The 57,671-nt window shown below is 59.6% G+C and carries 36 protein-coding genes (2 of these 36 running past the window's edge); 28 read left to right on the plus strand and 8 right to left on the minus strand.

The genetic code is table 11. The features are described from left to right. The 6 genes from EPD60_RS09285 to EPD60_RS09310 all read left to right on the plus strand — a co-directional run. A protein-coding gene (locus EPD60_RS09285; protein ID WP_131449071.1) for an NAD-dependent epimerase/dehydratase family protein crosses the window boundary here: on the plus strand, positions 1–421 show its 3' end. Its footprint begins 473 nt before the window's first position; 421 of the gene's 894 nt are visible here — the last part of the coding sequence; its start codon lies off the left edge, out of view; the stop codon is at positions 419–421. Continuing rightward, complete coding sequence (locus EPD60_RS09290) at positions 406–1,863, plus strand: NDP-hexose 2,3-dehydratase family protein (RefSeq protein ID WP_131449073.1); 1,458 nt, start codon at positions 406–408, stop codon at positions 1,861–1,863. Before EPD60_RS09285 ends, EPD60_RS09290 begins: the two co-directional genes overlap by 16 nt. A 147-nt stretch (positions 1,864–2,010) precedes the next feature. Further along, positions 2,011–2,976, plus strand: a complete 966-nt coding sequence (locus tag EPD60_RS09295; protein ID WP_131449075.1) for a Gfo/Idh/MocA family protein — start codon at positions 2,011–2,013, stop codon at positions 2,974–2,976. Positions 2,977–3,220: 244 nt separating this feature from the next. Next, positions 3,221–4,447 (plus strand): glycosyltransferase, encoded by a 1,227-nt coding sequence (locus EPD60_RS09300; protein ID WP_131449077.1) that lies wholly within the window; start codon positions 3,221–3,223, stop codon positions 4,445–4,447. A gap of 394 nt (positions 4,448–4,841) precedes the next feature. Next, positions 4,842–6,059: a glycosyltransferase gene (locus tag EPD60_RS09305; RefSeq protein ID WP_131449079.1), complete on the plus strand. Its 1,218-nt coding sequence runs from the start codon at positions 4,842–4,844 to the stop codon at positions 6,057–6,059. Next, a complete protein-coding gene (locus tag EPD60_RS09310) occupies positions 6,060–7,169 on the plus strand; it encodes a glycosyltransferase family 4 protein (protein WP_131449081.1) in 1,110 nt (369 codons plus the stop codon). It abuts the gene before it with no gap. Here the strand turns inward: EPD60_RS09310 and EPD60_RS09315 are convergent. After that, the gene (locus EPD60_RS09315) at positions 7,096–8,523 is read right to left on the minus strand and encodes a hypothetical protein (RefSeq protein ID WP_131449083.1); all 1,428 of its coding nucleotides are present in this window, start codon (positions 8,521–8,523) and stop codon (positions 7,096–7,098) included. The two genes, EPD60_RS09310 and EPD60_RS09315, sit on opposite strands and share 74 nt — an antisense overlap. An 88-nt stretch (positions 8,524–8,611) precedes the next feature. Here EPD60_RS09315 and EPD60_RS09320 point away from each other — a divergent pair, with 88 nt between their 5' ends. From EPD60_RS09320 to EPD60_RS09365, 10 genes are all read left to right on the plus strand, one after another. Next, a complete protein-coding gene (locus tag EPD60_RS09320) occupies positions 8,612–9,808 on the plus strand; it encodes a glycosyltransferase family 4 protein (RefSeq protein WP_131449085.1) in 1,197 nt (398 codons plus the stop codon). Between the two features lie 132 nt (positions 9,809–9,940). Continuing rightward, positions 9,941–10,825 carry a hypothetical protein gene (locus tag EPD60_RS09325; protein WP_131449087.1) on the plus strand — a complete coding sequence of 295 codons (885 nt, stop codon included), beginning with the start codon at positions 9,941–9,943 and terminating at the stop codon, positions 10,823–10,825. 39 nt (positions 10,826–10,864) lie between these two features. Then, positions 10,865–11,614: a tyrosine-protein phosphatase gene (locus tag EPD60_RS09330; protein WP_131449089.1), complete on the plus strand. Its 750-nt coding sequence runs from the start codon at positions 10,865–10,867 to the stop codon at positions 11,612–11,614. Positions 11,615–11,654: 40 nt separating this feature from the next. Further along, positions 11,655–12,530 carry a MerR family transcriptional regulator gene (locus tag EPD60_RS09335; RefSeq protein WP_131449091.1) on the plus strand — a complete coding sequence of 292 codons (876 nt, stop codon included), beginning with the start codon at positions 11,655–11,657 and terminating at the stop codon, positions 12,528–12,530. A 127-nt stretch (positions 12,531–12,657) separates the two neighbouring features. After that, entirely contained in the window at positions 12,658–13,143 is a 486-nt protein-coding gene (locus tag EPD60_RS09340) for an RNA polymerase sigma factor (protein WP_131449093.1), read from the plus strand. After that, complete coding sequence (locus tag EPD60_RS09345; protein WP_131449095.1) at positions 13,140–14,621, plus strand: phytoene desaturase family protein; 1,482 nt, start codon at positions 13,140–13,142, stop codon at positions 14,619–14,621. Before EPD60_RS09340 ends, EPD60_RS09345 begins: the two co-directional genes overlap by 4 nt. Next, positions 14,618–15,460, plus strand: a complete 843-nt coding sequence (locus tag EPD60_RS09350) for a phytoene/squalene synthase family protein (RefSeq protein ID WP_131449097.1) — start codon at positions 14,618–14,620, stop codon at positions 15,458–15,460. The genes EPD60_RS09345 and EPD60_RS09350 overlap by 4 nt, the downstream gene beginning before the upstream one ends. Positions 15,461–15,462: 2 nt before the next feature. Further along, positions 15,463–15,993: an isopentenyl-diphosphate Delta-isomerase gene (gene idi, locus EPD60_RS09355; RefSeq protein WP_131449099.1), complete on the plus strand. Its 531-nt coding sequence runs from the start codon at positions 15,463–15,465 to the stop codon at positions 15,991–15,993. 76 nt (positions 15,994–16,069) lie between these two features. After that, positions 16,070–16,582 (plus strand): sterol desaturase family protein, encoded by a 513-nt coding sequence (locus EPD60_RS09360; protein ID WP_131449101.1) that lies wholly within the window; start codon positions 16,070–16,072, stop codon positions 16,580–16,582. A gap of 120 nt (positions 16,583–16,702) precedes the next feature. Beyond that, positions 16,703–17,872, plus strand: coding sequence for a lycopene cyclase family protein (locus EPD60_RS09365; protein WP_131449103.1), 1,170 nt, complete (start codon positions 16,703–16,705; stop codon positions 17,870–17,872). A 96-nt stretch (positions 17,873–17,968) separates the two neighbouring features. On the opposite strand, the gene trxA is transcribed toward EPD60_RS09365, so the two are convergent. Beyond that, on the minus strand, positions 17,969–18,268 hold the full coding sequence (trxA, locus tag EPD60_RS09370; RefSeq protein ID WP_131449105.1) for a thioredoxin: 300 nt from the start codon (positions 18,266–18,268) through the stop codon (positions 17,969–17,971). Between the two features lie 174 nt (positions 18,269–18,442). Between trxA and EPD60_RS09375 the strand changes: the two genes are divergently transcribed. Both EPD60_RS09375 and EPD60_RS09380 read left to right on the plus strand, forming a co-directional pair. Then, entirely contained in the window at positions 18,443–18,691 is a 249-nt protein-coding gene (locus tag EPD60_RS09375) for a hypothetical protein (RefSeq protein ID WP_131449107.1), read from the plus strand. A gap of 51 nt (positions 18,692–18,742) precedes the next feature. Continuing rightward, positions 18,743–19,087: a hypothetical protein gene (locus EPD60_RS09380; RefSeq protein WP_207896589.1), complete on the plus strand. Its 345-nt coding sequence runs from the start codon at positions 18,743–18,745 to the stop codon at positions 19,085–19,087. 57 nt (positions 19,088–19,144) lie between these two features. On the opposite strand, the gene EPD60_RS09385 is transcribed toward EPD60_RS09380, so the two are convergent. Then, on the minus strand, positions 19,145–19,534 hold the full coding sequence (locus EPD60_RS09385; RefSeq protein WP_131449109.1) for a hypothetical protein: 390 nt from the start codon (positions 19,532–19,534) through the stop codon (positions 19,145–19,147). Positions 19,535–19,659: 125 nt separating this feature from the next. On the opposite strand from EPD60_RS09385, the gene EPD60_RS09390 reads away from it, so the two are divergent. Next, on the plus strand, positions 19,660–21,558 hold the full coding sequence (locus tag EPD60_RS09390; RefSeq protein WP_131449111.1) for an AAA domain-containing protein: 1,899 nt from the start codon (positions 19,660–19,662) through the stop codon (positions 21,556–21,558). On the opposite strand, the gene EPD60_RS09395 is transcribed toward EPD60_RS09390, so the two are convergent. From EPD60_RS09395 to EPD60_RS09415, 5 genes are all read right to left on the minus strand, one after another. Further along, on the minus strand, positions 21,559–21,804 hold the full coding sequence (locus EPD60_RS09395; protein WP_131449113.1) for a hypothetical protein: 246 nt from the start codon (positions 21,802–21,804) through the stop codon (positions 21,559–21,561). Positions 21,805–21,893: 89 nt separating this feature from the next. After that, positions 21,894–23,465, minus strand: a complete 1,572-nt coding sequence (locus EPD60_RS09400) for a DUF6770 family protein (protein ID WP_131449115.1) — start codon at positions 23,463–23,465, stop codon at positions 21,894–21,896. Positions 23,466–23,502: 37 nt separating this feature from the next. Beyond that, positions 23,503–24,969 (minus strand): M48 family metalloprotease, encoded by a 1,467-nt coding sequence (locus EPD60_RS09405; protein WP_131449117.1) that lies wholly within the window; start codon positions 24,967–24,969, stop codon positions 23,503–23,505. Positions 24,970–25,145: 176 nt separating this feature from the next. Beyond that, positions 25,146–26,183 carry a LacI family DNA-binding transcriptional regulator gene (locus EPD60_RS09410; RefSeq protein ID WP_131449119.1) on the minus strand — a complete coding sequence of 346 codons (1,038 nt, stop codon included), beginning with the start codon at positions 26,181–26,183 and terminating at the stop codon, positions 25,146–25,148. 139 nt (positions 26,184–26,322) lie between these two features. After that, positions 26,323–31,815: an Ig-like domain-containing protein gene (locus tag EPD60_RS09415; protein ID WP_131449121.1), complete on the minus strand. Its 5,493-nt coding sequence runs from the start codon at positions 31,813–31,815 to the stop codon at positions 26,323–26,325. A gap of 620 nt (positions 31,816–32,435) precedes the next feature. Between EPD60_RS09415 and EPD60_RS09420 the strand changes: the two genes are divergently transcribed. The 9 genes from EPD60_RS09420 to EPD60_RS09460 all read left to right on the plus strand — a co-directional run. Beyond that, complete coding sequence (locus EPD60_RS09420; RefSeq protein ID WP_131449123.1) at positions 32,436–37,898, plus strand: PKD-like domain-containing protein; 5,463 nt, start codon at positions 32,436–32,438, stop codon at positions 37,896–37,898. 19 nt (positions 37,899–37,917) lie between these two features. Continuing rightward, positions 37,918–38,910, plus strand: coding sequence for a PorP/SprF family type IX secretion system membrane protein (locus tag EPD60_RS09425; protein WP_131449125.1), 993 nt, complete (start codon positions 37,918–37,920; stop codon positions 38,908–38,910). Between the two features lie 25 nt (positions 38,911–38,935). After that, positions 38,936–40,927, plus strand: a complete 1,992-nt coding sequence (locus EPD60_RS17345) for an OmpA family protein (RefSeq protein WP_131449127.1) — start codon at positions 38,936–38,938, stop codon at positions 40,925–40,927. A gap of 292 nt (positions 40,928–41,219) precedes the next feature. Beyond that, entirely contained in the window at positions 41,220–49,541 is an 8,322-nt protein-coding gene (locus EPD60_RS09435) for a PKD-like domain-containing protein (RefSeq protein ID WP_131449129.1), read from the plus strand. A gap of 21 nt (positions 49,542–49,562) precedes the next feature. Further along, positions 49,563–50,558 carry a PorP/SprF family type IX secretion system membrane protein gene (locus tag EPD60_RS09440; protein ID WP_131449131.1) on the plus strand — a complete coding sequence of 332 codons (996 nt, stop codon included), beginning with the start codon at positions 49,563–49,565 and terminating at the stop codon, positions 50,556–50,558. A gap of 608 nt (positions 50,559–51,166) precedes the next feature. Further along, positions 51,167–54,394, plus strand: coding sequence for a SusC/RagA family TonB-linked outer membrane protein (locus EPD60_RS09445; protein WP_131449133.1), 3,228 nt, complete (start codon positions 51,167–51,169; stop codon positions 54,392–54,394). Between the two features lie 28 nt (positions 54,395–54,422). Beyond that, positions 54,423–56,303 carry a RagB/SusD family nutrient uptake outer membrane protein gene (locus EPD60_RS09450; RefSeq protein WP_131449135.1) on the plus strand — a complete coding sequence of 627 codons (1,881 nt, stop codon included), beginning with the start codon at positions 54,423–54,425 and terminating at the stop codon, positions 56,301–56,303. 21 nt (positions 56,304–56,324) lie between these two features. After that, on the plus strand, positions 56,325–57,074 hold the full coding sequence (locus EPD60_RS09455) for a rhamnogalacturonan acetylesterase (RefSeq protein WP_131449137.1): 750 nt from the start codon (positions 56,325–56,327) through the stop codon (positions 57,072–57,074). Positions 57,075–57,097: 23 nt separating this feature from the next. After that, on the plus strand, positions 57,098–57,671 hold the beginning of the coding sequence (locus EPD60_RS09460) for a pectinesterase family protein (protein ID WP_131449139.1). The gene runs 5,696 nt beyond the window's last position; only the first 574 of its 6,270 coding nucleotides appear in the window; it begins with the start codon at positions 57,098–57,100; the stop codon falls past the right edge of the window.

Genomic DNA, 57,671 nt, shown 5'->3' on the forward strand with positions numbered 1-57,671 from the left:
CGATTATACAATCTTCCGCATCTGCGTACCCTATGCCAACCTCGTTGCGGGCGCGCTGTCGTACGGTACCATCGGCTTCTTTCTCGACAAGGCCCGCAAGGGCGAGACGATCTCGCTCTTCGGCGACGGCGGCCTGCGCCGCACCTTCACGCATGTGCAGGACCTATGCCGCCAGATCGTGGAAGTGGCGCAGCTGCCCGGAAGCAACGGGCAGACCTTCAACACCGACGGCGAAACGTATTCGCTGAAGGAGGTCGCCACCATGATCGCCGGCAAATACGGCGCCGGCGTGCAGCTGGTACCCTGGCCCGAGAAAGCGCTGAAGCTCGAATCGGGCGATACCATCTTCGACGCAACCCGCATCCGCTCCCTTTTCCCGCAATCCTTAACCTACTCACTTTCTCAATGGATCAACGACTAAGTCCTTCATCCGGCACGCATTTCAACCAGAATGCGCAGCTTCTTTTCCTCCGCTCGGCCCTTACGCTCGACAATCCCTTCAACGATACCCAAAAGGTGCTGGAATGGGTGCAGGAGCGCAACCGCGAGGTGAAGGTCAACGTGGAGCGCATTCCCTTTGCCACGATGCGCAACTGGTTCCTGGATGAGGCCAACATAAAGCTGCAGCACCAGTCGGGCAAGTTCTTTACCATCGAGGGCATCAACGTACAAACGAATTCGGGGCCCGTGCCCGAGTGGGACCAGCCCATCATCAACCAGCCCGAGGTTGGCTACCTGGGCATCATCACCCGCGAGTTCAACGGCATCCTTTACTTCCTGCTGCAGGCCAAGATCGAGCCGGGCAACGTCAACAACGTGCAGCTGTCGCCGACGCTGCAGGCCACCAAAAGCAATTACACCAAGGTGCACCAGGGCAAGACGCCCAACTACCTCGAATACTTCACCGACCGCGGCCGCTGCGAGATCCTGCTCGACCAGTTGCAGTCGGAGCAGGGTGCCCGCTTCCTGCGCAAGCGCAACCGCAACATCATCATCAAAACCGAAGAAGACATCCCCGTGCTGGAAGATTTCTGCTGGCTGACGCTGGGGCAGATCAAGCAGCTGATGCGGATGGACAACGTGGTGAATATGGACACGCGCACCGTGCTGTCGGGCATCTCGTACGGCAGCCACTCCAACGAAACGGTGCAGTTCTACAACCTGATCAACCGCGGCGACACCGCGCCCGGCCCGCGTTTCCTTACTTCGGAGCTCAATGCCGAAGTGGCGCTGCACACACCCGACGCGATCATCCACTGGTTCACCAACCTCAAAACGCGCTACGACCTTTTGGTGAAGCCCCTGCCGCTGCATTCGGTGCGCGACTGGGTGATTGAAGAAGACCAGGTGCGCCATAAAGACGATAAATTTTTCCGCGTCATCGGCGTGCGGGTGGAGATATCCAACCGCGAGGTGACCAGCTGGGACCAGCCGCTCATCGAACCGGTGCAGGAAGGCATCTGCGCCTTCATTGCCAAAGAGATCAGGGGCGTGCTTCACTTCCTGGTGCAGGCCAAGGTGGAGAGCGGCAACTTCGACATCCTCGAGATGGCGCCCACCGTGCAGTGCATCACCGGGTCGTACCGAAACGAGTACAGCCTGCACAACCTGCCCTACCTGAGCTACGTGCTGGAGGCAAAGCCCGAAACGATCGTGTACGATACGCTCCAGTCGGAGGAAGGCGGCCGTTTCTACCGCGAGCAGAACCGCAATATGATCCTGCTTGCCGAGGAGAACTTTCCGGAAGAAACGCCCGAGAACTATATCTGGATGACGCTTCACCAGATGAAGACCTTCATCAAGTTCAACAACTACCTCAATATCCAGGCGCGCAGCCTCATTGCGGCGATCGCGTTTCAATGACCTCACCCCCCTGCCCCCTCTCCGTTCTGGAGAGGGCGAGTGCAGAACCCACATAGATTAATAGTTGTGGTGATTCTGTTCCCCTCTCCGTTCCGGAGAGGGGCTAGGGGTGAGGTTCTGACATCTAACATCTCACATCTGACATCTATGAAATGGGGAGTACTCGGGGCCGCCAACATCGCGGTCCGCTCGGTGATGCCGGCCATAAAGGCCATTAAGGAAAACGAACTCGTGGCCGTAGCGAGCCGCAGCCAGTTGAGCGCCGACGCGGCCGCCGCGCCTTTCGGCATTGCCGGCGAAGGCAGCTATGACGCCCTGCTGGATCGGAAGGATATCGAGGCCGTGTACATCCCGCTGCCCAACAGCCTGCACTATGAATGGGTGACGAGGGCCCTCGAAGCGGGCAAGCACGTGCTGGTGGAGAAGTCGGCCTTCGTTACGCTCGAAGAGGCGGAGTCGGCCGTTGCCCTCGCCCGCAGCAAGGGGCTCGCCATCGTGGAGAACTTCCAGTTTCAGCACCACAGCCAGCACCGCGCGGTGCGGCAGCTGCTGGCGGAAGGCGCCATCGGGCAGGTACGCTCCATCCGCGCCTCCTTTGGCTTCCCGCCCTTTGGCGGCGACGCCAACATCCGCTACCGGCAGGAGCTGGGCGGCGGTGCCCTGCTCGACAGCGGCGCCTATACCCTCAAAGCCACGAGCTTCCTGTTCGGCAGCAACTTCGAAGTGAAGGCCGCGCACCTTACCTACAACGAGCAGTACGGCGTCGACTGGTTTGGCGGCGCCTTCCTGGTGGACGAAGCACAGGGCCTCTTTTCGGAGGTAGCCTGGGGCTTCGAGAATTTCTACCAGTGCAACTACGAGATCTGGGGCAGCACGGGCAAGCTCACCGCCACACGCGCCTACACCGCCAAGTCAGACTTCAAGCCTTCCGTCATCCTCGAGCAGGCCGGCGGCACGCAGGAACTGGTGCTTGATGCCGATGACCACTTCAACAATATGCTGCTGCACTTCAACCGGATCGTGAAAGAAAAATCTTTCGATGAGGAGTTGGAGAAGATCCTCGTGCAAGCCCGCCTGATCGACGGCGTGCAAAGGCTGGGCGGCTTCAGATAATGTGCGGTCAACTAATTTCCGTAGCGGCGATGGAATAAGATCCCGATCGCGGGCGATCGGGATGACAGGGCTTGAAGAGAACAAAAGTGCGGCCCGCGGTGCTGTTCGCGGCTTTGCGACTGCCGGTCGGGCCGCCCGCAATCGCCTCCCGGCTACCTGTCATCCTGATGCGCAGCATCCGGATCTTAATCCGGCGATTCGGATGCGATTTCCAATTAACCAATAGACCAATTAACTAATAGACTTGAACACGACAGCTCCCAATGTACTGGTACTCGTGCAGGAATTCGGCCAGGGCGGCGCCGAAAAGGTGGCCGCCATGGTGGCGGAAATGCTGCAGGAGCGCGGCCGCGGTAAGGTGTATTTCTACGCCCTCAACCGTGCGGAGCGGCTGCCCGTTATCGAGGGCGTGGAGTGCGGCTCGCTGGACATCGTTCCGGCCGGCGGCATCAAGGGAAAGTTGCAGACCTATGCCGCGCGCATCGGCCGCCTGCGCCGCCTCAAGCAGCAGAAGAAGATCGGCCTTACCATCTCGCAGCTGTGGCCGGTAGACTGGATCAGCGCGCTCACCGGCAATGAGAAGAAGGTGGCCGTGATGCAGATCAACATCCTCAAAAACGAGCAGAATAAAGCAATGGTGCGGCTCCGCCCGCTGGTTACGTATATCTACAGGAAGTTCGATCGCATCGTGCTGGGCAGCAGCAACCTGCTGCCGGAACTCACGGGCTTCTTTCAACTGCCGGCCAATAAGCTGGAGGTAATTTATAATCCCATCGACACGGCCCGCATCGACCGCAACCGCGCCGAGCCGCTGCCTTATGGCCTCGAGGCGGCCTATGCAGCCAACCACATGCTGGTGGCCGCGCACCGCCTTGCGCCCATCAAGAACACGGAGAGCCTCTTTCCGGTGTTTACGGCTTTCAAAGACAAAGGCGTCAAGCTGCTGCTGATCGGGGAAGGAGAGGAGAAGGAGCGCCTGCAGCGCGATGCCGCGGCCGCGGGGCTGCGCTACACGCAGTGCGAAGAAGGATTCGATGCGTCGGCCGACGTGTACTTTCTCAACTTCCAGAAGAACATCCACAACCTGATCGGCCGCGCCGCCGCTTTTGTATTTCCCACGAAAGGAGAGGGGCTGCCGCTCGGACTGCTTGAAGCCCTTTACAGCGGTGCGCCCGCGCTCGTCAGCGACTGCGCCAACGGCGGCGTGTTTGAAGTGCTGCAGGGAAAAGGGGCGTGGCAGCCTGGCAGAAAGCAGGTGGAAAAAGCCAGCGGCTCTTACCTCATGCCCGTCCCCGACGCCGGCGATACCGGAAGCATTGCGGCCTGGCAGCACCAGATCGAAACCGTGCTCGCGCAGAGCCCTGCCGACCGCGCCCGCGACATCGAAGCCGGGAAAAGCCGTGCGCGCCATTTCGACAAGGAAAGCATCCGCAAGGAGTGGTACGCGCTTGTTGACCAGGTACTTAAGTAAACAAGGAGCGACAGCCTACCCGCCTGCTTCGGTATCCTTTTCAGCTCCGGGTGTGTAAATGCCTCCTCCGGGGGCCTAAATGCCTCCTTCGCCTGCATATCTGCCCGCTCCGGATGCCTACCTGTCAGCTCTGCCTGCCTACCTGTCATTTTTGGAACAATAACTGCGATTTGGGGTGATGTAAGTTCCTTCTCCGGCTGCCTACCTGTCATTCCGGGGCGCCGCCTTGTCAGCTGTGATTGCGTGTAAGCCATCTCCGGGCGCATAAAAGTCCAAACAGCTTTCTCGGAAGCTTATTTACCGTTCGAAGCACTTGTTTTTAGAAGGGTATTGGTGAATGCCGCAACTTGCAGCCGCAAACCGCCTTACCAATTGACCATTAGACAAACAGACCATGTCTCCAGATAAAACCGTTCTCTATCTATCCTACGACGGCCTTTCCGATCATATCGGCCAGTCGCAGGTGTTGCCTTATATCATTTCCTGTGCAAAGCGCGGCGTGAAGTTTCACCTGCTCACGTTCGAAAAGGCTGCCAACGCGGCCAAGATCGAAAAGATCCAGCAACTGCTCGACGAGCACGGCATCCTGTGGCACCGCATGGAGTTTACCGTGGGCCGCGGTATCCGCTACAAGGTGTACGACTTCCGCGCCTTCGTAACGAAAGCCTTTGCCCTGACGAAGAAGTACCGCTACGCGGTCATCCACAGCCGCTCCTACATCGCTTCCTGCGTGGGCTACCTCGTGAGCCGCCGCTACAAGGTGAAGCAGATCTTCGACAAGCGCGACTTCTGGATCGACGCGGTGGTGGAAACCGGCCGCCTCAAAACGAGCGGCTTCCCGCACGGTCCTGTGTACCGCGGCCTCCGCTGGTTTGAGCGCAACCTCTTTGAAAAAAGCGCGCACATCATCTCCCTGACGCACCGCGCGAAGGAGATCGTGCTGCAGAAATACCCGAACCGCAAACCCGAAGACATTACCGTTATCCCCTGCTGCGTGGATACCGGTCTGTTTGATCCCAGTCATATTCCCGCCGCCGACACCGAAGCCCTGCGCGCGCGTCTCGGGCTGAAAGACGCGACCGTCTTCGGCTACGTGGGCTCCATCGGCGTGGCCTATATGGTGCCCGAGCTGCTGGAATGCTTCAAGGCCATCAAGCGCAAGGTGCCCGATGCGCGCCTGCTCTTCCTCGTCAACAACGACCCCGAAGAGGTAAAGCGCGTGGCCGAGGAAGCGGGCCTGTCGCGCGAAGACATCGTGGTGACGTCGGCGCCGCGCGCCGAGATGCCGCTCTATATCTCTGCCCTTCATTACGGTCTTTTCTTTATCACGCCCACCTTTGCCAAGCAGGCTACTTCGCCCACCAAGAGCTACGAGATGCTGGCCATGGGCAAGTCGATCATCACCAATGCCGGCGTAGGCGATGCCGGCAAGATCTTCGAGGAGCTGGCCTGCGGCTACCTGCTGCCCGCCACCAATGCCGCCGAATACGAAAAGGCGGCTGCCTGGGTGGCGCAGCGCCAGCCGGTGGGCTGCAGTTACGACCTCGACAACTACTCACTGCAGTTCGGCGCCGACAACTACTTCCGTGTATACCAGAAATTACTTTCCTAAATGAGCACCAAGAAACGCATCCTTTTCATCAACCCTTACCCGCACGACAAGGCACCGAGCCAGCGTCTTAAATACGAGCAGTATTACCCGCATATCCGCGAAGCGGGCTACGAGATTGAATATTCAAGCTTTTACGACGACGAGATCTGGAAGGTGCTCTACAAGCCCGGTCACATTTTCGCCAAGGCCGCCGGCTTTGCGCGCGGCTATGCCCGCCGCATCAAAGACCTGTTCCGCCTGCGCCAATACGATGTGGTGTATATCCACCTGTGGGTGACGCCCATCCGCCCGGCCTTCTTTGAATGGCTGTACGGCAAGGTGGCGAAGCGGATCATTTACGACATCGACGACCTCGTGTTCCTGAAGGAAGCGAAGCACATTGCCTGGTGGCGCGGCATGCTCAAAAGCCGCAAGAAGCCGGTGCACCTGATGAAGAAGGCGAAGCACGTGATCACCTGCACGCCCTTCCTCGACGAGTTTACCCGCAAGTACAACCAGCACACCACCGATATCTCGTCGACCATCGACACCGATGCGTACAGGATGGTGAACAATTACCAGAACGACCACCGCCTTATTCTCGGCTGGAGCGGCTCGCATAGCACGGTGGCCTACCTGAAATTATACAACGACATGCTGCAGGAGCTGGCGAAGACGCACGACTTCAAGCTGCTGGTGATGGGCTCGGCCGATTACACAATTGAAGGCGTGGATTACGAAGCGGTGGCCTGGACGGCCGAGCGCGAGATCCCGACGCTGCAGCGCTTCGATATCGGCCTTTACCCGCTGCCGCTCGACGACCAGTGGGTGATGGGCAAAAGCGGCCTGAAGGCCTTGCAGTACATGTCGCTCGGCATCCCCACCGTGGCTACGGGCATCGGCGCCAACTACCGGGTAATTGAGGACGGTGTATCGGGCTACCTCGTAAAAACAAAAGAAGAGTGGGTCGAGAAGCTAAAATACCTCATCGACAACCCGTCGGAGCGCCGCCGCATCGGCACCGCCGCGCACGACCGCGTCGAAAGCCTTTACAGCATCAGGAAGAATGCACCGGTTTACCTGCGGATAATTGATTCTGTAGCGAACGACGCTCCTCTTCAGCAAGCATAGAATCGTGCTTTTCCTTCGCTTCGGCTGCCTTCTTCTGGTAGAGGAATACGAGGAAGAGAAAATAGAAGGGGAGACAGGGGATCTTGTAACGCACCAGCGTGCCGAAGTTGGCCGCCGCCATCCCCGTCATGAAGGCGAAGAGACCGGTGAAGAGCAGGCAGAACTGGAGGATGGGGTTGTTGGCGATGATGCGGAAGGTGGAGCCGATGCCGCCACGGAAAATGAGCTTCACCGTAAAGTACAGCACCAGCATACTCTCGATGGAGGCCACGAAGATGAAGATCTTGCCGTACTCCCAGGGATAGGGGCGGAACAGCGTCAGGTTGATGCCCACCGGGATGGCCGCGAGGATACCGAGCGGCGAGCTCAGGTCGACGTTGAGTTCGTAGGAGGAACCGGCCACGCCACCGTACATCGTGATGGAGTTATACGTGTTGGAAGCCGTTTCCAGGGCGTTTTCAACCGAATAGCGGCCCAGCAGCTCATTGGCGTTGCTCAGGAAGAGAAACATACCGCCGGCCGCAAAGATGAGTACGAAGGGCGTTGACAGCACCCGCACCGCATCGTTGCGGATCTTGTGCTTGAGCGAGTTGAAAACGAAGAGCAGGAAGAAAGGTACAAAGGCGGCGAAGATGTACACCTTCACGCTGATGATGAAATAGGCCGCCAGGGCGAAGCCCAGGAGGTTGATATAAACGCGGCGGGGCTTCACAAAGGTGTAATAGCCCGTGACGAACAGCCAGCAAAGGGCGCTGAAGGTGATGGTGTCCTTGAAGATCGAGGAGTCCCACACCAGCACCGACGGAATAAAGATGGTGCAGAAGGCTGCTAGGCGCGTCTGGATCTCGAACTCCTTGCGGATGAAAATGAAGAAGTTCCACAGCGCGATATAGGCGAACATGCAGAAGAACAGTGAGAGCGGCAGGAACATGTCGAAGGTGAGGAAGTTCAGCACGCCGCCCACCTTGGCCACGAAGAAGGATTCGTCGGCGAAGAGGTAGAAGTTCTCCGAGTTGAGACCGTCGAGGTTGGTACTGTTGAAATCCTTGATCCCCGAGGTAAGTACATGCCAGATCTCGCCGGGATGTTTCTGGAAATAGCCCGTAAGCACCGTGGCACCCTCGAAGTACCAGCGTCCGTCATACATACCCCGGTAGTAGAGTTCGTAGATAAGTCCGATAGCCACGCTCCCGATGAGCTTCAGTATCATTCCCTGCTGGAAGAGCTTGCGCAGCTCCGGCTCGTTCGCATGCTTCCGTTTGAAGTAAAACTGCAGGAAGCCGGCTATCGCCAGCAGGTAAAAAGGAAGCGCTACATAGTCGTACCAGAAAATGAAGTAAGTCAGTAAATACATTCGGGAGCTGCTTTTCGGGAAGCCGTAAAGGTAGCATGCCCGTCCCGGAACACGCTTTATAATTTATTTAAATCTTTAGTCTCAGAATATGCCCCGTGTTGTTTGTGTGCTGAACCGGCTCGTCATTGGAGGGCCCGCCATTATTGCCGCCTACCTGACCCATTACGGGCAGCCCGATTTTGAAACACTCATGGTCATCGGCGGACGCGACGACCACGAGCAGGACGCTTCTTTCATCACCGAGCGCTATGGCATCAAGCCGCTGGTGGTGCCCGAAATGCGGCGGGCTATTTCCTTTGGCCAGGACCGCGCCGCCTATCGCCGCCTGAAGGAGATCATCCGCGACTTCAAGCCCGACATCGTGCACACGCATGCTGCCAAAAGCGGGGCCCTCGGCCGCCTGGCGGCCTTCGCCTGCAAGGTGCCGGTTACCGTGCACACCTTCCACGGCCACGTGTTTCACAGCTATTTCTCGCCCCTCAAAACCCGCTTGTTCATCGAGGCGGAACGCTACCTGGCCCGCCGCTCTTCGGGCATCATTGCCATTTCGGAGCTGCAGAAACAGGAATTGACGCGCGACTTCCGGATCTGCAGCCCCGACAAGATCCGCGTGATCCCGCTGGGCCTCGAGCTGGCTCCCTTCCGCGACGACCAGGACGTCAAGCGCGCTACGTTCCGCCACCGCTTCGGTATCGCCGACGATGAGATCACCATTGGCCTCGTGGGCCGCATCGTGCCGGTGAAGAACCACGCGCTCTTCCTGGCCATGGCCGCCGAGGTGGCCCGCAATACCGGGCGCCGCCTTCGCTTTATGCTGATCGGTGACGGCGATGAGCGCCCCGTTGCAGAAGAAGAATGCCGCCGCCTCGGGCTTGACTATACCTACTACCCCGAAAACCCGCGCCGGGCCCTGGTGACCTGCACCTCCTGGCAAACGGATATGGACGCCGTATATGCGGGCCTCGACCTTGTGCTGCTCACCTCGCACAACGAGGGCACACCCGTGTCGCTCATTGAAGCGCAGGCCGCGGGGCGGCCGGTGGTGGCCACCAATGTGGGCGGCGTTGCCGACACGCTCGAGGACGGACGGGGTGGCTTCCTGGCACCCGCGGGCGACGTGGCGGCGCTGGCGGCACACACGCTCCGGCTGATTGAAGACGAGGGCCTGCGCAAGACAACGGGCATCGCCGGCCGCGAATTCGCTACCCGTACTTTTTCGGTAGAAGGCATGGTGGCGCAAACCAAAAATTACTACAACGAGCTCTTAAACAACGCCCGCCGCTAACCGGCAATTGCGTTCATCCACTGGAACGGCTGCTTCGTCCACAATGCAGCACATTAGCCGATTTTAATGCTTTCTTAATACGGTTGGCGGTACTTTCGTAGTCCACTACACGGACCGAAACTCACCAACTGAATGACGCTCTTCCGAAAGTTACTGCGTATATCCTGTTACACCTTACTCCTGATCCTGGTAGTGGGGTTTTTCGCGATCCCTTCGCCTCCGAAGAACATCTACATCAGCTATGGCGACAAATGGGATGCTTACGACGGCAAGCTCTTTTACCGTCTCCTCACCGTCGACAAGATCGTTGCTTATGCGGACTCGATCGAAGGCGGCAACCGCCAGGATACACTGGGCTATGTGAAGACGCTCGGCAATATCGTGTCGCAGCGTTTTTACCACGGCTACAGCTATTACACCTTCCGCCACAACTGGATCGCCTACACTGCCAGCAAATTTGTCTGGAAAGACCTCAACGCGATCGTTCTCCCCAACGACATTCTGCAACACAGCAACGCTGCCTGTTCGCAGGTATCGATCGTGCTGGCCGCCTGCCTGCAGAAGGCCGGCATTTCGTACCGCAAGGTGGGCTTTACCGGGCATTTTGCCCTGGAGGCCCGCGTGAACGGCCGCTGGTGCTTCCTCGATGCCAACCTGGAGCCAAAGCTTCCCGAGGGCTGCCATTCGGTGACCGAGCTGCTGGCCAACAACCAGATGAAGGAAGCCTACAGGGGCCGCATCAAGCCCGACCAGTTTGCCTGGTTCGACAGTAAAGTGGAGCTGGGTCCCGTTAACGTCAACCTGGCACCGAAGGCTGCCTTCTTTCACCGCGTGACCTACGCGCTTTCCGTTTTCATTCCCATCGCCCTCTTGCTGTTCGTCGGCTTCGATGTACTGCGCCTGCTCAACCGCCGGATCCGCCGCCGGGAGGCTGCCCTTGCCGGTAAGGAATCATTGGCCGGCGCCGCCGACGTTGCGGCCAAAAGCAAGGCGCAACCGGTAGCGCTCACCAATTAACCCCGCTCCCGGTTGCCGGCATTCCGCTAAATTAGCAGCGTGTTCCTCTCCCGACTCTTCAGTAAAAAGAAGCCCGCGACCTCCCGCACCGACCTGAGCTGGCTGGGCACCGACATGCACTCCCACCTCATCCCGGGCATCGACGACGGGGCTGCCGACCTCGACGCGGCGCTCGACCTCGTCCGCGGCTTCCGGCGCCTCGGCTACCGCAAACTCATCACCACCCCGCATATCCTGTGGGACCTGTACCAGAACACGCCCGCCATCATCGGCGCCGGGCTGGAAGAGCTGCGCGCCGCCGTTGCCGCCGAAGGAATCGATATCGAGCTGCACGCCGCCGCCGAATATTTCGTTGACGAGCACTTTGCAGCGGAAGTGGCCGCCCCGGCACCCCTGCTGAGCCTCGACGGCAACCTGGTGCTGGTGGAGGCTTCGGCTATGTCGTTTCATACCGAGTTCAAGCAGATCGTGTTTGACCTGCAGCTGCGCGGCTACACGCCGGTGATCGCGCACCCCGAGCGCTACATCAGCCTGAAGAAAGATCCCGGCTATTTCGACGACCTGCGCTACAACGGCTGCCTGTTTCAGCTCAACCTCATGTCGCTGGCCGGGCACTACGGCGAACTCAGCAAGGAGCTCGCCGCCCGCTTCATCAAAAAAGGCTTTTATGATCTGGCTGGCAGCGACCTCCACCATGCCCAGCACTTCCCGGTGATTGAGCGGGCCGCGGCCTCGCCGTTGCTGGCCGAACTCCGCGACTCGGGCCGCCTCCGCAACGCGGAGCTCTGAACGTGAACCATTTTGCGTTTTGTTTGTCGTACCTGCATCTATGGGATTTACAATCAAGGAACTTGAATCGTTGACGGGCGTAAAGGCCCACACGATCCGTATCTGGGAACAGCGCTACGGGTTTCTGAAACCCTCGCGCACTTCCACCAACATCCGCACCTACAACAACGAGGAGCTCAAGACCCTGCTTACCGTTGCCCTCCTCAACAAGTATGGCTACAAGATATCCCGCATCGACGGGATGGACCCGGGCCAGCGCGATAAGGAAGTGCTGGCGCTCCAGTTCGAAGACGCGCGCCAGGAGCACCTGGTGAACGAGCTGCTCGGCTGCATGGTGGATATGGACGCCCATGGCTTTGAAACCCGGCTTAACGGGCACCTGGCCGCTTATGGAATGGAGAACACCATCCTGCACATCGTCTTCCGCTTCCTGGAAAAGACGGGGATCCTGTGGCAAACGGGCCGCGTCAACCCGGGCCACGAGCACGTGGTGTCCAACATTGTACGCCAGAAGGTGATTGCCGCCATCGAGCGCCTGCCGCTGCCCGATGCCGGCACCCCGCTGATGCTGCTCCTGCTGCCCGAAGGCGAATTTCATGAGCTGGGCCTCCTGTATGTCAACTACCTGCTGCGCCGCAAAGGCGTGTCTGTACTCTACCTGGGCGCCAACCTGCCCCTGAAAGACGCCCTGTACGCCGCGCGCCTTAAGGCGCCCGAAGCCTGCTACCTCCACCTCACCGCGGTGCACCACCGCAACGCCCTTATCCGTTTCCTCAACGGCCTCAGCTCCGGCCTGCCCGACACGCGCATCCTGCTTTCGGGGTACGTTGCCCACGAACTGCCCGCGAATATGCCCTCCAACCTGGTGCTGCTCCAATCCCTTTCCGCTGTCCATTCGTATATCTCGCTGCTTTAAGCGCTGATTATCAAAGGCCTGTCACTTCGACTACGCCTTGTTTAATTTTTAATTTACAAAAATTAAACAAAAAGAGTTTTGCGGGACTGGTTTTTGTTTAGTTTTACGTAGACAAAAATTAAACAAGATGGGCATTCAGGAATTCAATAGCCTGGTGGTCACGAATGCGGAGGGTCTTCGGCCTTTTGCCATCACCCTTACCAAAGACCGGGAGACCGCCCAGGACCTTTACCAGGAAACGCTGTACAAGGCATTTGCGCACCGCGACAAATACCAGCCGGGCACCAATATCCGCGCATGGCTCAGCACCATCATGCGCAATATTTTTATCAACGATTACCGCCGCACCGAGCGCAAGCGCATGGTGATGGACACACTGTTGTATGCTGAGAAGAATAACCGCTGGAGTGTGGGTCCGGAAGGCGAGCTCCGCCTTAAGGAAATTAATACCGCCCTCTACGGATTACCGGCTATTTTTAAGGAAGCGTGCTTTTTGTACCTCCAGGGGTACAAATACCAGGAGATCGCCGGCGCGCTTAATGAACCACTTGGAACGATAAAAAGCCGCATCCATTTCGCGAAGAAGATGCTGCAAAAACAACTCGATCGATGACCGGAAAGGTATTGGTAATCGGCGCCGGTTTTGCCGGACTGTCGGCGGCTGCTTTCATGGCCCGTGCCGGCTGGAATGTCACCGTCATCGACAAAAACCCAACGGCGGGCGGGCGGGCACGTCGCCTGCAGGAGGCTGGCTTCACCTTCGATATGGGGCCCTCCTGGTACTGGATGCCCGATGTATTCGAGCGGTTTTTCGCTTCTTTTGGCAAGCAGGTTTCGGATTATTACCAGCTCACCCGTCTTGACCCTTCTTACCGCGTTTATTGGGCCGACGGTCCCACCGATATCCCCGCCGGCTACTCCGAGCTGAAGGCACTCTTCGAGTCCATCGAGTTCGGTGCGGGCGCCCGCCTCGATCACTATCTCAAAGAGGCGCAGCACAAATACCGCATCGGGATGCAGCGCCTCGTGTACAAGCCCGGTCGCTCGCTCACCGAGTTTCTCGACTGGGAAGTGGTGCGCAACGTGCTGCGGCTCGACATCTTTACCTCGATCAAAAAGCACATCGCCCGCCACTTTCACAACGAGCGGTTGCGGCAGCTGATGGAGTTTCCCGTGCTCTTCCTGGGTGCACTGCCGGAAAACACGCCGGCGCTTTACAGCCTGATGAACTGGGCCGACATCAAGGGCGGCACCTGGTATCCCGAGGGCGGCATGTGGAGCATCGTGCAGGCAATGCAGGCCCTTTGCGAAGAGCTGGGCGTGCAGTTTCGCTTCGGTGAAGAAGCCCGCGCCATCCGCATCACGGGCAGGCAGGCCCGCGAGGTGGAGACCGACAAGGGCGTATATGCCTTCGATGCCGTTATCAGCGGCGCTGATTATCATTTCACCGAAACAAAGTTGCTTCCGGCCGAATACCGTACTTATACGGAAAGCTATTGGCAGCGCCGCGTGCTGGCGCCTTCCTGCCTGATGTATTATGTGGGTGTGAACAAACGCGTTGAAGGCTTGCCCCACCACGCCCTTTTCTTCGACGTTCCTTTCGATCGGCACGCACAGGAGATCTACACCGACCCGCAATGGCCCAGCGATCCGCTGTTTTATGTGTCGGCCGCCTCCAAGACCGATCCCGGCTGTGCGCCGGAGGGATGCGAGAACCTCGTATTTCTGATCCCGGTAGCAGCCGGATTGAACACCGATACCGAAGAGGTCAGGGAGCGCTATTTCGATGCCATCATGGCGCGCCTCGAACGACACACCGGCCAGTCGCTCCGCGATGCGATCATCTATAAAAAGAATTTTGCCGTAAGCGACTTTGAGCGCGACTACCATTCCTTCAAAGGGAATGCTTACGGCCTTGCCAATACCCTCTTACAAACCGCCATCTTCCGACCCTCCTGCCAGAGCCGAAAAGTCTCGAACCTGTTTTACACCGGCCAGTTCACCGTGCCGGGGCCGGGCGTGCCGCCCAGCCTCATCTCCGGTGAAGTGGTAGCCGCACAAGTACTTAAAACGTTCAACGGTAAGCTATGACGGAAGCATTATTTCACAAGACGAGCAGCGATTGCAGCCGCGTGGTGACACTGAATTACAGCACCTCTTTTTCGTCGGCTATCCGGCTGCTGCATGCCGATCTCCGGGGTCCCATTTTCAATATTTACGGCTTTGTGCGTCTTGCCGACGAGATCGTGGACACGTTTCACGGGCACGACAAGCAGGAGTTGCTGACCCGATTCCGTGCGGAGACCCGGGATGCGATTCGCCGCGGCATCAGCCTCAACCCGATTCTCAATGCTTTTCAAAAGACCGTGAATGAATACGGTGTCGACCAGGAGCTGATCGAAGCTTTTTTCCGCAGCATGGAAAGCGATCTCACCGAGCAGTCGTACGACCGCCAGGGATACGAGGAGTATATCTACGGGTCCGCCGAGGTGGTGGGGCTGATGTGCCTGTATGTTTTCTGCGAAGGCGACCGTGTGCAATATGAACGTCTTTGCGCGCCGGCACGCGCGCTGGGCGCGGCTTTTCAGAAGGTGAACTTCCTGCGCGACATCCAGGCGGACTTCAACTCGCTGTCGCGCATGTATTTCCCGGGCTGCAACTTTCACAATTTTACGGCAACCGACAAGGCGCAGATCGAAGCCGACATCGAGGCCGACTTCCGCGCGGCCTACGCAGGTATTCTGGGCCTGCCGCTCAAGGCACGCTTCGGGGTTTACGTGGCGTATAAATACTATTACTCGCTGTTCCGCAAGATCAAGGAAACGGCCCCCGCGCACATCCTGCAGAAGCGGATCCGTATTCCGAATTATCACAAGGCCTATATTGTATTCCGCGCGCTGGTAAAAAACAGGCTGCGCCTGATTGGATGATGATGGAAGAAGAAGTACAGGTAGTACTGGTTAACGAGCACGACGAGCCCCAGGGAACGGCGGGCAAGCTGGAGGCGCACCGCCGCGGCCTCCTGCACCGCGCCATCAGCGTGTTTCTTTTCGATAATAAAGGGCGTATGCTGCTGCAGCGGCGGGCCCTGGACAAATACCACGGCGGCGGTCTCTGGAGCAATGCCTGCTGCAGCCACCCGCTGCCCGGCGAGGCTCCCGATGCGGCCGCCGCGCGTCGCCTCCAGGAGGAGCTCGGCATCAGCCTCCCGCTGCGACACCTGTTCTCGTTTACCTACCGCGCCGAGGTGGAGAACGGGCTCGAAGAGCATGAATACGATCACGTGTTTGCGGGCACCTGGGAGGGTAACTTTGCTCCCGATCCCAAAGAGGTGGCCGGGGTCCGCTATGTAAGCGCGGAAGAACTCGAGGCGGAGATCCGCGAGCACCCGGAACGTTTTACCCAATGGTTCCGGATGATCTATGAAAAAGTGAACCGGATCCGGGAAGAGAAAAGGTTCTAAGGTTCTGGGGGGACCTTTAAACCAACCTAGAACCTTAGAACCTCAGAACCTCAGAACCCTGTTTAAATTGAAGGTTATGACGACGTTGTATTTCATATTGGTGCTGTTGGGAACCTTTGTCACGATGGAAGGCATCACCTGGCTCACGCATCGCTACGTGATGCACGGCTTCCTGTGGATGCTGCACCGCGACCATCACCAGGTGGAGCCGGGATTTTTTGAGAAGAACGACCTGTTCTTCGTCATCTTCGCCGTGCCGAGCATGCTGCTCATTGGATTTGGGGTCCACTACGGCGTCTGGTGGCAGGCCGCTATCGGCTTCGGGATCATGGCCTATGGCGCCGCCTATTTCATTGTACACGACGTTATCATCCACCAGCGCTTCAAGTGGTTCAGCCGCAGCAACAGCACCTATGTGCGCGCCATCCGCTGGGCCCATAAGATGCACCACAAGCACCTTGGTAAGCACGAAGGCGAAAGCTTCGGGATGCTGCTCGTACACAATAAATACTGGGAGAAAGTGCGGCGCGATAAAAAGCTGATGAAAGGGAAGAAGGTTGGCTACGCGCCGGAGAAGAATAGCGAATAACGAATAGCGAATAACGAATATCGAAAGGACGATTAGGAATGTTGATAGGAGCTGTAAACTACTGATGACATTACTGGCTCTTATAACCCAGAACCTTAGAACCCCAGAACCTTAGAACCTTTGACGCCCATCTCCTCCACCGAGCTTCTTCCCGACTACGACCTGCTCTTTGCCGGGGCCGGCTGCGCAGCGCTGAGCCTGCTGCACCGGATGGCGGCCGAAGGACTGCTGGCGGGCAAGCGGGTATTGCTGGTTGACCGCGACGTCAAGGAGCGCAACGACCGCACGTGGTGCTTCTGGGAGCGCGGGGCGGGGCCGTTTGAATCCATCGTGCATCACCGCTGGGAGCAGCTCGGCTTTCATGCTGATGCGTTTTCGCGCACCCTCAACCTGGGGCCTTACGCCTACAAGGTGATCCGCGGCGCCGACTTTTACCGGCATTGCCGCGCTGTGCTGGAAGGCTTCCCCGACGTTCATTTCCTGCAGGCGCCGGTAAGTGCTGCCGGCTCCGATGCCGGCGGTGCCTGGCTCGGGGCCGCCGGGAAGACGGTACAGGCACCCTGGCTCTTCAACAGTATTTATACGAGGCCCGCGCCTGCGCCGAGCACCCATTGGCTGCTGCAGCATTTCAAAGGCTGGCTTATCGAAACGGCGGAGCCGGCTTTCGACCCGGGGCGGGCTACCCTCATGGACTTCCGCACGGGGCAGGAGGCAGGGACCGCCTTCGTTTATGTACTGCCCTTCTCGGAGCGCCGGGCCCTGGTGGAGTACACACTTTTTACCGGCGAGCTGTTGCCTGCGGCCGCTTACGATGCCGCGCTCGCGGCCTACGTCCGCGACCGGCTGGGGCTTTCAGGCTATACGGTGCTGGAAGCAGAAACCGGCGTGATCCCCATGACCAATCACCGCTTCCCGGCGGGGGAGGGGCGTGTGATCAACCTGGGTACCGCCGGCGGCCAGACAAAGGGCTCCAGCGGCTATACCTTTCGAAATATCCAGAAGCATTCAGCGGCGCTGGTGCGCCGCCTCAAAGCCACCGGATCACCGGTGGGCGCCGGCAGTGCGCCGGGCCGTTTTCATTTTTACGACAGTGTGCTGCTCGACGTGCTGGCGCACGGGAAGGTGCGGGGCGCCGACATCTTTACCGACCTCTTTCGCCGCAACGATCCGCAAAAAGTGCTGCGTTTTCTGGACAACGAGAGCAACCTGGGCGAAGAGCTGGGGATCATTGCATCCTTGCCCACGGCGCCTTTCGCGCGGGCGGCGCTTCGCCAGCTGACCGGTCTGTAGACCGTGTTTCTACATCAGTACAGGGAGTCACAGGCGCGACGAATGTCGGCCTGGCTGGTTAACCCGGGGCAGCCTCGCTGTGTGCCGGAGGCCCGCTCAGTCGGCGTAGCGCTCGATCACCTGGGCCAGTGCCGGGGCGGGGACCACGCCGGACTGGCGCCACTTCACCTGGCCTTTGCGGAACAGGATCAGCGTTGGAACGCTTTGAATATCATAATATTCCGCGGCCTGTGGGTTGCGGTCGATGTCGATCTTCAGGATCGTCACCCCGTCACCGAGCTTCGCCTTCATTTCCTGCAGGATGGGCGCCATCATTTTACAGGGGCCACACCATTCCGCAAAAAAGTCCACGAGAACCGGCTTGTCCGAATGTATCATTTCCTGGAAAGATGCCATGATTCCGGTCAGTTTATACAAAAGCACAACAGCAATTGTACCAGCGTGCAAAACTTATTTTCCGGGGCGTGGAAACCGCGTGAAACCGGACGGTGTGGTTTTTGCAGGAGCTGTGTGGACAAGTTGCTCCGAAAAAAATGGGGTACTTCCAGGTGTTTACCAAAACCTTCCAGAATGCGCTTCACTGAATTCAAACTGCTTCCGCTCCCGGCACAGGCTCATATTATTTGTGAAGAGGGCGTTCTGCTTTGCGAGCGCCGCGAAGATGAGTACGTCATCGCCCTGTATGCCGTCGATAGTTTTTATGTAGAAGTCTATTACCGCGGCCCGGGTGAGGAGATTGAAAAGTTCCGCTCCTTCCACAGCACCGAGCTGCTCGAGCCCTACCTCGACGAGATCCGTTTTGTGGAGCTCGTGGCCTGACAACAGGCTAGGCATCAAATTGGTATAGGTACCGGTATAAACCTAAGACTCATGGAAATGGATATGCAGGCGAACGACCGGAATACCGAAATGACCGATATGGCCGCCCTCATCAACAAACTCACGAAAGACGGCTATGTGGACCAGTTCCGCGTAGAAAAAGGTAAGCTCGTGAGCATGGACGATAAGAAGTCCTTCAAACCCAAAGACATCAAAGTAGCGAACTTCTACCGCTTTGAGGGTATCTCCAACCCCGACGATATGTCGATCCTCTATGCCATCGAAACCGTGGACGGCCACAAGGGCACACTCACGGACGCCTACGGCAGCTATGCCGACGAGGAAGTCAGTAAGTTCATGCAGGACGTAGAAGTGAAGAAGCACGTGCCTTTGTAAAAAGAGACACACGAAGCCCCTCCTGTTCCGGCAACCGCGGGAACGGGAGGGGCTTTTTTATGGCCGCCGGAAGCGAAGCTCATGCCGCTGGGCAAAGCCGTTCCGAAGGCGTCTTCCCTCGAGCCACAACTCGCGGTCGCAACGCAGCACGGTGTAATCTGTGCCGTCGAGCCGCAGCCGGCCTTCCAGCAACTGCCAGTTGCCGCCGGGCGGAGTCACAGTGCAGCGAAGGCCCGTATCAATAACCGTATAGCTGCCGTCGGTGGCGAAGCGCCAGGCATCGTCGAGCGCGCAGGTGTCGTAGTAATACAGGCACCACAGGTTTTGCCCGTCGGCCGCCTCGGCTTTCTTGAGCCAGGTGCCGGCAACAGCATCGGGGCTTAAAGACGGCCTGGGTCGCGAGCAGGCAAGGAGCAGGAGGAACGGGATAAAGAAGCAGATGCGCATCGGTTGTTGTTTTGTGTCCAAGCTACGGCCACCGCCTGGTGTCAAACAATGGATTTTACCCAGCCCCGGCCGCTTTTTTCACCGCCCGCCGGTGGGAAAAAAAGCAGCGCCTACCTTTACGCTCCATGGATTATTTTAAGGAGCTCACCCGCCTGCTGCAGCTCGAAAAAGACGAAGACCGTGCTGCCTGGGAGGCTATGGCGCGCTCCGTACCGCTCAACGACCGCCGTGCCAACGGAAGCACCTGGTTCCCGGTGGCCATCCGCGATACCGAGGCCGGCTATGGCGACTACCTCAGCATCGAGGTGGAGCGCACGACAGCCCAGGACGTTATTCACCAGTTTCGCTTTGGCGCCTCGGTGGCACTCTTTTCCAACCACGACGCGGCCAGCGACCGCCTGCCCGGTGTTATCAGCAACCTGCGCGGCGACCGGATGAAAATTTCGCTTCGGGTAGACGAGCTGCCCGACTGGACCCGCGACGGACGCCTCGGTGTTGACCTCGTTTTCGACGAGAACAGCTACGAGGAAATGGAGCGGGCGCTCCGCATCGCGCCGGAGCGGCTTGAGCAACGCGAAGAGGGCGCCCTTGCCCGCGTGCTCACAGGCACCCAGGCCCCGACCTTCAACGAACGGCTCCCTTTTCAGCCGGCGCACCGCCTCAACGAAATGCAGAACGAGGCCGTGCGAAAGATCCTGTCGGCCAACGAGCTCGCCATTGTGCACGGCCCGCCGGGTACGGGCAAGACCACCACGCTGGTGGAAGCGATCGCGCGGATTGCCCGCGGCGAGGAAGGACCGGTGCTGGTGACGGCGCCGAGCAATGCCGCCGTGGACCTGCTGAGCGAGAAGCTCGCTGCGGAAGGACTCAATGTGGTGCGCGTGGGTAACCCCGCCCGCGTGTCGGAGGCGCTGCTGGCGCTGACGCTCGATGAGCGCATGCAGGCACACCCGCAGATGAAAGAGATCCGCCGCATGAAGAAGCAGGCTTCCGAGTACCGCGACCTGGCGCACAAATACAAGCGCTCTTTCGGCGCCGCCGAGCGCGAGCAGCGCAAGGCGCTCTTCAACGAAGCCCGCGCCATCGGCAAGGAGATCGAGCGCACGGAGGGTTATATCGCTTCTTCCGTACTGGATCGCGCACAGGTGATCACGGCTACGCTGGTGGGTGCCGCGCACCAGTCGGTGCGCAGCCTGCGCTACGGAACGGTAGTGATCGACGAAGCGGGCCAGGCCCTGGAGCCTGCCTGCTGGATCCCGGTATTGAAGGGCAAGCGGCTCATCATGGCCGGCGACCACTGCCAGCTGCCACCGACGGTAAAGTCGGAGGCCGCGGCGCGCGACGGTCTCACCCGCACGCTGATGGAGCGCTGCGTGGGCCGTTACCCCGAAGCCGTAGTTCTACTGGAAGAGCAATACCGGATGCACGACACCATCATGCGTTTTTCTTCAAAGGAATTTTATGAGGACCGCCTCAAGGCAGCGCCCGCCGTTGCGGGCCATCTGCTCTTCGCGGGCGACCGTCCTTTTACCTTCATTGATACCGCGGGCACCGGCTACGAGGAAAAGGTGGAGGGCACGCGCATCTCCAATCCCGAAGAAGCGGTGTTCCTGCTGCAACAGGTAACGCGGCTGTTGTCGGAGCTGCCCGCAGGCACACCGCCGCCGCGTATCGGCGTCATCTCGCCCTACCGCCACCAGGTGGAGTTGCTGCGCGAGCTGGCGGCCGCGCAGCCCGCACTGAAGGAGTTGGGCGACGCGCTTACGGTCAATACGATCGATTCCTTCCAGGGGCAGGAGCGCGACGCCATCTTCATCAGCCTGGCGCGGAGCAATGCCGACAATGTGATCGGGTTTCTTTCGGAGGTGCGTCGCATGAACGTGGCCATGACCCGTGCGCGCAAGAAGCTCGTGCTGGCCGGCGATAGCGCCACGCTGGGGCAGTATCCCTTTTATGCCGACCTTATCGCTTACGCCCAGGAGCAGGATGCGTATATCAGTGCGTGGGAGCTGATGGAGTTCTGATTAATCCCGCGCCGCTTCCAGCACTTCCACAATGGCTTGTACGAGGCCCGGGTCGGGCAGCGGGCCAACAGCCAGTTCCGGGTCGGAGAGCACGCGGAGGTTACGCTCTTCGTCCCATTCCACGTACACGAGGCTTTGCCCCACTTCGATCTCGATGCGCTGCGTATAGCCGTGCGGGCGGATATAGGCCGTGAACAGGTACTCCTTATCCTTATAGGTGACCGGTATTTCGAAAGGCTCCGACATGGAATAAAGGTAGCCCCCGCACAGGCTTTAAAATGAAAAGGCCCCGGCATTGTTGCCGGGGCCTTTTCATTTACCTGTGTTGATCCGGCTTACAGCGCCTCGATCGACAGCTTTGTATATTTTTCTTTACGGTTGTTCTCCACAACCATGATGTGGCCTTCCTTGGCAGGAACGATATAGGTGCTCACCTTGCCGTCGCGGTGGGGCACGGTGCGTACGATCTTACGCTTCTCCAGGTTGTAGATCACCGCTTTGTCGGCATCATCAACAATGAGGAAGTTCGACTTGGTGGTGGCATTGGCAACCGAGTAGAACAGCTTGCCGGGGAAGTAGCCCAGGTCGACCTTGGCCTGGAGGAAGCGCGATTGTTCGCCGGGGATCGTATTCTCAAAGCGGAGGCGGCCGGTGGAATCCTGGCGGAGCAGCATCGGCTCGGTCATCTTGGCTTTGTTGTAGCCGACAGCCGCGCAGGCGAAGGGTACAATAAAGGTGGGTGCAAACAACACCGAGGCAATGATGCCGCCGATGCGGGGCTTGCGCACGTAGGAGGGGCCGGCAAAATAGGTGTTGCCGTTGAAGTCGCGCATACCGCGCGAGAAGCGGGTATAGGCGCCGTTTTCGGAAAAGAGACCGCGGGCGCTGATATCAGGTGCCTTGGAGCCATCGGCCCAATAGGAAAACACTTCCTTAACCTGGGCGCGCTTGGGTCCGTTGATCGTAACGGTGAAGACGCCATCATAGGGGCCATGGGCCAGGGCGGTGGCGGTGTGGTTGTCGTTGCCGCGCTGCGCGTTGATGACGTTACCGGTGATCACGGGCTTGCCGCTTACCGGGTCGGCGCCGAAGCTGAGCACGCGGAGCTCGCGTCCCTGCTTGTCTTTCAGCTCATAGGGGTCGTTGGCGGTACCGCCTTCCGCTGCGTAGCCGAGTACGGAGTAGCCGCCTTCCTTCATCCTGGCTTCTTTTTTCGTGAGCAGGAACACGTTGGTGGCGGTGGTGAGCATGCCGAAATCCTGTGCCTTCGGGATGTCTTTCGTCCAGAGCTGCTTGCCGGTAAGGTCCATCGCAAACAGGCGGTTCTTCTCTTCGTCGCCATAGAAAACGGCGAAGCCTTTGCCCGGGATGTTCTTCACGCTCAGGTCGTGTTTGAGGCGGCCGGCCATCAGGCTGGGGCGGCTGTTGCGGAGGTAGGCTACCTCGTCGCGGAGCGTAAGCTCCACGGGATGCGTGGCCGAGTGGATGATCTCACCTTTGAGGTTGATCAGCTGGGTGAACACCGAGTTGCCGGCTTCGTCGAACGACTTGCGGATCTTGCGCATGCTCGTGTTCTTGAGGTCGCTGAGGTCGCTCTTTACATACGCAAGGCACAGGATGTCCTGCTCGAAGGATACGTCGCGGAGCTCCAGGTTCTTGCTTTTGAAATTCAGCTTGCCGATATCGTTCAGGTTCTCATCCATGATGCTCACCTGGTAGTTGAAGGAGTCTTTGTTGATCTTCTCCAGCTGGGTAAATACGAGGTAGCCGATAAGGGCTTCGTCCTGGGTGATCACTTTCATGTCGGAAGAGATCTCATCGCTTACTTCGCGGAACACCTTCGACTGGGCGTGCCCCATGAGGGTGAAGAGCAATAGCGAGAGGGCAAGGGTAAGTTTCCTTTTCATTGCAGTTGATTGTTTGACTAAAAAAAACAGGGATTGTTTACTTGGCAAAATGATCGGCGAATTCGCAGTACATGCTGGCCGGGTGGCTGCTGGTAAAGGCTTTGGCGGCCGTGATGCGTGCCTTTTCACTGGCTTCCTTGTCGAGCATGAGGTTGTACAGGGGCTTCAGCGCGCGGGCATCGGCCGGAAGGTTCTGCCAGAACGGTTGCTGCGCCAGGTGCTTGCTGAACTGCGCCAGGTTTTCGCGCGGGATCTGCTCCAGCATCGTTTGCAGGCTGAAGTAGGAAGCCGATACGTATTCCTTCGGGAGGATCTTGATGGCGTTGAAGCGGCTCAGGTTATTGTCGGCGTAATTCAGCCCGAAGAACACGTTGTGCAGCATGAAGGCGTACCAGTCGTCGGAGGCACCGCGGTCTTTCTCCAGCAGGATGCGGTACAGACAGGCGGTGAGCGACTGGTTGTCGAACAGGTTCCAGATGATGATGCGGTTCGATTTATCGGTGATGGCGGCCGGGATGGGCGTAAGCGCGCCGCTGGCCGTAGCCCACTGTTTTGTGCGGTTATAACGCTCCTGGCAGTCGGGGTGCGTCTTGAGCGAGTCGGCCATTTCTTCTCCTTTGGAGAAGCTGTAGTTGCGCGCGGAAAGCCCCTTGGTGCGGCGCTGCGTCCATGCTTCGTCGATGGTAAGACCCATGTCGGTGAAGTAGCTGCCGAGCGCCCGTGCGAGGGGTTGCTGGTACTGGCGGTCTACCGAATCGAGACGGAGGAAAACCCCGGGTTCAAAGGCGATCTTGCTGTTCCGTAGAAATACAACTGCCATCGAGTCGGCCTCGCTTTCGTGGTAGCGGTTGTGGCGTGTCCGGCTGAAGGTGTAGGTCTCCATCACCTTTTTCAGGCGGGTATAGCGCTCGTAGCGCGAGTCGAGCACCTCGTTAAGCGACTTCTTGTATTCGGCGGAGGTGAGCCATTCGGCGCGCTCGCGCATCGAGCGGTCGGCATGCTCGAGGGCGTCGTGGGCCAGCTCGTGGGCAAGCACCAGGGCCAGCTCTTCGCGGTTTTGCGAAAAAGCAACGAGGCCCAGGTTGACGGCAATCAGGTGACCACCCATCGAATACGCGTTTACATTGGCGCTGCGGTCGATGAGCACCATGGGTTTGCGCGGGATCTTATCCTTGTTGGCCGATTGCAGCTGCGTGATGATGGCGTCCACGTAGTTGTAGATATCACGCTCCACGATGAAGTCCTTGTTCTCGATAGCGCCGACCACGTAATCGGTGCGGCCGTCCCAGATCTCCTTGTATTTCTTCTGGGTTTCCTTGTCTTTGTATTGATCCGGCACCTTCCAGTTTTTCTTCAGGGAGTCGCGCACGGTGCCGAGGGCCAGGTGCGACAGTGCCGAATATTCGTAAGGGTTACGCACCTGGGCGGATCCGGAGGTCACCGTGAGGAGGCCGGCAGCCGCAAGGCAAAGCCGGGCAAGGGGTTTAGGTAGATAGCAGCGCACGTATTTCGTTTTGGTGTGTTTGCCCCGTAATTAGGGTTAATGGATTATATATAGTAAAAATATATAAAATGGAGCATCCGCGATGCTCTTACCCGAAAAAATACGGGTAGCCTGGTCAACAAGTGAAGCGACCCGGGCAGACGGCGCTCCGGCCGGGATTATTTCAGGTCGGGGTCTTAGTGCCAGATCGCGCCCTTGCGCGACGACTCACGGATGACAAGTTCCGTCTCCAGCACCTTGTCTTGGAACTCGGTAACGGGCCGGCGGCTTTCGATCATCTGGATGAGGAATTCGATGGCCGTTTGCCCGATCTCGAAGGCGGGCTGGCGGATAACGGTGAGCGTAGGCGAAAAAAGATCGCCCACGGCGGTGTTGGTGAAACCGGTGAAGCCAAGTTCTTTTTTCTGCTTCATACGTTTCAGGATGCCGAAGGCGGTCATCGTGAGGCGGTCGCCGGCGGTGAAGATGGCATCGGGCTTTTGCTTGCCTTTCATCAGCGCGGTGATGGCGTCTTCCATTTCGGAAACCTTCATTCCGCCGTGCGGGCAGTATTTGATCAGCTCTTCCCGGAAGGGAACATTGTGCTTGGCCAGCGCGTCGCGGTAGCCTTCGAGGCGCTCGCGGGTGATGGAAAGGTGCGGCGATGAAGTGATGTGGGCAATGCGCTTAAACTCCTGGTAAACGAGGTGCTCGGTGGCATGGAAAGAGCCCCAGTAGTTATCGGCGATCACCGTATGCGTCTCGATCTCTTTGCTCACGCGGTCGAAGAAGACGATGGGCATGCCCTTGTCGTGCAGCTCCTTCAGGTAGGAGATGTCTTCCGATTCGCTGGAAAGCGAGATCAGCAGCCCGTCGACGCCGCGGGCGGCCATATGCTCCACGTTCACCTTTTCGCGTTCCTGCGATTCGTGGCTTTGGGTGATGATCACGTGGTAGCCGCGGTTGTAGGCGATCGACTCGATGCCGTTGATGGCCTGGGAAAAGAAGTTGTTGGCGATCTCGCTCACCACCACCCCGATGGCGCGGGTGCGACGCTCCTTGAGGGAAAGCGCGATGGGGTTGGGCCGGTAGTTGATCTTCTCGGCGTATTCCAGCACCTGCTTTTTCGTTTCCGACGAGATCTCGTACGAGCCGCGCAGGGCGCGCGACACCGTCGATGTCGACAGGTTCAGGGCTTTGGCGATGTCTTTGATCGTGGCGCTCTCAAACTTCATGTCTATCCAATCTTCAAGGTTTTAAATGTACGTATTTCTAAGTAGTCGGATCGGAAAGGATAGCGCGACAGCGCGGAGCGGGCGGCAAATAAAAAGCCCCCCGTGCCTGGCGGGGGGGCTTTTTTTATTGAAATGAACCCTAAAGCTTAACGACCTGCTTGCGGATGATGCGGCCGCTTTCGCGGTTCACCAGCTGCAGCACGTAAACGCCTGCCGGCTGTCCGCTGAGATCCAGCGTATAGCGGCTGGCTGCGAAGCTGGCGCCTTTGAGGAGCGGCGCGCCCTGCTGGCTCAGCAGCTGCACCGACCAGCTGCCGCCCTGGCGCTGCAGTTCCGCGTTGAGGTAAACCGTTACACGGCTTTGTGTCGGGTTGGGGCCTACGGTCACTGCGTTGGCAGTTGCTTCTTCCGGGTTGGAAGGCGCGGTGCGTGTGCGCTGGGTGGCCGAACCGCCGGCGCTGTTGTCTCCGCTCCGCGCGATGCTGCAGGACGCGTTGATGGTTACCGCGAAGGTGGCGGTGGTGGAGGCGCAGTAGCCCGAGCCGTTTGGCGGTGTGGCTTTCACCGAAACCGTTACCCGCTGGGGAAGGCCGGTATTGTTCACCGGTGTGAAGTTGATCGTGTTGGTAGATCCGGCAGTAGCGGTGAAACCTAAAGCCGCAGGGCTAACACCCGAAGTAGTGCTGACTGTCCAGATATAGCTGAGGCCAAGGCCGTCCTGGGGCGAGGTGAAAACCAGGCTTTGGGGCACGCCGGGGCATACCGTGCGGTTGGATACACCTGCCAGGGTAGCACGCGGGGTGATAGTAACCGGGGCGGAAACCGAGCCGCCGCATGCTCCGGCAGCACCTGCCAGCGTGTAGCTTACCTGGTAGTTGCCGGCCACCGACTGCAGCGGTGTGATGACGCCGGTGCTGGCGTTGAGGGCAAGGCCGGTGGCAGTGCCGGTGCCCAGGTTGATGTACGAATAGGTGCCACCCGTGCTGCCGTTGAGGCGCGGGCCGGAGGCCGCACCGTCGGAGCCGCAGATGGGCGAGCCCACATAGCTGAGGCTGACCACGGAGCGGTTGACCGTGAGGGTCGTGCTGATCGCCGGGCCGCTGCAGGAGCCCAGGTAGGGCGTTACTGCGTAGATGGTCTGGATGGAAGTATTGCCGGTACTGTTCTGGGCTATAAAGGAGGCGATGGCAGGAGCCGTGGAAGAGGCGGCGCCCGTAGCGAGCGAACCGACAGCTGTATTGGACGAAGTCCAGCGGAAGGTCATACCCGTAGCCTGGCTGCCCTGCAGCCCGATGGGCGCCGTGGCGCTGCCCGCGCAGACGGTTTGGTTTTCACCCGAAACGAAGCTTACCTGCGGCATCGGGTTGACGCGGATTCGATAAGTGGCGGTGAGCACGCGGCAGCCCGCCGGCGCTGTGATTACGGGAGATACCGAAACGATGGCGGAGAGCTGCTGGCTTGTAGCGTTGGCTGCGGTAAAGGCCGGGAGCATGGTGCCGGTGCCGGTGGTGTCGGATGCGTTCATGCCGATGGCCGTGCCGCCATTGATCACCCACGTAAACTGCGTGCCGGCCGGCAGGTTGCCGCTGAAGGTCTGTGCGGGCACGGTGGCGCCGGCGCAGAAGTCACGGTTGGAGAGACCGCTGGCCGTGATGCTTCCGACATAAACCGTCGCTGCGGTGTTGACCGCGGTGGCGCAGGTGCCGTTCGAGACGGCGCTAACACGGAAGGTGGTGGTGGCGCTCAGTGTGCCGGTGGCGATGGTGGCGGCACCGGAGGCATCGAGCGTTGCTGTCTGGGGCGTTCCGCCATTGGCGGCATAGGTGATGGAGCCGTTGGAAGGGCCGCCGGTGACATTAATCGTAGTGCTGCCGGTGGCGCAAAGTACGGGCTGCGCCACGGAGAGCTGTACCGAGAAGAGACCGGCATCGGTGATTGTTGCCGGTGCCGAAGTAACCTCGTAGCCAAAGGCATTGGTGGCCGTTACGGTGTAGCTGCCTGCCGGTTGCGTGCCGAAGGAGAGCGCGCTGCCGGTACCGGCGACCGCGCTGCCCTGGTTGCTGCCGTTCTTCTTCAGCTGGTAGCTGATGTCCGACTCGGAGCCGCTGACGCCAAGCGTGCGGCCTGTGCCGTCGCAGTACACACCGGCGCCTGTGACGTTGAAGCTTGCAGGTGCGGTGATATTGGAAACGATGAAGGTTGAAAAGGACTGGAGACCGCCTGCTTCAACATAATTCAGGTTGCCCACGGTGGCGTCCTGCTGGCCCGATTGGCTGGCGCCGCGCGGCGTCCAGGTGCCGGATACGTTTTGCCACAGCTGGCTGTTGCTGCTGTTGGTAAAGGACGCATTGCCATCGCTGGCGCCATTGTAATAAACGCGCACGGTGGCGGCGGCGGGTGTGGGGTTGGTGGAAGGCGTGATGCTCCAGCTGCGGTCGATGGAGCGGGCGGCGACACCGGCGCCCACATTGCTGATGCCGGTAGCTACTTGAACCGTCCAGTCGAGGCCGCCACCATTGGTGAGTTGCACCGGGTTATAGCTGCTGTTGCCGACGGGGAAAAGCGTGGCGCTGTTGGGTACCGCCTGCATCTTAAATACACCGGCACCGGAAGTGCGTGCGTAAGCGCTCGTGGAGCCGCCGCTCACAGAGCCCGCGGTAAGGTTGAAGGCACCCAGATCGAGGATGCCGCTGGTAAAGGCAAGCTGCCCCGTGGCCGGCTGCGCCAGGTTGGAGGCCAGTGCCATCGAGGCGCCGCCCGTCTTCGCGATATTCAGCTTAACTGCACCCGAAAGCACCGATCCGTTGAGCACAGAAATCGTCTTGCCCGCGCTGCCGGTGAAGTTAATGCTGCCCGCACCAAGTGTTTGTGCGAGCTCGGCCACGTTAGCACCCGAATTCAGGTACAGGTTGCCCGACAGGTTGATGGTGCCCGTGTTGCCTGCGCGTGCCGATGAAAGGTTGAAGATGGGGCGGGAATATCCAGTCGCGGCGTAGTTCTGCGTGCCGTCGATATTCAGGTTACCCGCGATGTTGATGATGGCGGTCCCGTTGGAGCCGGAGAACGGCATGAGGTTCCAGCTACCGGCATATACATTCACGTTGCCGCCCACATTGATGGTGAACGGGGTGCCGCTGGTCATCTGGATGGAGCCGCTGCCGGTGCGGCCAAAGGTGAGGTTGCCCGCAATGGTTACACCCGAAACAAAGGCACCCGCGTTGTTAAATACTTTGTAGCCGGCAGTGGTCAGTCCGGGCATATCGAAATTTAGGTTGCCGTAAGTTCCGGCTGCCGAACCCGTTGCCGTGATATTGGCGGCACTGGTGACACCCGTAACGTTGATGGTGCTGTGCACGGCATTGCCGTCGGCGATGGTCGTCCAGGTGGCCTGCGGAATCTGGCCGCCGTTGCCCAACAGGTTGAAGGTGCCGACACCGTTGCCCGAAGCGAACTGTAGTACCGAAGCCGAAGAAGTAATGGCGGTGGCGGAGGTGCTCGCGTTGTCGAAGCTGCCGGTTACAATAACGGCGGTAGCGCCGGTAACGTTAAAGGTGCCGCTGTTGAGCTTGTAGGTGCCCGCGATATTGCTGCTGCCGCCGTTGAGGGCGAGTGATACGTTGCTGCCCTGGGTGAGCGTGGAGCCTGCTTCAACGCTAAGGCCGTTGCTGATGGTGAGGGTCGTTGCCGCCGAATGCGCAAAGCTTACGTTGGCATTGTTGCGGATCACCAGGGAGCCGATCGACTGGCCGGCGGGCATCGTGGTGATGACCGCAGTGGCGCCGTCAAAAATGAGGCGGTCGGCGGTCGTTGGTGTGGCGCGCTGCGGCGACCAGTTGTCCATATTGGTAAAGTCGGTGCTGTTGATAGCACCGGTCCAGGTGTAAGGGCCGTTGAGTGTTACTGAAAATGCGGTGGGGGAGCCCACACAGGATGCTGTTGCGGGCGTGATGGTTCCGCTGTAGGAGCCGGCACTGGCGCCTGCCGGGGTCACGAGTGAAAGGGGGGAAGAGGAAAGCGCCGTGGAGTTTACGTTTGCAAAGCCCGCGGCGAGCGCACCCGCGTCCCAGTTGATGCTGTAAAGCGTGGGTGTGCCCGAAGACGTATACGCCAGGGCGGCACTGGTAGCGCCGGCTGCGCCGATTGCAGTGCCGGGAGTGATGGCAGGAACAGTGTTGATCGTAGCAGTAGCCGCTGCGCGTGATGCGGAAGAACAGCCGCCGCCATTCAGCAGCTCGGCGTAGTACGTAGTGGTGGCAGAAAGCGAAGGTGTGGTGAAGGAAGCGCCCGTACCCACCTGGTTGCCACCAGTGCTCTGGTCGTACCAGTTGACCGTAAGGCCCGCGCCCGGATCATCTACGGAAAGTGTGAGCGTGCCTGCGCCGCAACGGGCTGCGCCCGCCGGGTTTGCCGGCGTTGCCGGCGCGGCTGCCACACTCAGCATTGTGCTGTTGTTACTGGCGAAGGAGCTGCTGCAATAGGCATAGCTGATACCTGTAACCGTAAGCGTCTGCCCGTTGTTGGCCAGCGTGAGCGGTACCGACAGGGTACCGGCGCCGGAGGCGTTTGAGGTAAGGGCGGCCGTTTGCGTAGCGGCCCCGTTGATGTTATAGCTAACCGATAGCGGGCTGCTGGCGGGCAGGCCGGTAAGATTGATCGTTGCGTCGGCGCCGCTGCAAACGGGGCCTGCCTGGCTGATACCCGAAAGCGTGGGGGCGCTGCAGGCTATCGTTTCCGCGGTAATCCAGGAAAGGTAAAAGGTGCCGGTACCTACGCTGCTGGTACCGTACGCTCCGATCTTGAACTGGTTGATGGCGGTGGTACCGGTTGTGGCCGCGATGTCATTTGCAAACTGGACATTGTCTTTGAACAGGTCGTACTTATCATTGGCCAGCGTTTGCGTAGCACCGGTTGTGTCGGTATAGGTGTACGTAGAGCCACTGTTGTTCACGATCATGGTCCACTCGCTATAGTTCTCCGTAATGTTTGATGTCGTAAATCCCGTGTTGGAACTTCCTGTGTTGTCGAAGACGGTAGCACCGTTGGTGCCGTTGCTGAAGCGGAAGCTGAAGCCCGAATGCACCAGCGGATCCGCCGGCTTTGTGGGCGCGGTGCTGCCGCCGGCTTCGTTTGCAAAGCCACTGCCTACCTGCACCCATAGCTTGCTGGTGCTCCCGGTAGAGCCGACGTCGATCTTGCAACGGAATTTGAGTTTCAGAACAGACGGTGCTGCAGCGAGGTTGACGTTGCGCAGCAAGGCCCATTGAAAAGAAGATCCTCCCGACACGGCTACAAAATCACCCGCAACGCCACCGTTGGTGGTGGTGTTGAATTGAAGCGTGGATGCCGACTGGCCGCCGCCAACAATGTGGGTGAATAACGTCGTGCCCGGTGTGGATGCATTCACATAAGCGGCATTGGTGAATGCGGGGTAGGTGGAGGCGGTGGCCGTTGCCGCTGCAGAAGCCCCGTTGAAGTCCTGGCTAAACACCGAGGTCGTTTGTGCATGCAGCGCGGCCAGTGGTGTCAGCACGAGGCCCAGCAGCCAGGCCCGTTTGTGTGATCGATGCCCGAAAAGGCGTGGAACGGCGGTGCATGCCGCATTGCATTTGCGGATACAAGCAAAGGTTTTCATGATCATTGAGTTTGGTTTTTGTTCGGGGCTTCCTCAGGCTAGCGGGGAGTCTTTCAGGAGGTATTGGTACAGTAGGTTGGGGGAGAGATGGTGGCTAAGAACAACTCACGGAAGGCGGGAAAAGGAACACCTCTTAGCGAAACAATCGGATAACAAGTTTGCACTCTTTTGGCAAAACATTTCAGATTTCTATGCAATCGTTTCCGGTAACGATTGCATAGATTTTACCCGGCCGAATTATCGAACTCGTCTAATTTGGTGCTACCGGTCCGCCACCGTGTGTTTTGATTGGCGCGCTCTGAAACCCTTGCGGGTAGCGTGTTTGCGAACACAGGTAAAGCGATCGGCGCCCGGAGACTGCTTGCTTCTTGTGATTGTGTCTTTCCGATTATCTCCCGGTTACTACCTATGCCTGACACCGTGCCGCACCTCTGAACCGCACCGATTACCCTTCGTTAACCTTTGCTGCTTGTCAGCATCCCGAGCCAACAAGGAACTTAAAACCTAACTGAATTCCTATGCGTCTTGCTTATGAAAGGACAGGCATGGCCGTGCCGGCTATTGCCCAGTTCCCGCCAACCCGTAAATCATCTTTTCGGCCGTCTTTTTCCGGAGCATTTATGCTTGCAGTGCTGTTGCTGTGCAGCCAGTGCGTGATGGCGCAAACACCCTATACGTATACCGTTGAGGGATTCGAGGATGTTGTTTTCCCTACTACCGCGCCGACTACAGAAACACCTTATACGTCGGCCACCGGCACCTGGCGGCTTTTCAAAGGCAATGCCGTTACCGGCACCGATCCCTGCCCGGTGGTTTCGGGCAACCGCGCCCTGCGCCTGCCCAGCGGTAACAATGCCTACCTCATTTCGCCCAAGCTCAATAACGGCGCGGGTGTGATTACGTTTAAGGATGGCCGTTCCAACCGCACCTTCACCATTTCCACCTCCACCGACGACGGCGCCACCTGGACCGTTGTGGGCACTATCGGCGCCTCCACAGCGGTTTGCGCGCAACTGTCGCGCACCATCAACGATCCGCTCGTTAACCGCGTGCGCATCGCCAACCTCCAGAGTCAGGATGCAGGTATTGATTCCCTGCTGATCACCTCGGTGGCCGTCACCGCGCCGGTGGTGACCACTACCGCGGCAACCGCCATCACCTTCACCGGTGCCACTTCGGGCGGTAACGTCACCTCCGACGGTCTTGCAGCAGGCGGCGTAACGGCTCGCGGCATTGTATGGGCCACCAGCACCGGTCCCACCATCGCTTCCAACCTTGGTATCACAACGAACGGCACCGGTACCGGAGCCTTTTCAGGCACCATCACCGGCCTTGTTCCCGGCGTTACCTATTACTACCGCGCCTACGCCACCAACAGCGTTGGCACTTCTTATGGTGCCGAGCTGACGTTCACTACGCCGGTAGCCGTGCCCACGCTGACGGCAACGCCCGCTACGCTCGACTTCGGTAACCAAACCGTGGGCACCACCTCCGGCAACCTGAGCTACTCGCTGAGCGGCGTTTACCTTTCTCCGGCGGCAGGCAATATCACGGTAACCGCGCCTGCGGGCTTCTCGGTTTCCACCAACCCCAACGGGCCTTTCGGGGCAACAGCCAGCGTGCCTTACACCGGCAGCACACTTGCCGCTACAACCATCTACGTACGCTTTACACCGGCGGTCGTTGGTGCCGTCAACGCCAACGCGGTGAATACCGGCGGCGGTGTGGCTGCGCTGAACGTTGGCCTCGCGGGTTCCGGCGCCGTAGCGCTGCCGGGCACCACCAACGTAGGCTTTGACTTCTGGACCGGCTTCGGTTACCAGGAAAAGATGAACCAGCCCGCCGGCGATGCCGACGAAGCGAAGCTTTGCATTTATATCTCCGTTCCTTCGGGTACGCTGCCTGCAAACGTTCGGGTGGAGCTCCCCGGTATTCCGGGAGCAGCCGGCTTTCCGCAGGTAGTGACGGTTACACCAGGTGCAGTTACCGAGGTGACCAACTTTCCCACCGGGAGTGGTAACCAGTTCAACACCACCAACGCGCCCGATACGCGCCTGTACTACACCGGCGTGAGCAACCGCGGCATTCATATCTATTCCACTAACGGTGTTCCCATCTCGGTGTGGATGCACTCGTACAACGACAACAACTCGGCCGCCGGGGCGATGCTGTTTCCCACCAACACCTGGGCTTCTTCGTACACGGTGCAGGCATACGGCGGATACTCCAACAACCGCAACCCGAACTCTTTCTTTTTTATTGTAGCGAAAGAAGATAACACGCCGGTATGGTTCAAGCCAAGCCAGGATGTGCTTGATTCGATGACGTCCACCCTCTTTACTGACGGCCACACGGCTGCCATGGTAAAGTACCATCAAGGTGTTGAATATGGTCCCCTCATCCTGAATAAAGGCCAGGTGTTCAATGCCATGGGCTTTATCCAGGGCACCGGCTCGGGCATCACACCCGGCAAGGCTTTCGGCCTCGATCTATCCGGATCCACGGTGCGTACCAACTGCGACAAGAGCATCGCCGTATTCGGCGGCAATGGCCGTGTGCTGGTGAATGCCGCAGGCTGCAGCGCCTCTTCCGGCTCCGACCACATGATCCAGCAGATGTTCCCCTCCGTTGCCTGGGGCAAGCGCTACCTCACAGCGCCCACGGTAACGATGGAATACAACGTATACCGCATCAACGTTAGCGATCCCGCCACGCAGGTGTGGGTGAACGACCCGTCGCACACAGCGGCGCTCAACTCCGCGACGCTCGTCAACAACCTGTATTACGAGATCGCGAGCAATGTGCCGCAGCTCATTGAAAGCGACAAGCCCATTACGGTAACGCAGTTCATCGTTGCCGAAGGCTGTGCCACGGCCAACGGCTCCAAAGGCAACGGCGATCCTGAGATGATCATCCTGAGCCCAGTGGAGCAGGCCATCAACAATACCACGGTATATTCTGCCGGCATCAAGCGTACGCCCGCGGTCAACAACGGCCATTACATCAACGTCATCATCCGCACGGGTGGTGTGGCTTCGTTCCGCCTCGACGGCGCTACCACCGGCGACCCCGGCATTGACCAGTCGCTGCCCACCACCACCAATGCCAATGCCTACGATGCCGGCACCATACAGCCGCTGACGGCCATCTTTAAGCCGCATCCGCAACTTGCCGGCTATTCCTATGCCCAGCTTCGTGTAGCACCCAATACCTCGCATACGCTTTATTCCGATTCCGCCTTCAACGCCATTGCCTACGGCATGGGCGACGGCGAGAGCTACGGTTACAATGCCGGCGCTTCGCTCAAAGACCTCTCGCAGTTTGTGCTCCTGAGCAACCCCTACGGTGTTACCGGCGGCCTCACGTGTAAGGGCAACGACTTCTACTTCCGCATCGCGGTGCCCTATGCGCCGGCCGACCTGTCGTCGCTCACCTGGAACTTCTATAACAACCCCGCGCTGACGCCCAACGCCAACGTGGTGCAGAACAACCCCACACCCGACAGCACCTTTTCGGTTGACGGCGTGCCGTATTATGTGTACCGTATCGCGACGCCTTACCAGTTCAGCGCTGCCGGCACTTATGATTTTCAGGTTGCAGCCAATGCTGTCAGTCCGGGCGGTTGCACGGGCGTGAAGCTCCTCAACAACTCGGTAACGGTGAAAGATGGCGTTCGCGCCCGTTTCAACCCGGTGCTGCCCACCTGCGGTGCACGCAATGTGCAATTCAATGATGTGTCGTTTACCGACTCCACCACCGTTGCCCGCTGGAACTGGAACTTTGGCGACGGCGCCACGCTGGCCGATACTTCGCACCAGAAAAACCCCACCTATACCTACCCTGCGGGAAGCAGCTATACCGTCAGCCTGCGCGCCATCAACGAGGCAGGTTGCTACGCCGATACCACCCGTAGCATCGACCTGTCGGGAGTGATGACGGCAGCTGTTGCGACTGCGCCGGCCACCACCATCTGCGCGGGCAGCAGCGTTACGTTTACCAACAACTCCACCGCTAGCGGCACTTATGGAACCATCGGTACCGGCCCTGTTGACTTCGGCGACGGCCAGAACGGAACGATCGGCGCGGGCGCATCGGTGAGCCATACCTACGCGCTGCCGGGCACCTACACCGTTACCTACCAGGCAACAACGAGCAACAGCTGTACGCAGAATAGCACGCCGATTACGATCACGGTGAATCCTGTTCCGGCAGTCAGCAGTGCCGCTACGGGCACCATCTGCAACGGAAATGCGCAGAACTACACCGTTGCCAGCAGCGTTACCGGGAGTGCCTTCAGCTGGAGCCGTGCCGCGGTAGCAGGTATCTCCAATGCGGCTGTGAGCAACCAGACCGCCAACCCCATCACTGAGGCACTGGTGAACACCACCAATGCACCGATCGTGGTTACGTACACCATCACGGCTTCGGCAGGTGGTTGCACGAGTGCGCCCTTCACTTATTCTGTAACCGTTTATCCCGCAGTCGCTGTAACGAGCTCCGCTACCGGCACGGTGTGCAGCGGCGCGGCACAGAACTACGCCATCACCACCAACGTGCCGGGTGCCACCCTTTCGTGGAGCCGCGTCGCAGTGCCTGGAATCTCCAATGCCGCCGTGAGCGGGCAAACAACAGGTACGATTACCGAGGCGCTGGTAAATACTACCAATGCTCCCGTTGCCGTAACCTATTCGATTACTCCTTCGCTCAGCGGATGCACCAGCACGTCGTTCAGCTACACGGTGACGGTGAATCCGACAGCCTTTGTGAGCAGTGCGGCCACCAGCTCCGTGTGCAGCGGCGCCGCTCAGAACTACGCCATCGCTGGCAGCGTAACGGGCAGCACCTTTAGCTGGGGCCGCGCTGCGGTTGCGGGCATCTCCAATGCAGCTGTGAGCGGGCAGGCAACCGGCACGATCACGGAGGCCCTGGTGAACACTACCAACGCGCCGGTTGCTGCAGTTTATACGATTGTTCCCAATGCCAATGGATGCTCTGGTACGCCCTTCACCTACACGGTGACGGTGAATCCGACCGCTACTGTGAGCAGCGCCGCCACCGCACAGGTGTGCAGCGGTACGCCTTTCGCCTATTCGCCGACAAGCGCTGTGGCCGGCGCCACCTTTGCCTGGTCGCGTGCGGCGGTAGCCGGCGTTTCGAATGCCGCTGCCACCGGCACGGGCAATATTGCCGAAACGCTTACCAACACAACGGCGGCGCCGGTTGTGGTGACCTATGTAGTGACGCCTTCGGCAGGTGCTTGCGCTGGCACGCCGATGAACGTGGTGGTGACCATAAACCCCACGCCGACGGCAGGCTTTACGTTTGCCAATAACAGCTGCACCACCAGCCCGGTGAACTTCGCCGCGGTGACCACCGGAACGATCACCGGCTATTCCTGGAACTTCGGCGTAGCCGGCGGTACGTCTACCCAACAAAACCCCACGTTTACCTACACCGCTGGCGGCACCTACAACGTGACGCTGACGGTTACTTCGGCGAGCGGTTGTACGGCTACCAGCACCCCGCAGGCAGTGACGGTTGCCGGTCTCCTTGCCGCGCCGGTAGTGACCTTCGACACACCGGGACCCAATGTCATCACCTTCCGCTGGAACGCAGTTGCCGGTGCTACGGGATATGAAGTGTCGGTGAACGGTAGTGCCTTTGCTGCACCCAATGGTGCCGGCGGACTTAGCCACACGGTGAGCGGCCTGCAGCCCAATACGCCGGTGAACATCACCGTTCGCGCAATAGGTGCACTGACGTGCCAGGCAAGCACCGGAACGGCAACGGCGACCACCATGATGCCCGACACCGGTGTGTTCGTGCCCAATACCTTCAGCCCGAACGGCGACGGCCACAACGATGTGCTGAAAGTGTACAGCAACTACATCGCTGCCATCGACATGCGCGTCTTCAACCAGTGGGGACAGCAGATTTTCAGCAGCACCGACCCCGCCAAGGGCTGGGACGGCACCTCGAAAGGCCGCATGCAGCCGGTAGGCGTGTATGTGTACGTGATCAAGGTGACCCTGCAGAACGGCACGGTAACGACCGAAAAAGGAGTTATAAACCTGATCCGCTGATCCTGAAAAAACACAACGAATGAAAAAGTATTTTTTGCTCCTGATGTCACTCGCCGCCGGCCGCTCGCTGGTGCAGGCGCAGGTAGACCCGCATTTCTCGCAATACTATGTTTTCCCTTCCTGGCTCAACCCCGCGCTCACCGGCGCCTTTGATGGCGACTTCAAGGTGTCGGGCATCTACCGCAGCCAGTGGGGACAGCTCAATAACGGCTTCAGGACCTTCGGCGTAAATGCCGAAGCGGTGACCAGCAAGAAGCTCAACATCGGTCTCAACCTGTTTCAGCAAAGCACCGGCTCGGGCTACACCTACCAGAACGGCTACGCCTCCTTCGCCTATACCGGGGTGCGTTTCGGCAAAGAGGACAGCAAGGTGATTGCCGTTGGCATCCAGGCCGGCATGCTGGCTCGTCGTTTTGACCCGTCGAAGTTCACCACGGGCGAGCAATGGTCGCAGGCAGGTGGCTTCAATGGTGGCGCGGCCACAGGCGAGGTGCTGGCGCAGAAAGGCGCCATGGTGTTTGACGCCGGCGCGGGCGCGTTGTATTATGATATGGACGCTTCCAAAAAGGCCAGCCCCTACCTCGGTGTTTCGGCCAATCACCTGACGCAGCCCGAAGGAGTTTACATCAATTCAACCGACAAGATGCCGATGCGCCTTACCGTGCACGGCGGTGTTGCCATCAACGTGTCGGAAAGCTTCGTGCTTACCCCGAACTTTTTGTACCTGCAGCAGGGCAACACCGACGAAAAGATGATCGGCGCCTTTGCGCAATACCGCGCGTCAAGCGAGCTGAGCCTGCTCGGCGGCATCAACTACCGCTTCCAGGATGCCGCGGTGCCCTTTGCGGGATTTGACTACAAGAACTTCATGCTTGGTGTGAGCTACGACGTGAACAACTCCGACCTGGGACGCACCGTTTCGAACGTCAACTCCTTCGAGGTGTCGCTCTCGTACGTGTTCCGCCGCAACCGCTTGCTCGGGCAGCGTCACTTCAGCTGCCCCCGCCTGTAATTCCCGAACCGATCAAAAAGAACTCATGAAGCAACTGACCCCGATACAATGGCTCACCGCGCTGATGCTGGCAGCCCCGCTTGCCGGCGCCGCACAGCGTGCCGCCGATCTGCGCAAGAGCGGTGACTTCTACTACAATACCGGAGACTATTATTCCGCCGCCACCTACTACCAGCAATATGTTGACGGTGGTAAAAGCGGCAAGCCCGCGGAGGGCGGCTTTCGGCCTTATGGCATTTCGCTGGCGAAGCCTTCCAAAGCGACCACAAACGGCGCTGTGAGCGATGCCGAGATCCTGTACCGCCTTGCGGAAAGCTACCGCCGCATCAACGATCACCAGCACGCGGCCGCGGCCTATGAACAGCTGCTGCAGAAAGACGCTGCCGCCTACCCCGAATCACGCTACGGCTATGGCGTGGCGCTGCGGGCCCTGGGCAAGCCGGCCGAGGCAAATGCACAGCTGGAGCTATACGTGCAGGGCGGCGGTAGAAATACAGCCGCCGCGCAGGCCGAGCTGCGGAGCATCGCCTTTGCCGAAAGCAACCCGGCCACTGCCGATGCGCAGCTCACCCGGGTAACGCGGATGACGGAGCCGATCAATTCGGCCGAGACCAACTACGCCGCCGCGCACACCGCGGGCGGAATGATCTTTACTTCATCGCGGCCCGACAGCAGCCTGCAGAAGGCCGGTAAGAATCCTTTTGCCAATGCACTTTACATAGGTAACTCCGGTGGGAGCGTAGAGAAACTGCAGGTCGACCTCGGTGACGCGGCCGGGCAGGGAGCGGCCAGCATGAGTGCCGACGGTCAGCGCATCTACTTTACCCGCTGGCGCTATGACCGTGGAAATACGGTGTCGGAGATCTGGGCCAGCAGCCGCAAAGGCTCGGGCTGGACAGCACCAGTGAAACTGGCGGCGCCGGTCAACGCGGAAGGCAGCAATGCAAAGCAGCCGCATATCACCAGCGACGGCCGTTACCTGCTCTTCGCCTCCGATCGCGCAGGCGGGCAGGGTGGCTGGGATATCTGGATGGTGCCGATGAACGCTGCGGGTGAGCCCGGCGTGGCCGTCAATGCCGGTAACGTAATCAACACGATGCAGGATGAGGAGGCACCGTTCTACCATGGCCCGACACAAAGCCTCGTGTTTGCCTCCCGTGGCCATGCGGGCTACGGCGGCCTCGACCTGTTCAGCAGCGCCGGCGCACCTGGGTCTGCTTTCGCCGCACCGAAGAACCTCGGGCTGCCCGTCAACAGCAACAAGGATGATTCTTACTTCTCTACCAATAGTCCCGACCGCCTGCTCAAAGGCGCGGTGATCTCGTCGGACCGCGGCGGCGATCAATGTGTATCGCTGTACCAGGTTGACAAAACCTACCGCCAGTTTGTGGCTGGTACCGTTACGGACTGCAGTAATAACAGCCCGCTTGCGGGTGCCAGGGTAAGTGTGGTTGGCAAACAGGCAACAACGTCGGCCGACGGTTCTTACCTGGTGGAAGTGCCTGCGCTCAAGGGCTTCTCATTGAGTGCTGCCCGTGAAGGCTATATCGATGGCAGCCTCGCGGTGCCGAAGGCGGAGCGTGGGGATGTCGACACACTGCGCACTGCGGCTGTATGCCTGGTGCCTAAGGTCACAGAGCCGCCGGTAGCGGAAGCGCCCCCACGCGACAACACCGTGCTTTTCGATTTCGCCAAATGGAACCTGCGCCCTGAAACCGCGCAGACCCTCGATACGCTGACCGCCATCCTGAAGCGCGAGCCGATGCTGCGGATTGTGGTGAGCGGATACACCGACCAGGTGGGCACGGAAGAATACAACCAGAAGCTGAGCCGCGACCGCGCCAATGCCTGCCGCGATTACCTGCTCCGCAAGGGCGTTGCCGCCAGCCGCATCGAGGTGCAGGCCAAAGGTGCCTGCTGCCCCTTGAAGCCGGAGAAAACCGCTGACGGACAAGACGACCCGGCTGCCCGCCAGGTTAACCGCCGCGTGGAGTTTGACATCAAATTGAACCGATGAGAATAAGCGTTAATTAGCCAAGACAAAAAGCCGGTTCGCCCGGCTTTTTTCTTTTTTCGCGCTTTTGCAAACCCACGCCCGGCGCGGCAAGGAGACTGGGAACGTTATCGGTAACGATTGCGTAAATAAAAACTTACTGCCCCGTTTGCGCCCTCCTAAATGTGTTTAAAATTAGTGTTCGAATTGCTTCCCGTGGGCCATGTCCGGCCATTCTAACCGTTGATCGACACCACCTCCCGTACACCCTTACTGCGTCGAAACTGACCAATCGAAAACCTGCAAGAACTGCTATATGGAAAGAACACTTCCGTGCGCCACCGCCATGCCTCCTTTGTCCGTACTACGGCGTTTCCGCGCATGCCTGGTATTACTGGCCGCCCTCGTTACCGGGGGGCCGCTGGCCGCCCAGGTGCCCTATAACTACACCACCGAAGGCTTTGACGGTGCCAACCTGCCACGCTCGAGCAGTGCCGCCCCGGCTACGCTGACCTCCTTTCTCACCACTACAGGTACCTGGAGTATCTACAAGGGATACGGAACCACCAGCAGCGATCCCTGCCCCAACAGCTCCACCAACTGGGCCATCCGTTTCCCGTCGGGACAAGGAGCCTACGTGGTGTCGCCCACGCTGCCGCAGGGCGCGGGCGTGCTGACGTTCAACGATGCCCGCACGAGCCGGGTATTTACTGTTTACACTTCCACCGACAACGGCACCACCTGGGGCGCGGGAACGAACGTTACTTCGCCCTCCACCGGTTGCGGCAACATGACCGTAACGATCAACAGCCTTGCGGTGAACCGCATCAAGATCGGGAGCTTTTCGGCAAACGATATGGGCGTCGATAACGTGCTCATCACGGCTGCCGGCATCAACGTACCGATGGTGACCACAACGGTTGCCAGCGGCATCACGGTGATTTCGGCCAACAGTGGCGGCAATGTGATCGCCGACGGCGGCGCAGCCGTGTCGGTCCGCGGCGTGGTTTGGGGAACATCGCCCAACCCCACCGTTCCCTCTGCTTCCAGCAGCACCGACGGGTCCGGTGTGGGCACTTTCACCAGCCTGATGACGGGGCTTGGCGGTGGCACCACCTATTACTACCGTGCCTATGCCACTAATGCCACGGGTACGGGCTATGGCGCCGAGTACAGCTTCACCACGCCGCCGCCGACGCCCACGCTGCTGGTAAACCCCACGGCGCTCGACTTCGGCATGCAGACCGTCAGCACCACTTCGCAGCAGCAGTATTACACCATCCAGGGGGTATACCTTTCGCCGGCTACCGGTAGTGTTACGGTTGCGGCGCCCGCCGGCTACCAGGTCTCCACCACAAACGGCACCGGCTTCGCCAACACGCTGCTGTTGTCCTATACCGGCGGCACGCTGGCGCTGGATACGATCTATATCCGTTTTGTGCCGACCGCGGTGGGTACCGCTAACGGCAATGCCACCAACAGCGGCGGCGGCGCTTCCGCCAACGTAGCCCTTACAGGCGCAGGTGCCCAGGTGCTCAACGGCTTTACCAACGTAGGCTTTGACTTCTGGACCGGCTTCGGCTACCAGGAGAAAATGAGCCAGAAAGCCGGCAACTCCGGTGAGGCCAAGCTTTCGATCTACATCTCCGTGCCTTCGGGCTCCATCCCGGCAACGGTGCGCGTGGAGCTGCCGGGCATCAGCGGCGCTACCGGCTTCCCGCAAACGGTGACCGTAGCCCCGGGAGCGGTGTCGGAAGTAGAAGGCTTTCCTACGGGTGATGCCAGCAACGCGCTCAACCCGGGCGGCATGCCCGACACGCGCCTGTACTATACGGGCGTAAGCAACCGCGGCATCCATATTTACTCTACCAACGGCGTTCCTATCTCGGTGTGGATGCACTCGTACACTACCGGTAATTCGGCCGCCGGTGCAATGCTGTTCCCGTCCAATACCTGGGCCTCTTCGTACACGGTGCAGGCCTACGGCGGCTATTCCAACAACTCGAATCCCAACTCGTTCTTCTTTGTTGTTGCAAAGGAGGACAACACACCGATCTGGTTCACACCGAGCCAGGATATTCTCGACTCGGTTACAGCCGCCCTCTTTGATGATGGCAACACCGCAGCCATGGTGAAATACCCGAAGAACGTGCCCGTGGGTCCCATCATCCTGAACAAGGGCCAGGTATTCAACGCCATGGGCTTTATCCAGGGCTCGGGCTCCGGTATCAGCAGCAGCAACGCGCGCGGCCTCGACCTGTCGGGATCGAAGGTGAACACCAACTGCGACAAAAGCATCGCCGTATTCGGCGGCAATGGCCGTGTGCTGGTAAACGCTGCCTCCTGCAACGCCAGCCAGGGCTCCGACCACATGATCCAGCAGATGTTCCCGTCGGTGGCCTGGGGCAAGCGTTACCTCACGGCGCCCACCACTACTATGGAATACAACCTGTATCGCGTCAACGTGAGCGACCCGACGACGCAGGTGTGGGTGAACAATCCCGCGCATACTACCGCGCTCAACCCCACCACGCTGGTCAACAACCTTTACTATGAATTTGCCAGCAGTCAGCCGCAGCTCATTGAGAGCGACAAGCCCATCACGGTAACGCAGTTTATCGTAGCCGGCGGCTGCGCAAACGCCAACGGCTCGAAGGGCAATGGTGACCCCGAGATGATCATCCTGAGCCCGGTGGAGCAGGCCATCAACCGCACCACGGTGTATTCGGCAAGAGTGAAAAACCCGAGCGCTTCCTACAACGGGCACTACATCAACGTCATCATTCCCACCGGCGGTGTCGCTTCCTTCCGCCTCGATGGCGGCACTACCGGCGACCCGGGCATCAACCAGGCAACCGCAAGCGCCACCACCTGTTATAACACGGGCGGCGTGCAGCCGCTGACGGCCATCTTCAAGCCGCACCCGCAGTTCACGGGCTACTCGTACGCGCAGCTCCGGGTGACGCCGGGCGCTTCGCACACGCTTTACTCCGACTCGGCTTTCAATGCGATCGCCTATGGCATGGGTGACGGGGAAAGCTATGGCTATAACGCGGGCTGCTCGCTCAAAGACCTGTCGCAGGTGCTGCTCATCGGCAACCCGTATGGTGTTACCCAAGGGCTGACCTGCAAGGGCAATGACTTCTACTTCCGCATCGCGCTTCCCTACGCACCGGCGCAGCTCGCATCGCTTACCTGGGACTTCTACGGCAACAGCAGCCTGGTGCCCAATGCCGCTGTAGTGCAGAATGCGCCGGCGCCCGACAGCACCTTTACCATCGATGCGATCCCTTATTATGTATACCGGATCCCCACGCCTTACCACTTCAACGAAGCCGGTAACTACAACTTCCGTGTGCTGGCGAACGCGCTTACAACGGGCGGTTGCACGGGTATCAAAGTGTTCAACAACACGGTAAACGTGGTGAACGGCCCTGTGCCCGAGTTCTCCTTTACGGCGGGCAGCTGCGGCAGCACCACCATCAGCTTTAGTGACCTTTCCACTTCCGACTCAACCCTGATCAGCAACTGGAGCTGGAACTTCGGCGACGGCGCCACGCTGGCGGATACGTCGCACCTGTCCAGCCCGTCTTATACCTACCCCTCGCTGAGTAACTATACTGTGACGATGCGCGCCATCAACGCCGCCGGTTGCTTTGCCGATACCGTGCAAACCGTGAACCTGGCGGGTAACCTTTCGGCCTCCTTTACCGTGGCTCCCGCAACAACGGTTTGCGCCGGCACGCCGGTTGTGTTCACCAGCACGTCAACGGGTGCCGGCACCTATGGCACCATCACTGAGTGGACCTGGGACTTCGGCAATGGCGCCGGCCCGCAGGTGTTCGCCAACGGCGATCCCCAAACCGTCACTTACACCACTGCAGGCATCAAGACAGTCACCCTGACCGTGAAGACCTCTCTGGGTTGCACTAGCACGGTGTTTTCGCAGAACATCACGGTGAATGGTGTACCGGCGATCACCAGTGCCGCCACCGGAGTGGTATGCAGCGGCGTGGCCCAGAACTATGCAATCGGCAGTTCGCTACCCGGAACTATGTATGGCTGGGACCGTGCGGCAGTTGCAGGTATTTCCAACGGCGCGGTAAGCGGCCAAACGGCTGCGGTGATCACAGAAACCCTGGTGAACACTACAAACGCACCGGTTGTGGTGGCTTATATTATTACGCCGACGCTTGGCAGCTGCCCGGGTGCTCCGTTTACGTACACCGTTACCGTGAATCCCGCGGTGAGCGTAACCAGCGCGGCAACCGGTACTGTTTGCAGCGGCGCGGCGCAGAACTACCCGATCACCGGCAGCGTCGCCGGAGGCACGTTCAGCTGGAGCCGTGCCGCGGTTGCGGGCATCTCTAATGCCGCGGTCAGCAATCAGGCTTCGTCCAGCATAACCGAGGCGCTTGTCAATACCACCAGCGCCCCCATCGATGTGGTGTACAGCATTACGCCCGCAGCCAATGGTTGTAGCGGAGCATCCTTTACTTACACTGTTACAGTATATCCGACGGCTACGATCACGAGCGCCGCTACGGGATCCGTGTGCAGCAACAGCCCGCTCGCTTATACAATTTCCAGCGGCGTGGCCGGCGCCACCTTTGTGTGGAGTCGAGCTGCAGTAGCCGGCATCAGCAATGCGGCGGTGTCGGGGCAAACAACTAACACGATTACAGAAACGCTTGTGAATACATCGAATGCGCCTGTAAGTGTTATCTATTCAATCACACCCACTGCCAACGGCTGTACGGGCACACCGTTCACTTATACGGTAACCGTCAATCCGCGCCCGACGGTAACCAGTGCCGCCACCGCGTCGGTCTGTGGCAGCAACCCGCTCAACTACCTTATCACTTCCAACGTGAGCGGCGCCACCTTCCTGTGGAGCCGTCCCACGGTGGCCGGCATCTCCAATGCGGCTGTCAGCAACCAAGGCAGTAACCCGATCACGGAAACGCTTTTCAATACAACCACGTCGCCAATTGACGTGACGTATACTATCACCGGTTATTCGCTGCCGCCCTCTTTTGGCGGTTGCCCGGGCCCGGCTTTCACCTTCACAGTTACGGTCAACCCGACACCGGTGATCACCAGCGCTGCCACCGGCGGCGTGTGCAGCGGTCAGCCCCTGAGCTACAACATCAACAGCACCGTAGCCGGTGCCCAGTATACCTGGAGCCGCGCTGCCGTTGCGGGTATTTCCAATGCCGCCGTGAGCGGTCAAGCAAGCAACCCCATCGCCGAGACACTGGTGAACACCACTACCAACGTGGTGGACGTTACCTACTCCATTGTTACCGGTTTCAGCGGTTGCACCGCGCCGCCCTTCCTGTATACGGTTACGGTTACGCCGACGCCCACGGTTACCAGCGCCGCCACCGGCAGCGTGTGCAGTGGCACCGCACTCAGCTATAACATCGCCAGCGGCGTCACCGGTACCACCTTCAGCTGGAGCCGCGCAGCGGTAGCGGGAATCAGCAATACGGCTGTGTCCGCGCAATCGTCCAACCCGATCGCTGAGACACTGGTGAACACCACCAACGCGCCGGTAGCCGTTACCTACACCATTACACCGTCGGCGAACGGCTGTTCGGGAGCGCCCTTCACCTATACGCTGACGGTAAATCCCACGGCTGTCATCACCAGCGCCACTAACGGCGCGGTGTGCAGTGGTGCCGCGCAGGCTTACTCTATTGCCAGCAACGTAGCCGGCGCTACGTTTACCTGGAGCCGCGCCGCGGTGGCCGGTATTTCGAATGCCGCCGTGAGCGGTCAAACGACGGCGGCCATTACCGAAGCGCTCGTCAATACCACCAATACGCCGGTAGTGGTTACTTATACGATCGCGCCTTCCTTTGGCGGTTGTGCCGGTCCTGCATTTACCTACAGCGTTACCGTTAACCCGACGGCCACCATCACAGGCGGTGCCAGCGGCACGGTTTGCAGCGGGGCCCCGTATTCCTACAATATCACCAGCGGTGTTGCCGGTGCTTCCTTTGCCTGGAGCCGTGCGGCCGTAGCGGGAGTGAGCAATGCGGCTGTGAGCGGACAGTTGTCCAACCCCATTGCCGAAACCCTGGTGAATACCACGAGCGCGCCGGTGAGTGTTGTGTATGTGATTACACCCACGGCCAATGGCTGCGCCGGAACGCCTTTCAACCACACTGTTATCGTAAACCCGACAGCTGTCGTGACCAGCGCCGCCACCGGCGCGGTTTGCGGCGGATCTCCGCTTGCCTATACGATCACAGGCAATGTGTCCGGCGCCACCTTTAGCTGGGACCGCGCGGCGGTTGCCGGCATCTCCAATGCTGCGGTGAGCGGACAGACGTCGTCCGTAATCACGGAGACGCTCGTGAACACCACTACGGCTCCGGTGACCGTTGTATATACCATCACGCCCTCAGCGAATGGCTGTGTTGGTACGCCCTTTACGTATACGGTTACTGTCAACCCGACGCCCGCCGTTACTTCGGCGGCTACAGGCGCTGTGTGCAGCGGCCAGCCGCTTAGCTATACTATCAGCAGCACAGTTGCGGGCGCAACCTTTACGTGGAGCCGTGCGGCAGTAGCCGGTATCAGCAACCCCGCGGTAAGCGGCCAAACGGGCAGCCCGGTCAGCGAAACGCTGGTCAACACCGGCACTGCGCCCGTTGATGTGGTTTACAGCATCGTGGCTTCCTTCGGGGGCTGTGCCAGCGCGCCGTTTACTTATACGGTCACGGTAACGCCTGCGCCCTCTGTAACCAGCGCCGCCACTGCAACTGTATGCAGCGGTGCCGCGCAGAGCTATACCCTCACCGCATCCTTTGCCGGTACAACCTTTACCTGGAACCGTGCCGCGGTAGCCGGCATCAGCAATGCCGCCGTGAGCAACGCAACGGGTAACCCCATCACCGAAGCCCTGGTGAACAGCACCAACGCGCCGATCAATGTCACTTATATTATCCAGACCACAGCCAACGGATGCCCCGGTGCTCCCTTCAACTACGTAGTGACGGTGAACCCCGTTGCCGCTGTAACGAGCGCCGCCACAGGAACGGTGTGCAGCGGCGCGCCGCAGAACTACGCCATCACCGGCAATGCCGTGGGTGCCATCTTCACCTGGAGCCGCACTGCCGTTGCCGGTATCTCCAATGGCGCCGTCAGCAACGTGGCGGGCAGCACCATCAATGAGGCGCTGGTGAACACCACGGGCAGCCCGGTTGCCGTGATCTACACCATCGCGCCTTCATTTGCCGGTTGTGCGGGTACGCCGTTTACCTACACGGTAACCGTGAATCCCACCGCAACGGTTACCAGCGCTGCCACAGGAACGGTGTGCAGCAACAGTGCACACAGCTATGTCATCACCAGCAACGTAATTGGTGCCACCTATAGCTGGAGCCGCGCCGCCATTGCCGGCATCTCCAACGCCGCCGTGAGCAATGTGCCCGGTGCTGTGATTACTGAAACACTGATCAACACCACCAATTCGGCGGTGAACCTTACCTATGTCATCACCCCATCTGCCAACGGCTGTGCGGGCACGCCGTTTACCTACACCGTCACCGTCAACCCCATCCCGATGGTCACGAGCCCCGCTTCGGCCACAAGCTGCAGCGGCGCCGGCTTTACCTACAACATCAGCACCAGCGTAGCGGGCGCCAGTCTGAGCTGGAGCCGTGCCGCGGTAGCCGGTATTTCCAATGCACCGGTAAGCGGCCAGGCCAGTCCGCAGATCAACGAGCTGCTGGTGAACACGACCGACAACCCGATCGTAGTTTCCTATATCATCACACCGGCAACGGGTATCTGCGCAGGCGTTCCCTTTACGCTCGACGTAACGGTGAACCCCAAGCCGCGCGCCATCTTCACGCCCGCACAAACGAGTGATTGCATCAGCGGCCCGGTGAATTTCTCTGCCAACGTGAGCCCCAACGTAACAGGCTACTCCTGGAACTTCGGCGACGGTACCCCGCGCGGCACTTCGGCTACACCGGCACATACCTATACTTCGGCCAGCACTTATGATGTGACACTCACCGTAACCACGGCCGCCGGCTGCGTATTTACCACCAACCCACAGGCGGTGACGCTCCTGCCGCTGCTGGCCCGCCCGGTGGTGCAGGCAGACGCTACTACGTCATCGCTGCGCTTTTATTGGAATGCGGTGCCGGGGGCTACGGGTTACGAAGTGTCGTTCGACGGCGGCGTCACCTGGCGTGCGCCCAACGATACCAGTGGCCGCGCGCACCTGCTCACCGGACTCAGCCCCGAGCAGACCTTTACCATCACGGTGCGCGCCAACGGCGCCGTAAGCTGCCAGAGTGCGATTGCGACACGTACGGTAATGGTGCCGCTGCCTGACGTCGGCATCTTCGTTCCCAACACCATCAGCCCCAACGGCGACGGCAAGAACGAAACGCTGAAAGTGCTTGGCAACAATATCCAGTACTACTCGCTGAAGGTGTACAGCCAGTGGGGCCAGCTCCTCTTCAGCTACGACGGCCACGACGGCAGCAAGGGCTGGGATGGCACCGTCGGCGGCACACTGCAGCCCGCCGGGGTGTATGCATACGCGGTATCAGTTACCCTCACCGACGGCCGTGTGATCACCAAAAAAGGACTCTTTAACCTGCTTCGCTAACCATATTAAAAACGAATCAACATGAAGCGATCGCTTGCCATATGCCTGCTGGCGCTGGTACTTGCCGGGAAGGCCGGTGCCCAGACCGACCCGCACTTTTCGCAGTATTTCGTGTTTCCCACCTCGGTGAACCCGGCCTTTACCGGTGCCTTCGACGGGGCGTACCGCGTGACCGGTGTTTACCGCAACCAGTGGAGCGACATGTCGGGCGGCTTCCGCACCGTAGGCTTTGCCGCCGAGGCCAATACCAACCGCAACGTAGCCATCGGTGCCAACGTGTTTCAGCAAACCACCGGTACGGGCTATACCTTCCAGCAGGCCTACGCGTCGTTTGCTTACAATGGCGTGCGCTTCGACCCCGAGGGCTACAAAGTGCTCACCATTGCCCTGCAGGCAGGGATGATCTCGAAGCGTTTCGACGCTTCTAAATTCCAGACGGAGGAGCAGTGGAACCGTTTCACGGGCTTCAACCCGTCGGTGCCCGCCACCGAAGTGCTGATGGCCAACAAGTCGACCGTTTTCGACGCCGGCGCCGGCATCATGTATGCCGACCTGAGCGAGGACAAAAAGATCAATCCGTATATTGGTGTTGCTGCGCACCACATCACCTCGCCCGAAGAGTTTTTCCTGTCGGGCACGCAAAAGACGAAGGTGCCGATGCGCCTTACGGCGCACGTGTCGCTGGGCATCAATGTATCGGAAACGCTGATCGTGACGCCCTCCGTTCTTTATATGCGCCAGGGCAGTGCCGACGAGCAGATGTTCGGCGTGAATGTGCGCAGCATGGTAGGAGAGGAGGTGTCGCTGCTTGGCGGCGTCAACTATCGTTTCAACGACGCGGTGGTGCCCTTCGCGGGATTGCAGTGGGGAAATACCAAGCTGGGTGTGAGTTATGATGTCAGCCAGTCGGACCTGGGTAAGAACGTAGCCCGCTCCAACAGCTTCGAGATCTCGCTCACCTGCCTGTTCAACCGCCCTGCGGAGGCGCCGCGTTACCTGCGCTGCCCTTCGTTCTGATTTACTAATCTCCGATGTCGGATGTCTGATGTCTGATTTGGCTGACGCCAGCATCTGCTTGTTAGTTGTCTTGCTTTGTATTGAAAGAAACAGGATCGCACCGCGATCCTGTTTCTTTATTTCAAGTCAGACATCAGACATCCTGAAGTGCGCGATCTACGGCGGTGGTAGGTGGCTGCGCCCACGATCCTGCGGCCGTACTGGGTCTAAATGAGGGTTTGGTCGCCGGGAAGCGATAGCCTGTCTAATAACAAGCGCTCCCGGACCGACCGGCTGCTATATTGGCGGAAATCATCGGGTGACCGCGGTGCAGGACTTTCATTGTGACAGCCTATTAGTGGCAGGCCCGTGCAAAACAGGGATTTTCAAAGGCGGGCAGACCTGCGTCTCCGGCGCTATTACCCTGCAATCGTTACCGACAACGTTTGCGTAAAAAAAAAGATTTGCTCCGATTGCCACCTCTGAAAAGCGAGTTAGACTTGCTGAAGGAACCATCCGAAGGAAGGCTGTACCCCCGCGCCGGCAGTCCTGTGGTTTCCTGACGCCAAAACTCTTTTTGATCGGATGATCTGCGGGAACCCTGTCCACAATGTAATCTCAAGCTTGCTATGAAAGCGAAATTATACCTCTCCGTTTTATTCTGCCTGTTCGCCGCACTGGCTTTCGGCCAGGGGCGTACTGTCAGCGGCCGCGTGGTGGCAGACAGTGCCCACGAGGCACTGGCCGGCGTCACCGTTACGGTGAAAGGCACCAGGCGCAGCGCGCAAACGGGCGCCGACGGCCGCTACAGCATCGAGGTTCCCGATAAGGGCGCGGTGCTGGTGTTCTCCTCGGCGAGCTACAATCGCCAGGAGGTGCCGGTGGGCTCCAAGTCGACCGTGGACGTAACGCTCAGCACCAATGCCACCGTGCTCAACGACGTGGTGGTGATCGGCTACCAGACCGTACGCCGCAAAGACCTGCTGGCTTCGGTGTCTTCGGTAAGCGCCCGCGACCTGAAAGACATTCCCATCAACTCCGCCGCCGAGGCCCTCAACGGCCGTCTTGCCGGCGTTACCGCCACCACGGCCGAAGGTTCGCCCGACGCCCAGGTGCGCATCCGTGTACGCGGCGGCATGTCGATCAACCAGGACAACACCCCCCTCTACGTAATTGATGGAGTGATCGTGGAGAACGGCCTCTCCACGATCTCGCCGCAGGATATCCAGTCTATCGATGTGCTGAAGGACGCCGCCGCCACCGCTATCTACGGTGCCCGTGGCGCCAACGGCGTGGTGGTGATCACCACCAAGAGCGGCAAGCCCGGACGCACCGTGGTTTCGCTCAATGCCTTCTGGGGCATCCGCAAGCTGGCCCGCAAGCTCGATGTGCTCAATCCTTACGACTACGTTTTCTACCAGTCGGAGCGCTCGCGCGGCTCCAGTACCGACAGCACCACCTTCACCAATAACTTCGGTCATAGCTGGGATACGCTCGACGTATACCGCAACATCGGAAGCGTAGACTGGCAGGACAAAGTGTTTGGCCGCACCGGTGGGATGCAGACCTATAACCTCACAGTAGGCGGCGGCGGCAACAAGGGTACCTTTAACTTCGGCGGCACCTACAACAAGGAGAAGGCCATCGTGATCAACTCCAACTTCGAGCGCTACCTGTTCAATGCCAAGGGCGACTACAAGATCACCAACCGCATCAAGCTGGGTGTGGGCGGCCGCTACTCGCAGCAGGATGTGGAAGGCGCCGGCGTTTCGTCGGACCAGGGCACAGCCTACAACCGCCTCCGCAATGCCGTTCGTTACCGTCCTTTCACTTCCGGACTTCAAACAGAAGAAGATGCCGACCCGCTGGCCGATCCGAACGTGGGCAACGGCCTGAACCTGGTAAACCCGCTGATCCTGGCCCGCTCGGAATACCGGAAAAAATCGACCGAGGCATACAATATCAACGCCACGCTGACGGTGAATCTTCTGAAGAACCTGGTCTTCCGCTCTGCTTTCGGCTACGACCGCAACAACGTGATCGATCGCCAGTTCTCCGACTCCAACACCAACTACGCCATCGTACAGGGCGGCCGCAAACCGGTGGCGCAGCTGGATACCACCTCGCGCACCATCTACAATAACTCCAACGTACTGACTTACTCGCTGAAGGGTATCGGGAAGAAGCATGACTTCGACTTCCTCCTCGGCCAGGAGATCTACCTCGAGGAAGGCGACCGCCGCAACAGCCTTTACCGAAACTACCCCACCTACACTCCCTACAACACCGCCTTCAAGGAAACGGGTATGGCCCAGTATTTCGATGGCTACCCGCGCCGCTACCGCTACGAAACCGCGATCGCTTCCTTCTTTGGCCGCGTGTCGTATGGCTACAAGGACAAATACCTTTTCTCCGCCAACCTGCGCGCCGATGGTACTTCCAAGTTTGACCAGCCCAAGCAGTGGGGCTACTTCCCGTCGGCTTCGGTGGCCTGGCGCATGAGCAAGGAGAAGTTCATGAAAGAAGTGCGCTTTATCAGCGACATGAAAGTGCGTTTCGGCTACGGCAAGATCGGCAACTCACGCATCACCGACTACCGCTACCTCGCCAACTACTCCACCAACGGCACGTACTACTACGGTATCAACGGGTCGACGGTATATGCCACCTTCCCGCCGGCACTGGAAAACCCCGAGCTGATGTGGGAGTCGACAGTGAACCGCAACCTTGGCTTCGACATTTCCTTCTTTAGAAACCGCCTCAGCCTGAGCGTGGATATCTATAACAACAGCTCCGACCACCTGCTGCTCGACGTTCCCATCGCCCCTACGTATGGCTATACCTCGCAGCTGCAGAACGTGGGCAAGACCTCGAACAAGGGCGTCGAGTTTCAGCTGAACGGCACCGTGGCCCAGGGCCGCAACTTCTCGTGGACGGCGAACTTCAACATCGCTACCAACAAGGGCCGGATCGTTGCCCTCGGGCCCGGCCAGTCGCAGACCTTCGCGGCTCCCAGCTGGGGTGTTTCGGGTCAGCCGACCGACTACCTGCTGCGCATCGGCCAGCCGGTGGGCACCATTTATGGCCTCGTTACGGATGGCTTCTACACAACTGCCGACTTTAACTACAACTACACCAATGGCACCTATACGCTGAAGCCCGGCGTCGTTAACAGCGGCCCGGTGATCGGAACGGTGCAGCCCGGATCGATCCGCTTCAAAGACATCAACGGTGACGGTAAGGTGGACCTGGACAACGACCGCACCATCATCGGCAACGCCAACCCGAAGTTCACCGGCGGCCTCAACCAGCAGTTTACCTACAAGAACTGGGATGCCAGCGTGTTTGTGAACTTCTCCGTAGGCAACGACGTTTACAACGCCAACAAGATCGAGCTGACCAATGGCTACGCCAACAACGCCAATATGCTCGACATTATGGCGGATCGCTGGAAGGTGGTGCTGCCCAATGGCCAGACCGCCCAGTGGGTGAACGGCACTACGGTGTACGGCATTCCGCCGGACCAGCTGGAGCGCCTCAACGCGAATGCCACCATCTGGCAGCCGCTGAAGGGTACCGGCGCCTTCTATCCCCATTCCTGGGCGATCGAAGACGGCTCCTTCCTCCGTCTCAACAACGTCACCATCGGCTATAGCCTGCCGCAGTTCTCGATCGGCCGCATGAAGATCTCCAGGCTGCGCTTCTACTTCACAGGTAACAACCTGGCCATCCTTACGAGCTACACGGGCTACGATCCGGAGGTGAGCGTACGCAACAACCCCGTGACGCCGGGCCTCGACTATTCGGCCTACCCGAAAAGCCGCAGCTACATCTTCGGTCTGAACGCACAATTCTAATCAACGAAAACTCCAGATGCACCGCTATATGAAAGCAGTAAATCCCCGCAAGCTGACCATTGCCGCACTGGTTGCCCTGGCACTCGCCGGCGGCGGCTGCCATAAGTTCCTCGACCGGCAACCGATCACCGAGCAAAGCCCCGAGGCGGTATTCAGCTCCGTTCAGGGTGCTTATGGCGCGCTGATCTCGGCCTACAGCCGCCTCGTGGGCGACAACGGCTATGGTATCCGCCTCAGCCTGTATTACACGGTAGACAATGACGAGATGCAGGGCCCGACGGGCAACGTAGGTACCAGCGACAACGACCGCCGCGACATCGCGCGCTATGCCGCAACTGCAGGCAACGCCCAGATCGCAGGTCCGTTCAACCAGCTGTTCCAGGGCATCGAGTTCGCCAACCAGTGTATCGACAATATCCCGAACATGGCGCTGTATGCCAGCGGCAGCGAGCAGGAGCAAAAGCAGCTCCGCCGCATGTACGGCGAGGCGCTCACGCTCCGCGCCCAGTTCTACTTCGAGGCGATCCGCAACTGGGGCGACCTGCCGGCGCACTTCCAGTCGGCCTCCAAGTCGGCCGGGGCCACGCCCTACCCCGCCCGCGTTGACCGCGACACGCTGTACGACCGCATTATTGCCGACCTGCGCGTGGCCGAAGACCTCGTGCCTTGGCGCAACGAGCTCGCCCAGATCGGCGACGCGCCCAATGAGCGTATCACCAAGGGTACGGTCAAAGGCCTGCGCGCCCGCATCGCCCTCTTCCGGGGCGGCTACTCACTGCGCAACAGCGCCCAGATGGAGCGCCGCAGCGACTATCTTACCTATTACACCATCGCCCGCCAGGAAGCGAGCGAGATCATGGCTTCCGGCCAGCATAGCCTCAACCCGAGCTTCCGCGGACTTTGGAAAGACCAGGTGTGCGCCCGTGTGTCGGCCGACCCGAACGGCGAGCTGATGTTCCAGGCCAGTGGCGTTGGCCAGGCTGGAGCTGAAGATACCAAGCTGGGTTACTACAACGGCCCCACGGTGGGTGGCACCGGCAACCGCGCCATCAACGTGCTGCCGACTTACTTCTACGCATTCCAGCCCGGCGACCTGCGCCGCGACGTTACCTGCGCACCCTATATCGTTGGTGCCGACGGCAGAACGAAGACCGGCCAGGTGATCACCTCGATCAATGACGGCAAATACCGCCGCGACTGGATCACGCCCGAAGTGGCGGCCAACAGCCAGGCCCAGTACTTCAGCCTCAAGTGGCAGATCCTGCGCTACGCCGACGTGCTGCTGATGTTTGCCGAGGCCGACAACGAAGTCAATAACGGCCCCAGCGCCGCTGCCTATGAAGCCGTGAACATGGTACGGCGTCGTGGCTTTGGTAAGCCCCTCAACACACCCGATGCTACGGTGGACCTGCCGGCCGGCCTGAGCAAGACCGACTTTTTCAATGCCATCGTGCGCGAGCGCTCGCTTGAGCTGGGTGGCGAGGGTGTACGCAAGTTCGACCTCATTCGCTGGAACCTGCTCGCCGCCAAAATCAGCGAGACGAAACAGCAGCTTACGCAGATGTCGACGGCTTCGGGTATCTACGCCAACCTCCCGGCCCGGATGTATTACCGCACCAACATTCCGACGGGAACGCCGCCCCCGATCCAGCAGAACACCGGCACTGCCGACGACAGCACCCTGTGGGCGAATTCGTTCTACGCACCGACTCCTTCTTCGGCGCCGGCCAATGCCACCGCGTTGAACTGGGTCGTGAAGCCCACCTCGTCGGCCCCGGTGAATGCCATCGGTACGACGGCCCTGGCGCGCTTTGCCCTCGGCTTCCAGGCCGGCCGCTCGGAGTTGCTGCCCATCCCGCAGGCGGCACGCGACGCCAACCCTGCCCTTACTCAAAACCCGGGCTACTAAGCCCCTCGCCTCAGATTGCTTATGAAACTCCGGCTGACTGCGATACTTTGCCTGGCCCTGCTGGCCTTTGCGCATCCCCCGCGCCGCACCAAGGTGTACCTGGTGGGCGACTCCACCTGCGCCAATAAGGAAGTGCGCGCCTATCCCGAAACGGGCTGGGGCATGCCCTTTGCCAACTTCTTCGATTCAACCGTTGAAGTAGACAACCGCGCCAAGAACGGGCGCAGCACAAGGACCTTCATCTCTGAAGGGCTGTGGCAGCCGGTGGCCGACAACCTGCAGGCGGGAGACTATGTCTTTATACAGTTTGGACACAACGACGAGTCCAAAGAAAAGACCGACCGTTACACCACGCCGGAGCAATACACCGCCAACATCCTGCGCTTCATTGCCGAAACCCGCGCCAAAAAAGCGGTGCCGGTGCTGCTGACGCCCGTGTCGCGCCGCAAGTTCGACAATGATGGCAACGCGGTGGAAACGCACGAGGAGTATGCCCCGCTGGTGCGCCGCATTGCGCAGGAGCAAGGCATCGCCTTCATCGATGCGGACGAAAAGACCAAGGCGCTCTACCAGCAATTCGGCCCCGAGTATTCGAAGCTGCTCTTCCTCCAGCTGGAGAAGGGCGAGCATCCCAATTACCCCGACGGAAAGAACGACAATACCCACTTCAATGAGCTGGGCGCCCGCAAGGTGGCCCAGATCATCCTGCAGGGTGTACGCGACCTCAATCTTGAGCTGGCCGCGCACATCCGCAAACCCATTCAAAAATGATTCATCACGCACAACCTGCATCTATGCAATACAATGCTACACTCCCTTCATTTTTCCGCACAAGGGTAACCGCATTCCTGGTGCTCCTGCTGCTTGCGGGCCTATCGGCCGACGCGCAGCTGGTGGCCTTCCCGGGAGCCGAAGGCGCGGGCCGCTTCGCTACCGGCGGCCGCGGTACGGCGGCGACGCCGACCACGGTTTACGCCGTTACGACGCTCGCCGACGATGTGAGCAATCCCGCGGTTGGAAGCCTGCGGCATGCATTGGCACAGAATGTTAGCAGCCGCACCATCGTATTCCGCGTAAGCGGCACCATCCGCCTCGCCGGCCCCCTCTCCGTTAAACAGAATACCACGATCGCGGGGCAGACCGCGCCCGGCGCCGGCATCTGCATCGCCGACCACCCGGTGATCATCAGTGGCAATAACGTCATCATCCGTTACATGCGCTTCCGCCTTGGCGATAAAAACCAGGCGGCGGTGAACGGCAACGACGACGCGCTCGGCACCAATGGCAACGGCTATAAGAACCTCCTGATCGATCATTGCTCGGTGAGCTGGTCGAACGACGAGGCCCTGTCGGTATACAGCGGCGACA

The organism is Flaviaestuariibacter flavus (genome assembly GCF_004337505.1).
GTDB lineage: Bacteria > Bacteroidota > Bacteroidia > Chitinophagales > Chitinophagaceae > Flavisolibacter > Flavisolibacter flavus.

Bases quoted from the DNA above. Each gene is read 5' to 3' on its own strand.
- EPD60_RS09290 (WP_131449073.1), top strand. From the start codon at position 406: ATGGATCAACGACTAAGTCCTTCATCCGGCACGCATTTCAACCAGAAT.
- EPD60_RS09295 (WP_131449075.1), top strand. From the start codon at position 2,011: ATGAAATGGGGAGTACTCGGGGCCGCCAACATCGCGGTCCGCTCGGTG.
- EPD60_RS09305 (WP_131449079.1), top strand. From the start codon at position 4,842: ATGTCTCCAGATAAAACCGTTCTCTATCTATCCTACGACGGCCTTTCC.
- EPD60_RS09310 (WP_131449081.1), top strand. From the start codon at position 6,060: ATGAGCACCAAGAAACGCATCCTTTTCATCAACCCTTACCCGCACGAC.
- EPD60_RS09315 (WP_131449083.1), bottom strand. From the start codon at position 8,523: ATGTATTTACTGACTTACTTCATTTTCTGGTACGACTATGTAGCGCTT.
- EPD60_RS09320 (WP_131449085.1), top strand. From the start codon at position 8,612: ATGCCCCGTGTTGTTTGTGTGCTGAACCGGCTCGTCATTGGAGGGCCC.
- EPD60_RS09325 (WP_131449087.1), top strand. From the start codon at position 9,941: ATGACGCTCTTCCGAAAGTTACTGCGTATATCCTGTTACACCTTACTC.
- EPD60_RS09335 (WP_131449091.1), top strand. From the start codon at position 11,655: ATGGGATTTACAATCAAGGAACTTGAATCGTTGACGGGCGTAAAGGCC.
- EPD60_RS09340 (WP_131449093.1), top strand. From the start codon at position 12,658: ATGGGCATTCAGGAATTCAATAGCCTGGTGGTCACGAATGCGGAGGGT.
- EPD60_RS09345 (WP_131449095.1), top strand. From the start codon at position 13,140: ATGACCGGAAAGGTATTGGTAATCGGCGCCGGTTTTGCCGGACTGTCG.
- EPD60_RS09350 (WP_131449097.1), top strand. From the start codon at position 14,618: ATGACGGAAGCATTATTTCACAAGACGAGCAGCGATTGCAGCCGCGTG.
- idi (WP_131449099.1), top strand. From the start codon at position 15,463: ATGGAAGAAGAAGTACAGGTAGTACTGGTTAACGAGCACGACGAGCCC.
- EPD60_RS09360 (WP_131449101.1), top strand. From the start codon at position 16,070: ATGACGACGTTGTATTTCATATTGGTGCTGTTGGGAACCTTTGTCACG.
- trxA (WP_131449105.1), bottom strand. From the start codon at position 18,268: ATGGCATCTTTCCAGGAAATGATACATTCGGACAAGCCGGTTCTCGTG.
- EPD60_RS09375 (WP_131449107.1), top strand. From the start codon at position 18,443: ATGCGCTTCACTGAATTCAAACTGCTTCCGCTCCCGGCACAGGCTCAT.
- EPD60_RS09380 (WP_207896589.1), top strand. From the start codon at position 18,743: ATGGAAATGGATATGCAGGCGAACGACCGGAATACCGAAATGACCGAT.
- EPD60_RS09385 (WP_131449109.1), bottom strand. From the start codon at position 19,534: ATGCGCATCTGCTTCTTTATCCCGTTCCTCCTGCTCCTTGCCTGCTCG.
- EPD60_RS09390 (WP_131449111.1), top strand. From the start codon at position 19,660: ATGGATTATTTTAAGGAGCTCACCCGCCTGCTGCAGCTCGAAAAAGAC.
- EPD60_RS09395 (WP_131449113.1), bottom strand. From the start codon at position 21,804: ATGTCGGAGCCTTTCGAAATACCGGTCACCTATAAGGATAAGGAGTAC.
- EPD60_RS09400 (WP_131449115.1), bottom strand. From the start codon at position 23,465: ATGAAAAGGAAACTTACCCTTGCCCTCTCGCTATTGCTCTTCACCCTC.
- EPD60_RS09410 (WP_131449119.1), bottom strand. From the start codon at position 26,183: ATGAAGTTTGAGAGCGCCACGATCAAAGACATCGCCAAAGCCCTGAAC.
- EPD60_RS09415 (WP_131449121.1), bottom strand. From the start codon at position 31,815: ATGAAAACCTTTGCTTGTATCCGCAAATGCAATGCGGCATGCACCGCC.
- EPD60_RS09420 (WP_131449123.1), top strand. From the start codon at position 32,436: ATGCTTGCAGTGCTGTTGCTGTGCAGCCAGTGCGTGATGGCGCAAACA.
- EPD60_RS09425 (WP_131449125.1), top strand. From the start codon at position 37,918: ATGAAAAAGTATTTTTTGCTCCTGATGTCACTCGCCGCCGGCCGCTCG.
- EPD60_RS17345 (WP_131449127.1), top strand. From the start codon at position 38,936: ATGAAGCAACTGACCCCGATACAATGGCTCACCGCGCTGATGCTGGCA.
- EPD60_RS09435 (WP_131449129.1), top strand. From the start codon at position 41,220: ATGGAAAGAACACTTCCGTGCGCCACCGCCATGCCTCCTTTGTCCGTA.
- EPD60_RS09440 (WP_131449131.1), top strand. From the start codon at position 49,563: ATGAAGCGATCGCTTGCCATATGCCTGCTGGCGCTGGTACTTGCCGGG.
- EPD60_RS09445 (WP_131449133.1), top strand. From the start codon at position 51,167: ATGAAAGCGAAATTATACCTCTCCGTTTTATTCTGCCTGTTCGCCGCA.
- EPD60_RS09450 (WP_131449135.1), top strand. From the start codon at position 54,423: ATGAAAGCAGTAAATCCCCGCAAGCTGACCATTGCCGCACTGGTTGCC.
- EPD60_RS09455 (WP_131449137.1), top strand. From the start codon at position 56,325: ATGAAACTCCGGCTGACTGCGATACTTTGCCTGGCCCTGCTGGCCTTT.